The organism is Pseudomonas sp. DSP3-2-3, from assembly GCF_049898225.1.
In the GTDB taxonomy this organism is placed as follows: Bacteria; Pseudomonadota; Gammaproteobacteria; order Pseudomonadales; family Pseudomonadaceae; genus Aquipseudomonas.
Window position 1 is genome coordinate 170,028 of sequence record NZ_JAFCXH010000010.1, and the last position, 44,878, is coordinate 214,905.

The following is a 44,878-nucleotide window of genomic DNA, read 5'->3' on the forward strand; positions in this document are numbered from 1 at the left end:
AGCGCTGATTCCCGGGCCAACGCCGGGGCCTGCAATTGCGCTCCCTGGCTGGCGACGACGTCAATCAGCTCAAGCATGTGGTCGCCGGATTTGAGAAGCACCGCGATGAGTGCTGCATCCACGCTAACGCTGCCTTCACGCAACCGGTCCAGAACGTCTTCGACGATATGGGTGAAGCTGACAATAGCGTCCAGCCCGAACAGTCCGGCAGAACCCTTGATAGTGTGGGCGGCGCGAAATACTGCGCCGATGGCATCATCGTCGTCGGGCTCGTTTTCCAGTTGCAGCAGCGACTCTTCCATCGCCTGCAACAACTCGCGAGCTTCGAGGATGAACGTTTGTTGTGCCTGATCAAGGTTAATGCTCACGCTCATTTCCTTTGACGTGTGTTGCAGGATGCGCACCGACAGGTCGCTAGATAGCTTCGGCCAAATTGCACAGTTCAAGCGTTTCCATGACTGCCTTGCTGCGGCCCGTCAGAGTCAAGTCGGTACCGGCTCGGGTTGCTTCGCGGCTGGCGAGAATCAGTAGCTGCAAGCCTGCACCATCGATTTCGGTAACTTGCGACAGGTCGATTTCCATGCGCGGGGTTCCTCCCAGGCGTGGCAGCAATTGCGCGGCTAGTTCGGCGGTGGTGTAGATCGTCAGTTCACCGTCGATATGCACGCGCGCGGTGTCATTGGATGTCTCGCACTGAAGTGGCATGGCAGCCTCCGTTGTCAGGGCAGGATCAGCTTGGAAACTGCCGCCAGCATCTGCGCGGGCTGGAAAGGCTTGACCACCCAGGCTCTGGCGCCAGCGGCCTGGCCTTCGAGCTTTTTCGATTCCTGGGATTCGGTGGTCAGCATGATGATCGGCGTGAATTTGTAGTTGGCCAGCTTCTTGACCTCCTTGACGAAGGTGATGCCATCCATGTTGGGCATGTTCACATCGCTGATGATCAGGTGTACTTTCTGACCATTGAGCTTGCCCAGCGCATCCTTGCCGTCACTGGCTTCGATCACGTCATAACCGGCACTTTTCAAGGCAATACCGACGACCTGCCGAACACTGCTGGAGTCATCGACAACCAATACACTTTTAGCCATGAGGCTCTCCTTAAAAGAAGGTAATTTCCTGTGAATTCTGCTGTGCGCCAGTGCCGCCACGGTGGGTGTGACGCTGTTCGTCAGTGGCGTAGGTGGCTTCCATTCGTGCCAGCCAATCGCGGGCATTGAGGGGTTCGGTCTGTTCTGGCGACTGGCTGACCTGCTGCAGATGCGCGTGCAGCGAATCAATGTTGTCGCGCACGTGAGTCAGGATCTGGCTGACCCGGTCCTGGAATTGCAGGCTGACCAGAACGTCGGTGAGTTCGTCCCGAATACCAAAGCTTTCCTGTTGCAGCATTTCAGCGGATTCGGAAAGGCGCTGGGTGACGGTCTTGAAACGCTCCAGTACCTGCTGGATGCTGCTTTCCGAGGTCGCAACAGAGTTGCTGTCCTGGTCGGCGCCACTTGAGGCTGCCTGCACCAGTTGGGTGATGGCGTTGTTGATGATGTCGACTTTGGCGGACATCTGTTGTCCGGTTTCGCTGGATTTGCTCGACAGGCTGCGCACTGCGTCAGCGACCACGGCAAAGCCACGTCCGGCTTCTCCGGCACGAGCTGCCTCGATGGCGGCATTGAGCGCGAGCAGGTTGGTTTGCGCGGCGATTGCCGCCACGTCGGCAGCCATTGTCCTGAGCTCACCGGTGTAGGCGGTCAGATTGCGCACTTGCGTCAGGGTTTCATCGCGACTGGTTTGCGTCGCCTTCAGCGAGTCGATGACTTGCACCAATTCGCCGTCACTCTGGGCCAGCGCATGTTGTGCGCCACCGGCGCTGTGTCCGGACAGTTCACCCGCAGCCTGCTGAGAGGCGTGAACGGTATCCTGCAAACGCGAAGAAATACTGGTGAACCGGGTGGCCAGCGAGACGATTGCGGTTTCGGTCTGCTGGCGCGAGCTTTCAACCTGCTTGGCCCAGATGGGCATTGCGCCGAGAAACACTTCATTGAGTTGTGCCGCGGATTTCAGCGTAGGGTTTTCGCTGGCCTGCTGCTCGTGCAACGCAACAGCACTGGCGACAGCTTCATTGATTCGGGCGCGTTGTGAGCGGGTGCTCCACCAGCAGGCAGCGAAACCAATGGCCAGTATTGCAGCACCGAAGGCCAGGCTTTGACGCGTTGGGCCATCAAGCGTTAGCGTGACGATTGCAGCGGCAATGGCGGGAAGTTGTGGAAGCCAGAGGAAGGGCACATGGACTTTTTGGGATGAACGAGCGTTTTGGCCGGGCATCATGGTTCAATCCTTGAACAGTCACACATTCGAAATAATGCGATCAATGAGTTATCTGCTCTGCCGATCCAGACTTTAGGCCCAAGGGGGGACCGGTCGTCTGATCGTTTGCAACAGCGTTCATCATCAGTCACTGGCATGCAGGCTCCTTATGACCTGTCAGGCCGAAGTAGGGACGTTCAAGGCAGGATGATGGCACATAGCCATAAAAAAAGCTGTGCGATCAATCGGCGTGATCAAAGGTCCACATTCGCAAGCAACCGTGACCAGGCATTACTGCTGGGTCGGCGTGCGTCAGTCAGTTGTTGTCTTTCCAATCCGAGGAGAAACACCATGCAATACCGTCAATTCGGCAACACTGGCCTCAGTGTTTCCCGACTGTGTCTGGGTACCATGACGTTTGGGCTGCAAACCGACGCGCAGGTGTCGCACCAGATCATCGACCGGGCGGCCGAGGCCGGGGTCAATTTCATCGATACCGCTGATGTGTATCCCCTGGGCGCAAAACTGGACAGCGTCGGCCGCACCGAGGAAATCGTCGGCAGCTGGCTCAAGGGCAAGCGCGACAATTACATTCTGGCCACCAAAGCGTGCGGGATAATGGGCGAGCAGGCGTGGCAGCGCGGCGCTTCACGCAAGCACTTGCTCAGCGCCATTGAAGCGTCGCTCAAGCGCCTGAACACCGATTACGTCGATCTTTACCAGCTGCATTCGGACGACCCAGGCACGCCGCTCGAAGAAACTCTCGAAGCGCTGGATATCATCGTCCGCCACGGCAAGGCGCGTTACATCGGCGTCTCGAATTTTCTGGCTTATCGGCTGGCACGCATGCTGGGTCGTGCCGATTTCCTCAAGCTGACCCGCTTCGTGTCCGTCCAGCCGCGCTACAACCTGCTGTTCCGCCAGATCGAACGCGAGCTGTTGCCGCTGGCTGGTGAAGAACGTCTGGCAGTGATTCCCTACAACCCCTTGGCTGGCGGATTGCTCACCGGCAAGCACACCCACGACAAGGCGCCTGCCGAGGGTCGATTCACGGCAACGGTAGGCAAGGCTGGCGAGATGTACCAGCAGCGCTACTGGCACGAGCGGGAATTCCAGAGCATCGCCAAACTCAAGGAAGTGATTACCCAGGCCGGTAAACCGATGACCACGACGTCAGTGGCCTGGGTGCTGGCCAATCCGCTGGTGACCTCTGCGATCATTGGCGCCAGCCGTCCTGAGCAACTGGACGATACGCTGGCGGCGGCGGATTTTGTGCTGGAGGCGGAACTCAAGTCCCAGCTCGATGACATCACCCATGAATATCGCTGGGGTGATGCGGCGCGTTAAAGGCCGTGGATCGTGGATCAGGTCGCACTGTTTCGGCAGATGCGGGCCTGCTCCACAGCTCCATGGCGAAATCCACGAAGCAACGCAATTTCGGCGAACGGTAGCGATCTTGCGCATACATCAAATGCATCGGGCGACAGGGGAGCTGGTACTGAGGCAACAGCGCAATCAGGCGGCCGTTCTGCAAATCTTCTTCGATCAGTGCGTCCGGCATCATCGCGATCCCGGCACCGGCGCGCGCGGCCTTGTGCAGACCTGACGACGTATTCATGGTGATCGGTCCGCTCACGGGCACCAGCACTTCACCTTCCGGCCCGGTCAGGCGCCAGTGTTTTTCCACGGAACTCCAGTCGTCGCCTGCCGGATAGGCGAAGGCGAGGCAGTCATGATGCTGCAGATCCATGGGCTCGGTCGGCGTGCCGCGACGTTGCAAGTAGTCCGGCGAAGCACAGATCGTCAACATGTAGTCCTCAAGCGGACGGGCAATCAGGCTCGAATTTTCCGGCGTGCCAAGCCGGATGGCGGCATCGAAGCCATGACCGATCAAGTCCATTCGCTCGTTGCTGAACACCACGTCGAGTCTGATCTGCGGGAAACGTCTGGAGAACTCGGTCAAGGCTGGCGCCAGTCGCTCGTTGCCGAACGTAAACGGCGCGGTGATCCGCAAAGTACCTTTGGGCACTGCCTGGGCCTGTTCGGCCAGCTGTTCGGAGTCGGCGACCAACCCGAGCACTTCCAGACAACGCTGGTAATAGGACTCGCCGAACTCGGTCAGCCGCTGACGTCGTGTGGTGCGGTTGAGCAGGCCGACCCCGAGCCGCTGCTCAAGGGCCCGCAAGTGATTGCCGACCATGGTTGTCGACATCCCGCACTCAAATGCGGCTGCGGTCATGCTGCCGGTTTCGACCACTTTCACGTACACCGACATCGCCTGGAATAAGTCCATTATCAAGCCTGACTTTAAAATGAATGGAGGATTTAGCGGTTTATCCAGCTGAGGTGGCTAACGATACTGGAAATATCAACCGACTGGAGCTTTATGCCATGACCGCCGCCTGCCTGATGACCACTTATAAACCGCTGGCCTTGAGTTTCGTTAAAGGGCTGGGCACGCGTTTGTGGGACGAAGCAGGGCGCGAATACCTGGATGCTGTCGCGGGGGTGGCGGTAACCAACGTTGGCCACTCCCATCCGCGTCTGGTGGCGGCGATCAGCGAACAGGCCGGGCTGTTGTTGCATACGTCCAACCTTTACAGCATTGACTGGCAGGACCGTCTGGCGCTGAAGCTGACCACGCTTGCCGGCATGGAGCGGGCTTTTTTCAATAATTCCGGTGCCGAGGCGAACGAAACCGCATTGAAGCTGGCGCGGCTCTACGCCTGGCACAAAGGCATCGAAAAACCCTTGGTGCTGGTCATGGAGGACGCTTTCCATGGACGCACGTTGGGTACGTTATCCGCCAGTGACGGACCTGCGGTACGCCTGGGTTTCAATTCACTGCCGGGGGATTTTCTCAAGGTGCCGTTTGGTGACCTGGACGCTCTGGACAAGGCTTGCACGACTTACGGGCATCGCATCACGGCGATGCTTGTCGAGCCGATCCAAGGCGAAAGCGGTGTCCAGTTGGCGCCACCGGGATATCTCAAGGCCCTGCGGGATCGCTGCACGCGGCGTGGCTGGTTGCTGATGCTCGACGAAATCCAGACTGGCATGGGCCGTACTGGCCAATGGTTTGCTTTCCAGCACGAAGGCATCGTGCCGGATGTGATGACCCTCGCCAAAGGCCTTGGCAACGGCATTCCCATCGGCGCGTGTCTGGCTCGGGGTAAAGCTGCGCAGTTGTTTACCCCCGGCAGTCACGGCAGCACCTTCGGGGGTAATCCACTGGCGTGCCGCGTTGGCTGTACCGTGGTGGATATTCTTGAGGATCAGGCACTGGTGGACAACGCGCGGGTGCAAGGCGAACGCCTGCTGGCCGGGTTGCGTGCAGCGTTGAGTGACCACCCTGATGTGCTGGCGATTCGTGGCAAAGGCTTGATGGTCGGTATTGAACTGGTGCGGGCGCTGCCCGACCTGGCGCTGATTGCAGCGCGGGATCATGGCTTGCTGCTCAACGTGACGCGCGGCAAGACGATCCGTTTGTTACCGCCTTTGACGGTCAACGCACAGGAGGTGGACGCCATTGTGCAGGGCGTATGCCAGACGCTCGCGCCGAACTGAAGTCCGGCGCGAGCGAATGGGTGCGGTCAGGTCACCACGCGATAGCAGGGCACGTAGGCCGCGCCGCCGGGGAGTTTCATGCGGTGTTGCTCGACGAAGGCATTCAGCAGGCGGTCCAGTGGTTGCATGATCGCTGCATCGCCATGGATTTCGTACGGCCCATGCTGTTCGATCAGACGGATGCCCTTGTCCTTGACGTTACCCGCGACGATCCCGGAGAACGCTCGGCGCAGATTCGCCGCCAGGGTGTGTGGCGCAAGATCGCGGCTCAGTTGCAGGCTGGCCATGTTTTCATGGGTCGGATCGAACGGACGCTGGAAGCCGGCGTCGATTTTCAGCAGCCAGTTGAAGTGGAACGCATCGTTGCGCTCGCGGCGGAACTGCTTGACCGCCCTCAGGCCCAGAGTCATTTCCCGGGCAACTTCGGTCGGGTCGTCGATGATGATCTGGTAGTGGGCTTGTGCCGCTTCGCCCAGGGTCGCGCCGACGAAAGCGTGCAGTTGTTGCAGATAAGGCGCGGCGCTTTTCGGGCCGGTCAGGATGACCGGGAACGGCACATCGACGTTGTCCGGGTGCATGAGGATGCCGAGCAGATACAGGAACTCTTCTGCCGTGCCCGCGCCACCCGGGAAAATGATGATGCCGTGGCCGACGCGCACGAACGCTTCAAGACGCTTCTCGATATCCGGCAGGATCACCAGTTCGTTAACGATCGGATTCGGCGCTTCAGCGGCAATGATTCCCGGTTCGGTCAGGCCCAGGTAACGGCCACCATTGATGCGTTGCTTGGCGTGGGCGATGGTTGCGCCCTTCATCGGACCTTTCATGACGCCGGGACCGCAGCCGGTGCAGATGTCCAGACTGCGCAGGCCCAGTTCGTGACCAACCTTCTTGGTGTATTTGTATTCTTCGGTGTTGATCGAGTGTCCGCCCCAACACACCACCATCTTCGGTTCCAGGCCTGGACGCAGGGTGCGGGCATTACGTAGCAGGTGGAACACGTAATCGGTGATGCCTTGCGAGCTTTCCAGGTCGATGCGTTGGCTGTCCAGTTCGCTTTCGGTGTAGACGATATCGCGCAGGGCACTGAAGAGCATTTCCCGGGTGCTGGCGATCATTTCGCCATCTACGAACGCATCGGCCGGAGCGTTGAGCAGTTCCAGGCGCACGCCTCGATCCTGCTGATGGATGCGAACTTCGAAGCTCTCGTAAGCCTCAAGAATGGTCTTGGCGTTATCGACATGAGCGCCGGTGTTGAGGATAGCCAGGGCGCACTGGCGGAACAGGGTGTAGATGCTGCCGGAGCCGGCGGCGCTGAGTTGCTGGACTTCACGCTGTGAAAGTGTTTCCAGGCTGCCTTTTGGGCTGACCGACGCATTGATGACTGGTCTTGGTAGCATTCTTTATTCCTTGAAGGGATACCGCTTAGGTTGTTCGACCCAGGGGTATCTGATAGTGAGTGCCCGGCGCGGTCGTGTGTTTCGCCGATAGCCGGGCGAGCAACAGGCTTCGTTGTCAGATCATCGGGGGGCCAGGGCCATCACCACGCTGAAGTCTGGCAAACGAGGCCAGGAAAATCGTTCTCCTCGTCCTTTGGAGATGCCGCACATGAAGGGCTTGTATCAGTCAGGGCCAGCCATTGAACTGGCGATTCAAGTGAACGTCAACTCCATGCAAGTGATTGAACACACTCGCATCCTACTCCTGATTCAGGTCTTGCTGGCAGCCCCGGCGACACGCCGTTTCTTAGCCGTCGTCGGTGTCGATGCTTTGCGTTTCCCGGTCTTGCGCTTGTTCTTCCAGGGTGTCGCGCCTGCGGCGGGGCTCGCGGGTCCGCTGATGGTCAGGCGCAGCCCCAGGCAACGTGTCACCTGTTTGCTCATCCAGGCGCTCTGTTTGGCGACGAACTCCTCCAGACTCATCTCGCCGCTTTGCACCATGTCCAGCGCCTGCTCCCAAATGGCCGTGGTGCCGGGGTCGGCAATGGCGCGGGGCACCGCATCAATCAGGCCAAAAGCGGCGGCAGTAGCTGCCAGCGCCTTGCCGTGCTTGTCCAGATAACCACGGTCGAGCAAACCCTGGATGATTCCGGCGCGAGTCGCTTCAGTGCCGATGCCGGTGGTGTCCTTGAGCTTTTGCTTGAGCAGCGGATCTTCAACCAGCCGGGCGACGTTTTTCATCGCCTTGATCAGATCACCTTCGGTGAACGGCTTGGGCGGCTGCGTCCACATATCCTTGAGATTGACGTTGGCGACTGCGCAATCGCAGCCCTGGGTCAATGCTGGCAGTGGCTGTGGAGCGGGGGCTTCGCGGCCCTTGGCAGGGGCAAGCGCCTCGGGCAAGGCGCGTTTCCAGCCGGGTTCGACAATCTGTTTGCCGACTGCCCGCAAAGCTTGCCCGGCGCAATCAAAGTCGGCCTGGGTGCGATCGAATTCGTGGTTGGGCAGAAACTGCGCCAGATAGCGCGCACGAATCAATGTGTAGACGGCCCGTTGCTTGCCCACCAGACGCCCGAGATCCCGGACTGCAGCGGTAGGAATAATGCCGTGGTGAGCGCTGACCTTGGCATCGTTCCACGCCCGTGAGCGTCGACTCGGGTCCAGATGCGGGAGCAAGTCGCTTAACGCCGGATCGGCCCGGCCCAGCGCAGCAAGGATCGCCGGCGCTTCGCTGTGTTGGCTCAGGGGCAGGAAACCGCAATCGCTGCGCGGGTAGGTGATGACTTTGTGGGTTTCATACAGCGCCTGGGCGATGTCGAGGGTTTCCTGCGCGCCAAGGCCGAGTTTTTTCGAGCAGATTTCCTGCAGGGTGCCGAGGTCGAAGGGCAGGGGTGCTGCTTCGCGTACCCGTTCGGTTCGCAGCTTGATCAGGCGCGCGCTGGTCGCCTCGCTTATGCTGGTGGCGGCCTGTTGCGCAACCGACTGGTTCAGGCAGCGGTCCTGATCGTCGCAAACGTCGGGATCCGCGCGCCATTGCGCGGTGAAGGTCTGGCCTTGATGCTCCAGCTGGACATCAATGGCCCAGAAGGCGACCGGGACGAAATCGGCGATGCTGCGGTCGCGATCCACCACCAGCCGCAGGGTTGGCGTTTGCACGCGGCCCACTGGCAATACGCCTTGATACCCTGACTGGCGACCGAGGAGGGTGAACAGCCGGCTCATGTTCATCCCGATCAGCCAGTCAGCCCGCGACCGTCCAAGCGCAGAGTGATACAGGCTGAAGGTTTCGGCGCCGGGCTTGAGTGCGGCCAATGCCTTGTGAATCGATGCGTCGTCCAGGGCCGACAACCACAAGCGTTGGATCGGCCCGCGATAACGGCAGTGGTCGACCAGTTCCCGGGCGATCATCTCGCCTTCCCGGTCGGCGTCAGTGGCGATGACCAGCTCCGAGGCTTCCCCCAGCAAGCGTTTGACTGCCTTGAATTGACTGGCGGTGCGCGGCTTGACGAGCATTTTCCATTTTTCCGGAATGATCGGCAGGTCTTCGAGGACCCAGCGCTTGTAACGAGCGTCGTAGGCATCCGGTGGTGCGGTTTCCAGAAGATGACCGATGCACCAGGTAACCGTCGCGTTCGGCCCCACCCAGCAGCCATCGCCACGTCGGCTCGCACCGAGCACGGCAGCAATGTCTTTGGCTTGGGAAGGTTTTTCACACAGGAACAGCCGCATAAGCACCGTCGTTTTCACGCTTATCGAAGGTGTACAGCATGCGCAGTGATCAGCTTTTGGGCAACCTTTATCTGTATGGATATACAGATAAAGGTTGTGGGACGTTGCCGCATCAATGCGTGTTGATCAGCAGCAGGCTGCCGCACGTTCCGGTCGGTTGCCCATGGCGTTGAGGCGTCCGGAATCCGGCGTCAGCCAGTGTTTGTTGGCGTTGAGCGTCGTGTGCAAGATCTCGCTTACCCAATCCGGAAGGTTCGGATGCAAGCGGTAATACACCCATTGGCCCTGGCGTCGATCCGCCAGCAGCCCGCATTCGCGCAGCACTGCAAGATTACGGGAAACCTTGGGTTGGCTCTGGTTCAGCGCGCAGGTCAGTTCGCACACGCAGAGTTCCTGCTCGCCGGTGATCAGCAGCATCATGCGGACACGGTTTTCATCAGCCAGGCATTTGAAAACAGTGGTGGGGGTCAGGTGATCGGCCATCGCAGCCTCGGTATCAATCAATGGCGGGACTTTAAAGGATGTACTTTGGCAAATATACGATTTTGTCAATGAGTCCATGGAAGTCGATCAGCCATGTTCAGCGGAATCACCATTAAAGTCGCTGATTTTTCTGACTGTAACGACATCTGTAATTCCGTATATATGAATTATCGAATATGATCGTCCGCCATCGACGCGCATTGAGCACACCCATGCTGACGGCATCACTGATTTTTCTGGCAACGATCATCTTCGTCATCTGGCAACCCAGAGGTCTCGGGGTTGGCTGGAGCGCCGCAGCTGGCGCATTGGTGGCCCTGGCCACAGGCGTGGTCGGCCTCGGCGATATTCCCGTGGTGTGGAACATCGTCTGGAATGCCACGGCAACCTTTATCGCCGTGATCATCATCAGTCTGTTGCTCGATGAAGCGGGCTTTTTCGAGTGGGCGGCGTTGCATGTGGCGCGTTGGGGCAAAGGGCGAGGGCGGCGCTTGTTTGCTTTCATCATTGTGCTGGGTGCCGCTGTGTCGGCGTTGTTTGCCAATGACGGGGCCGCATTGATCCTGACGCCCATCGTCATTGCCATGCTTACGGCGCTACGCTTTTCGCCTGCTGCCACCCTGGCGTTTGTGATGGGCGCTGGGTTTATTGCCGATACGGCCAGCCTGCCGTTGGTAGTGTCGAATCTGGTGAATATCGTTTCGGCCGACTATTTCCATCTTGAGTTCGGCGAGTACGCATCGATCATGCTCCCGGTGGATCTGGTCAGTATCGCCACCACTCTGTTGATGCTGCTGTGGTTCTTTCGCAAGGAAATCCCCGCAACCTACGACGTGTCGCAACTCAAGCAGCCCGAAGAGGCCATTGTCGATCGTGCGACGTTCGTGGCTGGCTGGTGGGTTCTGCTCCTGCTGCTTGCAGGCTTTTTCATCGGTGACCCGTTGGGAGTGCCTATCAGTGCGGTAGCGGCGAGCTGCGCGTTGTTGCTCTATGTGATTGCTGCCCGGGGACATGCCATCGCCACCGGCAAAGTGCTCAAAGGGGCGCCATGGCAGGTGGTGATATTTTCCCTGGGCATGTACCTGGTGGTTTACGGCCTCAGCAATGCCGGATTGACTCATTACGTCACGGAGATTCTGAATGTATTTGCCGGACACGGCGTCTGGGCGGCCGCCTTCGGCACTGGTTTCCTGACCGCGATCCTGTCTTCGGTCATGAACAATATGCCGACCGTACTGATCGGCGCGCTGTCGATCCAGGCCAGCGATTCCACGGATGTCATTCGCCAGGTCATGGTTTACGCCAATGTGATCGGCTGCGATCTGGGGCCGAAAATCACCCCCATCGGCAGCCTGGCAACGCTGTTGTGGCTGCACGTGCTGGCCCGCAAGAATATCCGCATTACCTGGGGTTATTACTTTCGGGTTGGCGTGGTGATTACCGTTCCAGTGCTCGCCGCGACACTGGCGGCGCTGGCTATCAGGCTTGGTTTTTAAACAGGAGGACGTATGGACGATTTACTGCCCAATCTCGATTCAGCGTTGATCAGCGATCCATCGCTGTTTGAACAGCGTGATCAAACGCAGTGGACTCACAAACCACGGATTCTGCTGTTGTATGGCTCGAATCGGGAGCGCTCCTTCAGCCGCCTGATGGTCGAGGAGGCTGCGCGTTTGCTGGAGCATTTCGGTGCCGAGACCAGGGTCTTCGATCCGTCGGGGCTGCCCATGCCCGATGACGCGCCGGACAGCCATCCAAAGGTTCAGCAATTACGCGAACTGATGGTCTGGTCCGAGGGCCAAGTCTGGTGTTCGCCCGAGCGGCACGGTGCCATGAGTGCGGTGTTCAAGGCGCAAATCGACTGGGTCCCGCTGGCCATGGGCGCAGTCCGGCCCACGCAAGGCAAGACCCTTGCGGTGATGCAGGTGTGCGGGGGTTCCCAGTCTTTCAATGTGGTCAATCAATTGCGTGTGTTGGGCCGCTGGATGCGCATGTTCACGATTCCCAACCAGTCGTCGGTGCCCAAGGCTTTCCTGGAGTTCGATGAGCAATGTCGAATGAAGCCTTCGTCGTTTTATGATCGACTGGTGGATGTCATGGAGGAGTTGGTGAAGTTCACCTGGATATTGCGCGAGCGTCAGGAGTTCCTGGTGGATCGCTATTCTGAACGCAAGGAATCCGCCGAAGAACTGTCCCGGCGCGTCAATCAACCTTCTATTTAGTCAGCAACGCGCGGCGCGATTCAGCTTGCGCGCGACCGAGACGAGGCATCTCATGAGCGATATCACGATTTATCACAACCCGCAGTGCGCTACATCGCGCAATACGTTGGCGTTGATTCGTAATAGCGGTGTTGAACCGCAAGTCATTGAGTACCTGAATACGCCACCGTCACGGCAAACCCTTCAAGGCTTGATTGCCTCGATGGGAATCGCCGTGCGCGACGTGATTCGTATCAAGGGAACACCTTACGAAGCATTGGGGCTCGGTAATCCGGACCTTGACGATGAACAGCTGCTTGATGCCATGCTGCAGCACCCGATCCTGATCAATCGACCCATTGTGGTCACGCCTCTGGGAGTTCGGCTGTGCCGGCCGTCCGAGGTGGTGCTGGATATTCTGACGCAGGCGCAGCAAGGCGCGTTCAGCAAGGAAGATGGTCAGGTAATTATCAATGAACAGGGCAAAAGGGTCTGACCGAGGCAGGGATTGAGCTATACCGGTTAGAACAAAACATCAGAACATGCGTCAAAACCTCTGCGTTTATTCTCAACGCATGGATTTGAAAGGAGCTGCTTATGTTTATCCGGTCGCTGACCATTGCCACGTTGCTCACCTGTGCGGGGCCTTTGCTCGCCGCCGACAACGACACGCCTTTGACCCAGGAGCGCGGCCGCACCCGGCCATTGATCATCATCGCCCCAAGCACCGTGGACCCGACGCTGGTGAGCCTGAAGAAAGCCCTGGACGAACCGGAGAATCAGAAAGCCTTCGCCGAGCGCAATATGGTTCTGTATACCGTGGTCAATACGATCGGCCAGCGCGACGGCAAGAATCTGGATGCGCAAACCACCATGGCGTTGATTCGCGAACTCAAGCTTGGGGCGAGCACCGGCACCAAGGTGATTCTGGTCGGCAAGGACGGCGAGAAGAAAATCGACAAACTCGGGCCGGTGGGTCCCAAGGAAATATTCAGTACCGTCGATCAGCTTCCCGCTGAGGAAAAAAACTTTGCGGCACCTGCGGTTTCAGCCCCGGCACCCGAAGCCAAACCGGCCAAGGCCGAGAAAGCAGGCAAGGCGGCGAAGGGCGCTCCGGCCAAGGCGCTCGAAGACTGATTTCACATGCACCATGGCAAGATTGATCGGGCAAGAATGTGCCGTCTGTAGCTAAAACGTCGTTCCGGGCTTGGGTGATGGGAATAAATCCATCATCCTGAGCGGGGGTCGGATTACCGATCCCGCTCCGGTCCCGTTTCAAGCGAAATCAAGCACTTATGAAAACCGTTGCAATCATTCTGTTTCCCGACTTCCTGCTCCTTGATATGGCTGGGCCAATCGAGGTGTTCTCCATTGCCAACCGTTATCTGCACGTTGATAACCATTACCAGCTCAGTACGATTGGTACCCAGTCGTCGGCCATTCGTGCTTCCAGCGGCGTTTCGGTGCAGCCCGATATATCCATCGATACGGCTCCGAAAAGCTACGATCTGCTGCTCGTGCCCGGTGGTCCCGGCGCCTACAACGGTAGAAATCCAGACCTGTTCGCCTGGCTGGGCGAAGCCGCGCAGCAGTCCGGTTTATATGGCTCGATCTGCACCGGCGCGTTCATATTGGGCCATGCCGGTTTGCTGGACGGCCATCGCGTGACCACGCACTGGCATTACACGGAAAGACTGGTCAGTGGGTTTCCTGCGGCACAGGTGACCACCGACGAGATCTACATCAGGGATCGCCGGTTGATCACTTCAGGTGGCGTTACCGCCGGAATCGACCTGGCGCTGGCGATAGTCGCCCAGGACCATGGCAGAAAAGTCGCGTTGGACGTAGCCAAAGTGCTGCTGGTAGTGATGACTCGCCAGGGCGGCCAGGCGCAGTTCAGCCCGCTGGTAGCCGCAGTGGCTAGCCAGGTTTCGCCGATTACCCAAGTGCAGAATTACCTGCTCGAACACCTGGAAGAAGAATTCTCCATCGAGCGCATGGCGGCAATGGCCGCGATGAGCGCGCGTCACTTTTCCCGGGTGTTTGTCCGGGAGGTGAAAATGACGCCCATGGAGTTCATTCAGAACGCCCGGATCGACAAGGCCCGCAGCTTGCTGGAAACCACGACGCTGCCGTTGAAGACCATCGCCCACCGCAGCGGTTTTGGCAGCGTGCGGCATATGAGCCACCTGTTCAGCGAACGGCTGGGACTGACGCCCACTCAGTATCGTCAGCAATTTGGGTAGTGCGCCACCGCTGTTGTTGGAGATTCTATGTCCGGGGGCAACCGCCAGGCGCCAGACGTATTGTCTGAACCGACGCCTTCCCGGCTAAAGCCGGTCCCACTGTGGGACCGGCTTTAGCCGGGAAGACGGCATTCCAGTAGACGCAAATGCATCGGCTGTACGTGCAGATCCGTAAGCGACGCTCCAACAGTCGATATTTGATTCCGGTGGCTCTATTGCGCATCGCATTGGCCGTTACGCTCCTTTCAGGCGTCTTGTTTGGCCGGTGGCGGCTGCGAAGATATCCAGGGATATCTTCGCAGGGGTAACACTCATGGAAAACGAACACCTGGACGCAGCACAACCCGGCGCTTCGGCAGTCACCGGCGGCCTGGCTCCGTGGCGCCTGGATCTGGTCAAACAGCAGATTCAGGCTGACCTGAGCAAGAAAATTTCCGTGCCGCAGTTGGCGCAGTCATGCTCCCTGTCGCGCAGTCACTTTTCCCGGGCCTTCAAGCGCAGTACCGGCATGTCTCCCCAGGACTGGATTCGCCATCAAAGAATTGCTCAGGCGCAGAAACTGATCAGGGATTCCAGCCTGACCCTGACGCAGATCGGTGCCGAATGCGGCTTTTTTGATCAGGCGCATTTTTCCCACATGTTTGCCAAGACTGCAGGCACCAACCCGGCGAGCTGGCGATTTCAGGCGTTGGCCGCAGCGGTTGTCTGATTAAACCGCCGCAATCAGGTCGAGTTCCACCGTGGCATTTTTCGGCAATTGGTAAACGCCAATCGAGCTGCGCGTGTGCGCGCCGACATCACCCAGAACGAAAAACAGAATCTCGGAAGCGCCGTCTGCCACTTCGCTTTGCTGAGTGAAATCCTCGGCACATTGCACGTACAGATTCATGCGCAGCAGACGTTTGACTTCATCCAGCGAGCCCAGGCTGCGCTGCAGAAGGGCCAAGGCACGCATCGCGCAGATTTTCGCCGCCAGTTGCGCTTGAGCGAGGCTGGTATCGGCACCAGCACGACCGGTCACCACAACCGTGTCGCCGACTCTGGGGATCTGGCCGCTGATATACAGCTCGTTCTGGTGGCGAACGATCGGCACGTAATTGCCGCCAATCTTGATTTCTCCGTCGAAGCTGTAACCCAATTCTTCGGCTGTTTGTCTGAAACGGGCGTCTGCTGACATCGGGCATCCTGCGCTGCGGGTGAGGAAACGAATGGGCTCGACTATATCGTGATCGAGCAGTAGCGGCCATTTGCCTAAGCGCGCAAGGCACCGAAACATTCGGCGCCTTGCGTACCCCCTGATAGCTACTTGCGGGCTTCGATGATCAGGTTGAACGGGGTTTCAGCCGCGCGGCGAAAGCGACTGAATCCCGCCCGGGTCAGCACATCGCGCAATCGCCCTTCGCCGGCCTGGGCGCCGAGACCCAGCCCCACTTCCTGTGAAAGCGAGTTCGGCGTGCAGATAAAGGTCGACGCGGCGTAATACAGCCGGCCTACCGGCGTCAGATTGTCATCCAGATGATCCTGGGCAAACGGCTCAACCAGCAACACTGTGCCATCGTCACGCAGCGTCTCGAAAGCATGCCGGGCAGCGCCGACCGGGTCGCCCATGTCGTGCAGGCAGTCGAAGTAGCAGATCAGATCGTAATCCTTACCGGGAAAGTCCTTGGCAGAGCCTTGCTCAAAGCGGGCTCGGTCGCCGACGCCAGCCTGCTCGGCACGTTGCGTTGCGATATCGATGGAGGGCGCGTGGTAGTCGAAACCGATGAACGTCGAGGCCGGAAACGCCTGAGCCATGATCACCGTCGAAGCGCCATGGCCACAGCCGATGTCGGCGACCTTGCCGCCAGCTTCGAGTTTCGCGACAACACCCTCCAGCGCCGGCAGCCAGTCAGCCACCAGATGCGCTCGGTAGCCGGGTCTGAAAAAACGCTCCGTGCCGCTGAACATGCAGGGATGGTGGTCGCCCCAAGGCAGTGCGCCATCGCCGCGCATGGCGGTGACCAGTTTGTCCTTGTCATGAAACAACGCCGCGACGACCGCTGCGCCACCGGTCATGTAGACCGGCGAGTCTTCGGTTCCCAGCACCAGCGCTTGCTCCTCCGGCAGACGAAACTGGCCGTCGCGATGCTCCATGTACCCGGAGGCCGCCTGGGCACTGAGCCATTCGCGAACCAGGCGCGCATTGCAGCCGGTCTTGCCGGCCAGCGCTTCAGGGGTTACGAATGCACTATCGGCCATGGCCTGATACAGCCCGAGTTCTTCACCAAGAATCATGTTGGCAACAATTGCAGCCGCGCCCATGTCGTAGACCAGCTTGCCCATGAATTCACCGAGTTTTGCCTCGTCCATGGTCTGTTCTCCTCTGTAATCGCCGCCGCCTGGGCATGCCCGATGAGGCAACCCGCGCGTGGCAGCGGCGTTCTGGATGGTTATTCTTTGAGCGCAGCTGCCAGCAGTGGCGCCGCTTGCTCGTCGGTCAGCGCCGGATGTACTTCCATGGTCAGCAGATCACTCCATTGCAGGACCCATTTCTGGATCAGCGTGATGTCGTCGGTTTCTGCAATACCAAAACCGGTCATGCCGCCCACGGCATGCCAACGCCCGAGCATGGTCACACCTGCGGGTGCGACGGCACCGGTCTTGAGGAAGCGCTCGATAGCGCGGTTACGGTTTTGCGACTGGATGGACCAATTAACGATAAACAACATAAGGCACCTCCTGAGAAGGTCGGCACCTGGGTGGTGAACGCATCCGGCTGGCGCCGTGATGACCGACGCGCGTCTGCCCCAGCCACGGAGTCGTGCGCTGAAACGACTGCTTCTAGTAAGGAATAGCAGCGTTTTGGCGTCTGTAGCTGACCGGTGATCTTTTTTCCGGGTAGCCAAGTAGAATCACACCCTGAATGGCGTTTGAGGTTTACGGTGGTGGATGTTCAACAGGGTTTTATCCTGAGCCGGCATTGGCGTGACACGCTAGCCGGTACCGAAGTCGAGTTCTGGCTGGCGACTGATGACGGTCCTCGGCATATCCGCCTGCCTTATCAACCTTCAGTGGCCTTCATTCCCGCCGAACATCGCGAGCGCGCCGAAGCGGTGCTGCGCAGCGAACGCGACGTTGAACTGCGCCCGTTGAGCCTTTGCGACTTCCGCCATCGCCCCGTGCTTGGCCTGTATTGCCAGCAGCATCGCCAACTCATGAACCTCGAAAAATCCCTGCGCAAGGGTGGCGTGGATGTCTACGAAGCGGACATCCGGCCGCCGGAACGCTACATGATGGAGCGATTCATCACCGCCGGCGTGCAATTCAGCGGCGTGGCGGATGCCAGCGGCACTTTGTGCGATGCGCAGATCAAGCCCGCGCCGGATTACCGCCCCAACTTGCGCCTGGCCTCCCTGGATATCGAGACCACGGAAAAGGGCGAACTGTATTCCATTGCGCTTGAGGGCTGCGGCGAGCGGCAGGTGTACATGCTCGGGCCGCCAAACGGTGACGACAGTATTGTCGATTTCCAGCTTGAATATTGCGACACCCGCAAGCTGCTGCTGGAACGGCTCAACCAGTGGCTGGAACGCCATGATCCCGATGCCATCATCGGCTGGAATGTGGTGCAGTTCGATCTGCGCGTGCTGCATGAGCACGCCCAGCGTCTTCAGGTGCCATTGCGGCTCGGGCGCGGCGGTGAAGCCATGGGCTGGCGCGAACATGGCTCGCGCAACAATCATTTTTTCGCCGATGCCAGCGGGCGCTTGATCATCGACGGCATCGAGGCGCTGCGCTCGGCGACCTGGAGCTTTCCGTCGTTCAGCCTGGAAAACGTGGCCCAGACGTTGCTCGGCGAAGGCAAGGCGATCAGCACGCCTTATCAGCGCATGGACGAAATCAACCGCATGTTCGCCGAGGACAAGCTTGCGCTGGCGCGCTACAACCTCAAGGACTGCGAACTGGTTACGCGCATCTTTGCCAAGACTCAGTTGCTGACCTTTTTGCTGGAGCGGGCGTCGGTGACGGGTTTGCCTGCGGACCGCAGCGGCGGTTCGGTCGCTGCATTCTGCCATCTGTACATTCCGCTGATGCACCGCCAGGGCTTCGTCGCGCCGAATCTGGGCGAGCGCATGCCCGAGGCCAGTCCCGGCGGGTTTGTCATGGATTCCCAGCCGGGCTTGTACGAGTCGGTGCTGGTTCTGGATTACAAAAGCCTTTATCCATCGATCATCCGCACCTTCCTGATTGATCCGGTCGGATTGGTCGAGGGCATGCGCCATCCCGATGATGAGCACTCGGTGCCGGGTTTTCGCGGGGCAAGGTTTTCGCGTACGCGGCATTGTTTGCCCGCCATCGTCGAGCGGGTCTGGCAAGGTCGGGAAACCGCCAAGCGTGAGCACAACCTGCCGTTGTCCCAGGCACTGAAAATCATCATGAATGCGTTCTATGGCGTGCTCGGCTCAAGCGGCTGCCGTTTCTTCGATACCCGGCTGGCGTCGTCGATTACCTTGCGGGGGCACGAGATCATGCGCAGAACCCGCGAGCTGATCGAAGCGCAGGGTTACACCGTGATCTACGGCGACACGGATTCCACCTTCGTCTGGCTCAAAAGCCCCCACAGCGAAGCGGATGCGGCGCAGATTGGCCAGGCTCTGGTGCGCCAGGTCAATCAATGGTGGCGTGAGCATCTGGAAGACACGCTGGGTCTGGAAAGCGCTCTGGAACTGCAGTTCGAAACCCATTTCAAGCGTTTCCTGATGCCGACCATTCGTGGTGCGGAAGAGGGCAGCAAAAAGCGCTACGCCGGGCTGGTCAGGCGTGCCGACGGTTCCGACGAGATGGTCTACAAGGGGCTGGAAACGGTACGCACTGACTGGTCGCCGCTGGCGCGGCAGTTCCAGCAAGCGTTGTATCTGCGCATCTTCAACCGCCAGCCCTATCAGGATTACGTGCGCGAATACGTGCGGCGCACGGTGGCGGGGGACTTCGACGACCTGCTGGTCTATCGCAAGCGCTTGCGTCGGCGACTGGACGATTATGAGCGCAACGTTCCGCCCCATGTGCGGGCGGCACGTCTGGCCGACGAGTTCAACGATCTGCACCACCGCCCGCGTCAGTACCAGAACGGCGGCTGGATCAGTTACGTCATCACCGTGGCCGGTCCGGAACCGCTGGAAACCCAGCATTCGCCCATCGACTACGACCATTACGTCTCCCGACAGCTGCAACCGATTGCCGATGCCATCCTGCCTTTCGTGGACGATGAATTCAGTACGTTAATTGGCGGGCAACTTGGCTTGTTTTGATGACTGTAATAAGTGATCGGGCGAGCGTGAAGTCAGCGGCTTGCCCGAAGTAACTCAAGCAAAACAGTCAGCCGTTGGAACAGCCGTTACCTATAATCAGATAACGCATGATATGCCGTTGTCCGGTTGAATCTTCATAGGCCATTTCCACCGAGACCGGGCCGCATACATTGGGAACTTCCGAAGTCTCGAGAACTTTGGCGACATCCGGGTGATCGCCGTAGGCATAGTCTTCGACTGGCGTGCTCTGCGGGTTGGCCACAGTGCTGCCTTCCATGGCCAACGCATGAGCGCTCGCACCCGTGAATGCGATCGCGATAAGCGCGACTCTGATATTCATTTGATTTTCCTGGTAGGTAATTCACAAGCAGAGAAAGTTATAAGTTGCGCGCCTGCATTTATTAACTAGCCGCTGTAAATAGCCGGTTAATTTTGCAAGTCAATTTGTCATGCCGCGCATGGTAGAAGTAAAAGTCGCGAGGAGGTAGCCATCATTCTGAAAACTGCTATTACCGATTGCGTAATAATAGGAGGGCGATCAATCTGTTGATTTGTTCAGCGCACTTTAAGTAATCGGTGTCCAGTGGACTTAGGTCGAAAGCAGACTTGCTGCCAGTTCGGGCAGCAATACATCACAAGACATCTCGATTTTCATGTCCAGCAGCTCATCAGCCCGGGTTTTGCCGAAATTGATCGCCACCAGCGGTTTGCCCTGAGCAGTGATTGCCTTGCATAGACGAAATGCGGAATACGCCATCAATGACGAGCCAATCACCAAAAGGCCATCCGCTTCTTCGACACTGGCCAGCGCCTTGGCCGCAGTTGGCACTGCGACGTTCTCGCCAAAGAACACCACATCCGGCTTGAGCCGTTCGCCAGCGCAGTGGGGACAATCAGGTACCTGAAAATTCGCCTCGAAAGCCGGGTCCAACAAGGTATCGCCGTCAGGCGCCTGGACTGCGTGGACTCCAGCCAGATAAGGATTGTCGTTCTCCATGAGCAGTTGAATCGCCGCACGATCAAAGCGCTCACCGCAGTCCAGGCATAGCACTCGATGCAGGCTGCCATGCAACTCGATAACGTCGCGGCTACCAGCTTGATCATGCAGCGTATCGACATTCTGGGTGATCAACCCGGCGATGCGTCCGTCGCGCTGCAAGGCTGCCAGTGAGAAATGCGCAGGATTGGGCAACGCTTTACGGATTCGTGGCCAACCGAGCATGGCCCGAGCCCAGTAGCGACGACGGGAATCGGGCAGAGTAAGGAATTCGCTAAACATCATCGGTGCCTTGCCCCGGCGTACGCCGTCGCTGTCCCGGTAGTCGGGAATGCCCGAAGGCGTGCTGATTCCGGCGCCGGTCAAGACCATGAAGCGCTTTTCAGCCAGCAGCGTGCGTAGCGCTTCAACGGCAGAGAGGGACGGGTTGTCGAGCATTTGCGGCCTCCGATGACCTGGTCGATACAAGGCCCCGTTGGGCGGGCAGGGAGCACAGGTTGAGGGGAATACTAGTCGAGGGTTACCGCCGATAGCGAACTAAACCCTGCATTCACGGCAACCGATTCGCCGCTGAAGGGTTGGCCTTTGCCCGGTCCGCATGCCAATCTTGGCTTCTTTCGTTTGCACAAGGTGCGTCTGCATGAGCCGTTTCCGTTTCAAACAAGTTGATGTGTTCAGCAAGCACACTTTGCTCGGCAACCCGTTGGCTGTTGTGCTGGACGCTGATGAGTTGAGTGACGCACGGATGGCTGCGTTCGCCCGCTGGACCAACTTGAGCGAGACCACCTTTGTGCTTGAGCCTGTCGATCCGCGTGCGGACTATGGGGTGCGGATTTTCACCACAACGCAGGAACTGCCCTTCGCCGGGCATCCAACATTGGGCAGTTGTCATGCCTGGCTGGAAAGCGGCGGGCAGCCCAAGGGTGAGGAGATCATTCAGGAATGCGGCATCGGTCTGGTTCGTATTCGCCGACAAGGCACCCAACTGGGCTTCACGGCTCCGCCACTGTTGCGTTCAGGCCTGGTAGAAGCTCCGTTGCTTGAGCGCATACGTGCAGGCATGGGGCTGAGAGAAGGGGCGATACTTGAGGCACGCTGGGTCGACAACGGTGCCGGTTGGCTGGCGCTACGCCTGGCGGATCGTGCCAGCGTGCTGGCTCTGCAGCCTGATTACGCCCAACTTGCGGGCTTGGCGATCGGCGTATTTGCACCTTGGGAACCGCTGCGCGATGGTGACGAAGCGCAGTTCGAGGTCCGCGCATTCATCGCCGGGGACGGCATGCCGGAAGATCCGGTGACCGGCAGTCTCAATGCTGGAATCGCCCAATGGCTGCTGGGAGCCGGACTGGCACCGGACACTTATGTCGTCAGCCAGGGAACTGCCATGGGACGACAGGGCAGGGTGCATGTGGAACGGGTTGGCGACGACATCTGGATCGGTGGCGAGGCAGTGACTTGCATCGACGGAACTCTGGAACTGTAAGCAATGGCTGATGCCTGGCGCCATCAATCACGCCTGGGCATCGGCCATGAACAGTGTGCTGATCAATCGCTTGATATCCTCTTGCACTTCTTCGGGCAAACCGTCGAGCTCCCTGAGCAGCTTGGTGTCCCCGGCGGTGATGGCGTCCAGGGCCAGGACTTTACGTGTGCCGGTAATCACGAACAGTACATCGACCCCCGCCTGGGCAACCGCGCCCAGGTAACTCGCGTTCGGGAACCGTTTACCTCGTTCGTAGAGTCCCTGGGCGTTGGCTTCAATACCGCCGATGGCTCCTAGCTCCTGCTGGGAAAGATCCAGTCTCTTTCTTTCCGATTTTAGCCGGATGCCAATGCCTTCCATTTGGGGTTCTCTTGGTGCTGAAGCCTTCAGACTGAAGGGCTCTAAGGCGTGCTTTATCCTTGGCAGCTTAGCAGATGGACCGGGTCTTTAGTTTTCTGCTTAGTCAGTTATTGCGAGTAAGCTTCTGAAAAATTGAGTATTTCTGGATTATCGAGATTGCCTGGCTTGCTAGAGCGTATCCACTCCGCCAATGGATGGTCCGACGAAGGTCGCGCGTGCGAGCGGATAAAGTAGTCGATTGTGCTGCACTACGGCTTGAAAGATATACATGTCAGTTATGAACACATACCTATGGATAATTGAATTGCCTCCCTGTGCGTTGCATAGTCTTGTTATCACATGCCTGCGCTGGAAACCGAATGTGTTGCCTGTTTAGTGTGCAGTTTCCAGGCGCGCTGACAGGATCAGGCAATCGCTGGCCGCTATGGTCGGACTGACTCAGCGGGTATCTGGATAGTGTTTGTATGAAAAGGCACTGTGCAGTAAATAAAATTTATCAATGTATGAGTGGGTGCTTGAATGGTAAAGAAAACAATTCGAGCCGGCCAATACAAATCGGCGACTGAACTATAATTTTCAGTTACCCGCAGTATGAACGGTTGTGTCGAGTTGGCAGCGCTCCGGTTTGATGCGCTGCGCGAAATGCCTAAAGAGAGAAACAGTAAGCCGAACTCCGGTCGCGTGTTTGACCGACAGAGTTCAATGCCCTTTTCATAACAGGTGGTGGAGAAGAATCATGAAGCGTAAGTTTTTTTCAGGCGTTGTTTTTGCGGCGATGGCATCGGTCGTGGTGCCGTTCGCTGTGTCCAATGTAATGGCTGAGGAAGCGCAGGCAGTCGCGGCAGATGGTGCTGATCAAGTCGGTGCTGCCCGCGTAGCAGAAGGCGGTTCCGAGCACGTGGGTGCCGCCCGCGTTGCAGCGGATGGTTCGGATCATGTTGGTGCTGCCCGCGTCGCTGCGGATGGTTCGGATCAGGTTGGCGCAGCCCGCGTCGCTGCGGATGGTTCGGATCAGGTTGGCGCAGCCCGCGTCGCTGCGGATGGTTCGGATCATGTTGGTGCTGCCCGCGTCGCTGCGGATGGTTCGGATCAGGTTGGCGCAGCCCGCGTTGCAGCGGATGGTTCGGATCATGTTGGCGCTGCTCGTGTTGCAGCGGACGGCGCGGATCACGTGGGTGCAGCACGTCTGGCCTATTCACCTCGTGGTGGCATTGGTTCTGATCGGGTTGCTTCCAGCTTTGTGAGTGGCAGCTATTCTGACCAGTTCAATATCAACCAGTAATTTTTGAAGCCTCGTTGGCTTCAGCGGCTCTGGCAGTGTCAGGGCCGCGGGTTATGCGTTTACCAGGCTTGGCGGCAATCTGGCTGGCCTGACCGTCGCGCTGTTTACCGGTCCTGGCCTCGCTGATCAAGGCGGGTATCAAAGGTCCTTCCGGCAGGTTTTTCCAGAAACGGGCGGGAAGGTGTCCTTGCATGACCTTGGGATTGAGTCGCGCTGGATTGAAGATGTTGCGGTAGTAGGTCAGCCAGAGTTCGCCCTGAGGATCTTCGGGATTGCGCGCCAGTTCCTGCCATGCGGGCGGGCAGATACGCTCGTGAGTCAGTTGTTTGCCGTCGAAATAAACCCCGTCCGCCGGTGTGGCAATCATCCAGCGATGCAGGCCCATGCGGCCAATGAAGTGCTGGCTGGCGCTGTGCAGAATGTCGTGGGCGGGCTCATGCCAGGCGACGTATTGTGGGCGAAGCGATTCCAGGCGTGATCGCTCCTGCGGCGCCAATTCCAGCGCCAGCTCCAACGGCGGCAGCTCTACGAAACGCAGAAATGCATGCAGATGATGAGCTTCGCGGCTGACCTGTTTGATCCGTCGATGCAGTTCACTGCCCAGCTTGTCGCCTGCCAGCATGGCCGTGCGATCGCCATGACTGACCCGCCATAGAACCTCATACAACAGGCTCCAGCGTTGTTCGCCCCGATAACACGCGGCGTTGGCCAGCAGTTCGATCAGCGCCAAGGGTATGCGTGCCTGAAACGGGCCGGCTTGCTGCGGGTAATGCTCGTCCGTGGCAAACAGGTCTTTCGCCACGTCCGACGACCAGCTCACCTGGCTGGGGTCGATCTCGTGACTGAGCAGCCAGCGCGCTTGCTGACGCCAGGTGTCGAAAAGGTTGTCACAGTCCAGGCTGATCATCCCCACAACCCCAGCTGCTGCGGCTGCGGTTTATCGCGCAATTGCAGGTGCAGCAATTCGCTGGTGGTCTCGGCCTGAGGCGGGTGGTAATCACTGGTGATGATGAACGGCTTGGCCTTGGCCAGCACGCAACGCAGGCGAGTCAGGTCTTCGTAGCGAATCCGCCTCTGCATACGCAACTCCACCAGTCGCTCGGTGGTGCGAATGCCGATCCCCGGAATGCGGGCAATCAGCGAGGCTTCGGCGCGATTCAGGTCCAGCGGGAAAACCTCGCGATTAGCCAGGGCCCAGGCCAGTTTCGGGTCGATATCCAGCGCCAGATGTCCCGGCCCTTTGAACAGTTCGTTGACTTTGAAACCGTAGCCGCGCAGCAGGAAATCCGCCTGATACAAACGATGCTCGCGCATCAGCGGCGGGGCGGCCAAGGGTACGCTTTTCGGGCTGTTGGGGATGGGGCTGAACGCCGAGTAATAGACTCGCCGCAAACCAAAGTCGCCGTAAAGTGATTCGGCGCTGTGCAAGATGGTGCTGTCGTCGGTGTCATCGGCGCCCACGATCATTTGCGTGCTTTGCCCGGCCGGCACGAAACGCGGCGCGCGCGGTTCGTTGAGGACGGTTTGCTGGCCGGTGTAAATGGTTTTCATCGCTTGCTTGATGGACGCCACGTCTTTTTCCGGCGCGAGGGTCTTCAGGCCCAGATCCGTCGGCAACTCGATATTGACGCTGAGGCGATCGGCATAATGTCCGGCCTGTTCAATCAGCAGCGGATCCGCATCCGGAATGGTCTTGAGATGAATGTAGCCGCGGAAATTGTGTTCTTCGCGCAGCAGGCGAGCGACTTCGATCAGCTGTTCCATGGTGTAGTCCGCTGAACGAATGATGCCCGAACTCAGAAACAGGCCGCTGACGCAGTTGCGCCGGTAGAAATCCAGCGTCAGGGTGACCACTTCCGCAGGGCTGAAACGTGCGCGCGGCACATCGCTGGAGCGGCGGTTGACGCAGTATTGGCAGTCATACAGGCAGAAATTGGTCAGCAGGATTTTCAGCAACGAAACGCAGCGGCCGTCCGGCGTATAGCTGTGACAAATGCCCATGCCATTACTGGAGCCCAAGCCAGCCTTGCCCTCGGAGCTGCGCTTGGGCGCGCCGCTGCTGGCGCAGGACGCATCGTATTTGGCGGCGTCAGCGAGGATGCTGAGCTTGTCGATCAGCTGCATGGAAAACTCCGTTACTGTTCGGATATACAGTAATCGCTCAATGCATCCTGTTCAAGGAATGGATCGCCTGCAGCGTGACGTTGGTCGGAAAGGCAACACACGCCATCGTGCTTCGCTGCGCCGCCATTCACAGGTAATGTGCGCGGACTGATGCCCGATTCAGAGTCCGGCCGCGCACCTTCAACAGGAATCACCCATGCAACTGGAATGGCTGGAAGACTTCATCGAGCTGGCGCGCACCCGAAGCCTGTCCCGGGCAGCGGAAATTCGTTGTGTGACGCATCCGGCGTTCGGGCGACGGATCAAGGCCCTGGAGGATTGGTTCGGTGTGCCCCTGATCGAACGTAAACAACCGCTGTCGCTGACGCCCGCCGGGTTGCTGTTTCTTGAGGCGGCCAGCCAGTCGCTGGGCCTGCTAACGGCCGCCCGGGCGCAATTCCAGAGCGTCGGGCTCAATCGGGATGAGCCGCTGCGTATTGCCACCGGGCGAACCCTGGCGAGCAATTTTTTCCCGGACTGGTACGAGACGCTCAATCAGCGTTTCGGCTCGTTTCCGGTTTCCCTGGTTACCAGCGGTTCCCAGGAAGCAATCGGTCGAGTGTCGGCGGGGGACGTGGATTTGCTGCTGATTTTTTCCAGCCCGTTGACCCAGATTCTGATCGATCCCGAACGGTTTGATTCGCTGGTGCTGGCCCGTGAAGAGATGATCCCGGTCAGCGCGCCCGATGCCAATGGCCAGCCGCGTTTTCAGATTACGCCGGGCGGCGGTGCTTCAAGTGTTCCATGGCTGGCTTTTTCGCCGACCCTGGCGTTGCGCGGGGTGCTTGCCCAACACCTGGCCAGCTTGCCCCAGCGCCTGGTGTTGCGCATGACCTATCAGGCCGATTCCTATGAGTCGATCCTGCAGATGGCCAAGCGCGGCAACGGCTTGGCCTGGCTGCCGCGCATGGTGGTCAGGGCCGCGTTGCAGGCCGGGGAGTTGGTGGTCGCCGGTGGGCCGGAGTTGACCATCGGATTTGATATCTCCCTGCATCGGCGCCGATCAAACCAGGCGGAACAGGTAATGAGGATCTGGCGCGGTCTGGCAGAAGACGCACCGATAGAGGGCAAATGAAAAAAACCTGGCGACGTCACGGCGGCTGAAAGCCAGCAGCGGTGCCCGGCGTGCCCATTGGGCTCAAGGATGTGCCCAAACAGCAATTGTTCTGGCCCAGGTGTTAATTCAAGTTAGTCCCAGGGTGAACGGATCAGCCATCTTCAGCTGTTCGAGCACCCCCGCTGATAAAAATATCGCAAGTGCATTGTCGCCCTGACCATTCGACAAGAGCGCTTGCCTCTGAGAAGCCGGGGCTCATTCATGACACTTCAAACCACTGCAACGCATGCTTCAATTGCCAGGCCAAAGCGAGGTCCGTGGAAGGAAATTGTCGCGGCCAGTATTGGTAATGCACTCGAATTCTATGACCTGCTGATCTACGGCTACTTCGCGGTGGTCATCGGCAAGCTGTTCTTCCCCTCGGATAACGAAACTACGTCGCTGCTGCTCAGCGTCGGTTCATTCGGCATCTCGTTCCTGATGCGGCCGCTGGGCGCGATGGTGCTGGGTTCCTATGCGGACCGGGCAGGGCGCAAGGCTTCGCTGACGATGTCGATCCTGATCATGATGATCGGTACGGCAATGATCACCTTTACGCCGTCGTATCAGCAGATTGGTGTCGCCGCGCCGTTGATCATAATTGTTGCGCGGATGCTGCAAGGTTTCTCCACCGGTGGCGAGTTCGGCGCTGCGACGGCCTTTATGGTCGAACACGCCGATGCCAAACGCCGGGGTTTCTTCGCCAGCTGGCAGTTGTCGACGCAAGGATTGGCAACGGTTCTGGCCGCTGGCGTCAGCGCGTTGCTGAGTTATGTCTTGACCGACGTGCAGCTTAACGATTGGGGCTGGAGAGTTGCTTTCGGCATCGGCCTGTTGATTGGCCCGGTGGGTTTCTACATCCGCAGCCAGATCGACGAAACACCTGATTTCCAGAAAGTCGCCGCAGCCGTCGATTCGCCAAAAAGAACCCCGCTGCGCGATGTGTTGATCAAAGGCCATGTCAGCCTGTTGCTGGCCATCGGTGTCGTTGCCGGCGCCACGGCGTTCAACTACGTGCACAAGCTGTACATGCCGACCTACGCCCTGAAACAGCTGCACATCGCCGCGACCTCTTCGTACATGGGCGCATTGGTGACCGGCGTGACCTTGATGTTCATGGCGCCCGTGTTCGGCACGCTGTCCGATACCCATGGCCGATTCCGCGTGCTGAGTATTGCGCTATTGATCACTGGCCTGTCGTCGTACCCGATGTTCGTCCTGCTCAATACCTATCCAACCGTGACCACGTTGTTGCTGGTGCAGGCCATCGTCGGGGTCTTGATTGCGGCGTGTCTGGGACCGATTCCGGCCATGCTTGCGGATATTTTCCCGACCAGCATTCGCGGCACGGGCCTGGCCCTGAGTTACAACTTTTCCGTCACCTTGTTCGGCGGTTTCGCGCCGCTGATCGTGACCTGGATGATCGAGGCCACCGGCAGCAAGCTGGCGCCGAGTTTCTATGTCATGGGCACTGCGCTGATCAGCGTGATCGCCGTCGTCGCCCTGGGCCGCCGTATGCGCGGCACCGTCCAGCACTGATATTCAACACCCTCATAACAAGATCATTCCATGCCAGCTCAACGGGGCTGGCGGATACACGCTTTTGACTGTCGGAGATTGCAATGAAGACCCTTGAACAAGTTCGCGCCACGCTGCAACCGTACCCCATGGAGGTTGAGTTCCCGGACATCAGCCAATGGAAGAACGGCACTGACGGCGTCGATTATGTACACAGTTTCGCCAGCAACGAGCCCGGCCCCCACGTGATGATCATGGCCCTGACTCACGGCAACGAGGTCAGCGGCGCGATCACCGTCGATGCGCTGCTGCGCGCTGGCATACGTCCACGCCAAGGCCGTTTGACCCTGGCGTTCGGCAACGTCGAGGCCTACAACCGCTTCGATCCGCAGGACATCGACGCGACCCGTTATATCGACGAGGACATGAATCGGGTCTGGCTGCCGGTCCGGCTCGATGGTGGCGAGAACTCCGTCGAGCTGAACCGGGCTCGGGCATTGCGGCCGATTATCGACAGTGTTGATTTGTTGCTCGACATCCACTCAATGCACGAGGAAGCCGCGCCGGTGATGATGAGTGGCGCGCGCAGCAAAGGGCTGGAATTTGCCGCAGCGCTGGGCGTGCCGGAAACGGTGATCGTTGACGCTGGGCACCCCAATGGCAAGCGTATGCGCGACTACCAGAGCTTCGATGATGCCGCGAGCAACAAAAACGCCTTGTTGATCGAAACCGGCCAGCACTTCTCCAAGCGCAGCGAGCGCGTTGCCCTGGATATCGCTGCACGCTTCCTGATGACTACCAAGGTTGTCGAAGAAAGCGATGTCGCGGCATTTCTGTCGGCAGACAAACCGGTTGCGCAGCGCTTCTTGCAGGTGACTGAACCGGTGGTCGCCAGCAGCATGGATTTTGCGTTCAGCGAGGATTTTCGCGGCCTGGAGCTGATCGAGCGCGCTGGGACGGTGATTGCCCGAGACGGCGAACGCGAGATCGTCACGCCGTACGACAATTGCGTGCTGGTTCAGCCTTCGTTGCGCCACCTTGGTCCTGGAGTCACCGTGGTTCGGCTGGCCAAAGTGATCGATCCGGCAACGCTGCATCTGCCGCGCTGATCAGTGTCGAATCCGGCGCTACAATCCCTGGCTCGCGCGAATCAGATCGTAGGCTTTGCGGGCCAGAGGGTTGACGGTGTTGGGCCTGATCCACAAGTGGTAGGTCACATCGGGCAGACGCGGCAGGCCGTCGTTTTCCCCTAGTACGCGCATGTCCGGACCGAGCATTTCCATGCTCCGTGCGGTTACGCCAAGCCCGGCGCGGGTGGCGGCTTTGATACCGATCAGGTTCGAGGCCAGATACGCCTGGCGCCAGGCAATATTGGCGCGCTCCAACGCCTCCAGTGCGTAGCGCCGATAGATGCTCGGTTCGTCGACGAGAATCAATGGCAGTGGCTCGTCCGGCACATGAATGTACTGCGCTGAACAGATCCACCATACCGGTGAGGTGCGCAGCGCAAAGCCCTCAAGTGTCGGGTCTTCTCGCGTGGAGATCACCATGTCGACTTTGCCCCGATGCAGATCATCCATCAGGAACGGGCTGCGCCCGACGTCGATTTCCAGACGCAGGCGCGGTGCCGAGCGGGCGATATGGCTGAGGATCGGCGGCAGGATGGTGTCGGCGATATCGTGAGGCGACCCGATACGCAGCACGCCGCTCAAGCTGCTTTCGCGCAGCGAATTGAGCGCTTCATCGTTCAGCGACAGCATCAGCCGCGCATGGCGCAGCAGTTGGCGGCCCGGTTCGGTCAGCTGCTTTTGTCGACCCTGTTTTTGAAAAAGACCAACGCCCACTTGCTGCTCAAGCCGCTGCATGTGCTGGGTGACTGATGATTGGGTCCGCGCCAGCTGCGCGCCAGCCTCGGCGAAACTGTGATGATCGACCACGGCAATGAACGTGCGCAGCAAATCCAGATCGAGGGTCGTGGTGGTGTCGGTGTCGGACATGGTTTTTGGGTGGATTCATATCAGCGTCGAGGCTTAATACATTACGTATTTTTATATGAATGTGAAAAGCGTTTATCAAGTATTTACGATTGAGCCAATGAATACTGAGTATTCGTCGTGTGTGCCGAATTATGAATACTGAAAGTTATAACCATATTTGATATTTGAATTTCCGTTCGTCGCTGGCTGTACCTAGGATGCCTACACATCAGGTCGGGGTACGCCGATCATCAGCCAGGGGAATTCCATGCCGAACACTCGTTTGCCAGCTTCAAAATCAATGCCCGCCGTGCTGGGTATTCTGTTCTCGCTGGCATTCAGCGGTTTGGTACAGGCCGATGCGACCCTGGACAAAATCCAGGAGCGTCATCGTCTGGTGGTCGGCGTGTTGTTGTCCGGTGGGCCGTTTGGCTCCATTGATCCTGCCAATCAAAAGCCCAAGGGCTTGAACGTCGATCTGGCCGAAGACCTGGGCCGCAGGCTGAATGCCGAAGTCGAACTGGTGCCGGTGCTGCCCGCCAACCGCGTGCAGTTCTTGCAGCAAGGCAAGGTTGATCTGTTGATCGCCAACATGGAGTGGAACCCGGAGCGCGGCCAGATTCTCGGCTCGGTGCCAACGCCTTTCTACCGTGTTGGCGGTACGGCCGCAGTGCTCAAGGACAGCAAGATCACCACCTGGCAGGATCTCAAGGGTCAGCCGGTCTGCACTTCCCAAGGCAGCAGCTACGTCAAGCCGCTGACCGAATTCGGTGCTGAACTCAAGGCCTTCAAAAGTTCGTCGGAATCTTTGCTGGCGCTGCGCGGCAACAACTGTGTTGCCGCTGTCCACGACGCCACGCTGATCAATCCGCTGTTGGCTGACAACGCCGAATGGAAGGATTACCGCGCCATTTCTCCGGAACTCAATCCCGCGCCGTCGGTGATCTGGACCCGTCTGGGCGAAACCGATACCCAGGCTAAACTCGATGCCATCGTCAAGGACTGGCATCGCAGCGGCTTCCTGATCGAAGCGGAAAAACGCCATCACATCGCACCTGCGTCGCCAGCACTGGTGGAGTTTCACGACAAATTCAAAGGCTGAGGTCCGCATTAAACAAGCCGTTGGAGCGAGGCTTGCCCGCGAAGGGGCCGCTAAGTCCTCTATATTTTCAGAGCCCAAACCACGCCTTCGCGGGCAAGCCACGCTCCTACAGGTCTCTCCAGTCAAGGAATCTCCATGAACACAGTTTTCACCCGCAAAACCCTGACTGCGCTCGGCCTCGTGCTGTGCGCGGGCCTGGCCCACGCAGATGCAACCCTGGACAAGATCCAGCAGCGGCATAAGGTCAGCATCGGCGTGATCCTCAGTGGTCCGCCGTTCGGCACTATTGATCCGAAAACCGGCGAGCATCTGGGCTACAACGTTGAGTTGGCCAAAGGCATCGCCAAACAGCTGGGCGTCGAGCTGGAAAGCGTATCGGTCCTGGCGCCCAATCGCGTGCAGTTTCTGCAGCAAGGCAAAGTCGACCTGCTGATCGCCAACATGCAGTACACCGACGAACGTGCGCAGATTCTTGACTACGCGCCGACACCTTATGAAGAAGTCGGCGGCGCGGCGTTGATCCGTAAAGGCGCAGGCATCAGCAAGTGGGAAGACCTCAAGGGCAAGCCGGTGTGCGTGTCCCAGGGCAGCAACTTCATCAAGCCTTTGCAGGAAACCTACGGCGCCGAGATCAAGGCGTTCCGCAGCCAGTCCGAATCGCTGCTGTCGTTGCGCGGCAATGGCTGCGTAGCGGCGGTGCACGTCAGCCCGACCATGCACGCATTGCTCGACGATGCCGATTGGTCTGGCTACGAAACGCCGCTGCCGAGCGATCTGATCCCGTCCAGTTCGGTGATCTGGGTACGCAAAGGTGAACACGACGTGCAGGCCAGACTCGACGCAATCATTCGCGACTGGCATCGCAGCGGCTGGTTGATCGACGTTGGTCAGCGCACCGGCATGGCACCGTCCCAAGCCTTGCGTGAGCTGCACGAGAAATACAAAGGCGCCGCACCTCTGGCCGTAACGCCATGAGTACAGCCTTGTTCGAAGCCTTGCAGCAGCTGTTGGGCGCCAACCACGTGCAGAGCGGCGAGCAGGCCAGCCCGTTTCTGATCGATAAGCAAGGCACCTATGTCGGGCAGGTCATCGCGGCAGTCCATCCGGCCAACACCGAAGAAGTCGCCGCCGTGGTGCGCCTGTGCGTGGCTCATTCTGCGCCGATTGTGGTGCAGGGCGGCAATACTGGCCTGATGGGCGCGGCGACACCTGACGGCAGCGGCACTGCGGTGCTGTTGCTGCTGGATCGCTTGAATCGCGTGCGTGCGATTGATACCGACAACGACACGCTAACTGTCGAAGCGGGCTGCATTTTGCAGAACGTGCAGGATGTGGCGCGCAGTGCCGGGCGCTTGTTCCCGCTGAGCCTGGGCGCGGAGGGCAGTTGCACCATCGGCGGCAACCTGGGCACCAACGCCGGCGGCACCGCCGTGCTGCGCTATGGCAACACAAGGGAATTGACTCTTGGCCTGGAAGTCGTCACCGCCGAAGGCGAAATCTGGGATGGGCTGCGCGGGTTGCGCAAGGACAACACCGGCTACGACCTGCGCGATCTGTATATCGGCAGCGAAGGCACGTTGGGCATTATCACGGGGGCGACCCTCAAACTGTTTCCGCTGCCCAAGGCGCACGCCACGGCGTTGCTGGCCTTTGATTCCCTGGCGCAGGCGATTGATCTGCTGTCCCACGCGCGGGCCGGATTTGGCGCGAGCCTCACGGCTTTCGAGCTGTTGACCGCTGACTGCCTGGCGTTGTTGCGCGAACAGTTTCCGGACGGGCCGCAGCCGTTCGTGGATGCGCCGCAGCCCTGGTTTGCCTTGCTGGAACTCTCGGACAACCACAGCGAAACCCATGCGCGCCAAACCTTCGAAGAGGTGCTTGGCGAAGCATTCGAATCCGGTTTACTCGCCGACGCCTTGATTGCCGAAAGCCTGGCCCAAAGCGAAGCGCTCTGGGTGCTACGCGAGAACATGAGCGACGCGCAGCAACGTGCCGGTCGCAACATGAAGCACGATATTTCGGTGCCGATTTCGCGGATCGTCGAATTCGTCGCCCACACCGATGCGCTGCTGCAAGAACACTTCCCCGGCGTGCGCAATTTCACCTTCGGCCATCTGGGTGACGGCAATCTGCACTACAACGTGGCGCATCCGCTGGATTCCAGCGTCGAAGCGCACATGAAAAACTACGTGGCGTTGAGCGAACTGGTCCACGACAGCGCCCACGCCCACGGCGGCTCCATCAGTGCCGAACACGGTATCGGCCAACGCAAACTGGCGATGTTGCCGCGTTACAAAAGCCCGGTGGAGCTGGACCTGATGCGGCGCGTCAAGCGCGCCCTCGATCCGCAGAATCTGCTCAATCCAGGCAAGGTATTTACCTTGGATGACGACGGAGAATCCCAATGAACGTGCGTCTGTCCAAGCGCGTGCAGCGCGTCACGCTGTCGGCCAATGCCGCCGCCAAATCCAGGGTGACGGCACTGCGTGAGGCGGGCGTTGATATTCTCGATCTGACCACCGGCGAGCCGGATTTCGATACTCCGCAACACATCAAGCAAGCCGCTTACGCTGCCATTGCCGCAGGCGACACCAAATACACGCCGACCCCCGGTGTGGGTGCCTTGCGCCAGGCTGTGCAGCGCAAGCTCAAGCGTGAGAACCGTCTCGATTACCCGTTGCCATCCATCGTGATTGCCAACGGTGCGAAACAGATTATTTACAACGCTTTCGCCGCTACGCTGGACGATGGCGATGAAGTGCTGGTGCCGGTTCCCTATTGGCCGTCGTTCCCGGACAGCGTGCGGTTCAGCGGTGGCGAGCCGGTGTTCATCGAGTGCGGTCTGGAACAGGGCTGCAAACTGACCCCGATCCAGCTGGAACAACACATTACCGAGCGTACCCGCTGGCTGATCCTCAACGGTCCCGGCAATCCCAGCGGCGCGGTGTTCAGCGAAGCAGAACTGCTGGCGCTGGCCGAGGTGCTGCGCCGTCATCCGCAGGTGCTGGTTTTACTCGACGAGCTCTACGAGCACATCCGCTTTGATGATCATTCGGCGTTGAATCTGCTCAACGTGGCGCCGGATCTGCAATCGCGCTGCCTGCTGGTGGGCGGCGTGTCGAAGACCTACGCCATGACCGGCTGGCGCATCGGTTTCGGTGCCGGGCCAGAAGAACTGACCACTGCGATGACCGTGGTGCAATCGCAATCCACGTCCGGCGCGTCTTCGGTGGGACAGGCGGCGGCATTGGCGGCTTTTGAGGGCGGGTTGGGGTTTCTTCCCGAGCAGGTCGCGGCGTATCACCAACGCCGGGATCTGCTGGTCTCGGCATTGAGCGTCGTGGACGGCTTGCAAGTGCTGGAGCCACAAGGCGGATTCTTCGTCTTTGTGCGTTGCGCCGGTTTGCTCGGTCGCTATCGCCCGGACGGCGTGCGCCTCGATACTGATGCTGACGTGGTGGACTGGCTGCTGGAATCCGGCGTCGCCGGTGTTGCGGGCAGCGCTTACGGCTTATCGCCGTGGTTTCGTCTGTCGATCGCTACCGCCACCAGCAGCGTTGCCGAAGCGGGCCGCCGCGTTGCCGTTGCCTGTGAGCGTCTGTTGATCGAGGCGCCGCAATGAGTCATTGGCTGGAACTGTTCGTTCACTGGACCGCAGGCTTTGGCCTCAACTACAGCTTTCTGCTGGATGCCTATCAACGCGGCTCGATGGTCGACGGTGCGCTGACCAGCATTCTGCTGTGTGCTTTCACCATCTTTGGCAGCTTGTTGGTTGGCGTTGCGCTGGCCGCCATGTTGACCTCGGGCAAGGGTTATCTGGCGACTCCGGCGCGGGTATTCATCGAAGTCACTCGCAACACGCCGACGCTGGTGCAGCTGTACTGCGCGTTTCTGGTGCTGAACATGCTGTTGACCCAGGCGGTAGGCGCGGCCAATCCGCTGACGCCGTTTGCCTGGGTGGTGATTGTGATTTCCCTGCACAAAGGCGCGTTTCACGCTGAAGCCTTGCGCGCCGGTATCGAAGCGGTGCCGACCGTGACCCTGGAAGCCGCCAGTTCGCTGGCGTTCAGCAGTCGCCAGTTGTTGTGGAATGTGCAGTTGCCGCTGGCCCTGCGCTTTGCGCTGCCGTCGCTGATCAACAATCTGATCGACCTGGTGAAAATGACCGCTGTCGCTTCGGCCATTGCCGTCGGCGACATCACTTACGCGGCGATCATGATCTGGACCCAGAGCGATAACGTGCTGGAACTGATGATGCTGATCCTGTCGTTCTTCGGCTTGCTGAGCTTTGTCGTCAATTGTGTAGGTCGCGCCCTCGAAGCGCGTCTGAGGATGCCCGGTTATGGCCATTGATTCATCTGCCATTGCGCCGCTGGCCTGGCCGCGTCGCCATATGGGCAAGCTGGCCGTGCTGTTGGCGGCAGTGGCCTGGCTGATATTCGCCGCACCGCACAGCCCGGTGTTTCTGGCGTTGGTGCAGTGGTCTCCGGCGCTGGCAAAAGGTTTTGGGCAAAACATTCTGATCAGCCTGGTAGCCATCGGCTTGGGTTCGCTGATGGGGCTGTTGATCGGTGCCCTGGCACTTTCACCGACCTGGCTGCTGCGTTTGCCGGCACGCATCTGGGTGCAGGTTTTCCGCAATGCGCCGTGGCTGGTGCTGATCTACTTCACGACTTATGTGTTCCCGTTCGAGATTCACATCGGCAGCTCGTACGTGTCGTTCCCGGATTGGGTGAAAGTGACCATCGGCCTGGCGCTGCCCGCCAGTGCCAACGTCGCAGAGATCTTCCGTGGCGCTATCGCCTCGATCCCCAGCACGCAATGGGAAGCGGCGCGCTCGCTGGCCTTTACCCGCTGGCAGATCTTTACTTCGATCATCCTGCCGCAGTGCTTCAAACGCATGTTGCCGCCGTGGATGAACCTGTACGCGGTGATCACCATGGGCACCGCGCTGGCTTCGCTGGTGGGCGTGCATGACGTGATCGACACCGCGCAGATCGCCAGCAACACGGTCAACCAGACCGGTTTTACTGTGCTGATCTACTTCAGTTTGCTGGCGTTGTTCTTCGCTTATTGCTACCCGATTTCCCGACTGACCCAACGCCTGGAGCGCCGTTATGCCTTCTATTGAAACCGCTTCGCAGCCCTTGGTCAGCCTGCGTAACCTGCATTTGTCGTTCGGCACCAATCACGTGCTCAAAGGCATCGACCTTGACGTACAGCGCGGCCAGGCGGTGTCGATCATTGGCCCGTCCGGTTCGGGAAAATCGACGATTCTGCGCTGCATCACCGGCTTGCTACCGACCCAGCGCGGCACGATTCGCGTCGGCGACACCGAAGTGGACAAGCTGGCCAGCGAGGCCCAGCGCATCGAACTGCGCAAACGTGTGGGGTTCGTGTTTCAGCAATACAACCTGTTCCCGCATCTGTCGGTGCTGGAAAACCTGGTGATCGCGCCGCGCAAGGTGCTGGGGCGCAATCGTGCCGACGCCGAGCAGGAAGCTCGTGCCTTGCTGGCCAAGGTTCGCATGGAACACAAGGCCGATGCGTATCCGGGGCAACTGTCTGGTGGTCAGCAACAGCGAGTGGCGATTGCCCGCGCCTTGGCGATGCGTCCGCAACTGATTCTGTTCGACGAAGTAACTTCAGCCCTGGACCCGGAAACCGTCGGGGAAGTGCTCACGGTGATTCGTGAGCTGACCGAAGAGGGCATGACCTGCGTGCTGGTCACCCACGAAATGCGTTTCGCCGAGGAAATCAGCGACGTGGTGTATTTCACCGAGAACGGCCTGATCGTCGAACATGGCAGCGCCGAACAGATTTTCCAGCACCCGACCAGTGAACGTACTCACGAATTCCTGCGCCATGCCCTGGGTGATTCCGGGCGACGTCCGGTGCCCAAGGGCGATCCGTTTTTGTTGAGCAATATCAGCCGTTACAGCTTGTCCGTTTGAATGACCAGAAGACCTGCGAAGCAGGCGTTACCTGCGTGCAGTTTCATAAAAAACTGACTGCAATGACCTCCCAGGAGTAATTTTTCATGACTACCGAAAACCGTGCCCAAGCTATCGAGACGCTTCTCGAACAGGTTCGCATCATCAACAAGCGCGGCGTAGACCGAGCCGCACTGCAAGAAATCATCGGGCTGCTCGAAGGGCTGGCCGTGCGTCGCGATCTGTTCAATTTCGATGCGTTCCCGTCGCCGGTTCCAGGCGAGGGCGACACAGCTTTTCGCTACCGCCTGAACGATGACGGCGAGACGCCGACGCTGTACATGAACTCGCTGCTGCCGGGCAAGAAGACCCTGCCGCACAACCACGAAACCTGGGCGGTGATCGTTGCCGTGCAGGGCCAGGAAATCAATTACGTGTGGGCGCGCAGCGACGACGGCAGCGATCCGCAATACGCCAAACTGGTCCTGGACAAGGAAGTGGTGGTGCAGCCGGGTACGCCAATCGGCTTCCTCGGCGAAGACCTGCACGGCATCCTCGTTGAGGGCGAAACACCCACGCTGCACTTCCACTTGTACGGTCGCCCGCTGGAATCCCTCAACGGCCGGTACGGCGTCAATGAAGAAGGTCGCGTGCTCAACTACAACGCCTCGCAAATGGCTCCGTCGATCAAGGCCTATGCATGATCGACTTGTACTGATGGCCCACTGTGCAGACTGTGTGAAAACGGGCTTGCTCGCGAAAGCCTTGTGTCAGTTTTGACATAGGTCGGTTGGATCCGCCTCTTCGCGAGCAAGCTCGCTCCCACGGTTTTTTGTGTCTGCGGCGCGCTGGCGCAGCAGCATCGATATAAAATCAGAGAATCTCATGAGCGAAATCATCACCCCGGCGCAGCTTCAGCAATGGCTGTTCGACGGACAGGAAATCGCCCTGTTCGACGTGCGCGAGCATGGTCAGTACGGCGAGGCGCACCTGTTTCACGGGCAGAACCTGCCGTACAGCCGACTGGAACTGGAAGTGCCGCGTCTGGCGCCCAATCCGGTCGTGCGTCTGGTGATCTATGATCAGGACGGCACTGAGTTGGCGGCCCGGGCTGCGGCGCGACTTGAAGCGCTGGGCTACACGCAGGTGCACATTCTGCAAGGCGGCGCCGAGGGTTGGCAGGCGGCCGGCTTGCAGCTGTTCGCCGGGGTGCATGTGCCGTCCAAGGCTTTTGGCGAACTGGTGGAAGAGGCCAACCATACGCCGCACATCAGCGCCGTCGAACTCGCCGCGTTGCAGGCACGAGGCGAGCCGCTGCTGTTGCTCGATGGCCGACCATTCGATGAATACCGCAAGATGACCATTCCCGGCTCGATCTGCTGCCCCAACGGTGAACTGGGTTACCGCTTGCCTGAGCTGTTGCAGGACGAAACCACGCCGATCGTCGTCAACTGCGCTGGCCGCACCCGCAGCATCATCGGCGCGCAGACTTTGATCGATCTGGGCGTGAAAAACCCGGTCTATGCCCTGGAAAACGGCACCCAAGGCTGGTTTCTCGCTGACTTGCAACTGGAGCACGGCAGCAGCCGTCGTTATCCGGACGCGATATCGCCGCTGGCGCTGAAGAAACAACGCGACGCGGCGCAGGCTTTGGCCAAGCGCGCGGGGGTCGAAACAGTCAGTGCCAAGGTCGCGGCGGATTGGGCGGCCGATGCGCAGCGCAGTCTGTTTCTGTGTGACGTGCGTACCGCTGAAGAATTCGCCGCTGGCACGCTGCGCGGTGCGCAACATACGCCCGGCGGACAGTTGATCCAGTCCACTGATTTGTATGTCGGCGTGCGTCATGCGCGCCTGGTACTGGTGGACAGCGACGGGATTCGCGCGCCGATTGTCGCCAGCTGGCTGCGGCAGTTGGGCCACGATGCTTATGTGCTGGACGGCGGAGTTGATTCGGGTTTTGTCCTCGATACTGCGCGTCCAGCTGCCGCGCCGTCGTTGCCGATCATCAGCGCACACGAGCTAAGCGATGCCTTGAAAGACTCTGCTGTCGCACTGATCGATCTGCGCCCGAGCATGAGCTTTCGCAAGGGCCATATTCAGGGCTCGCGCTGGTCGATTCGTTCGTTGCTCGCCGCTGCGATTGCTGACGAGCGCAAGCCGCTGGTGTTGGTCGCCGATAGCCCGCAAGTGGCACAGCTGGCCGTGCTGGAATTGCCTGATGCTCAGCGCGCTGATGTGCGCCTGCTGGACGGCGGGTTGCAGGCCTGGCAGAACGCGGGTCTGACCGTGATAGAAGATGCCGCCGCGCTACCTGATGATCAATGCATCGATTTCCTGTTTTTCACCCATGACCGTCACTCCGGCAACAAGGCCGCAGCGCGGCAATATCTGGCTTGGGAAATCGGTCTGCTGGCGCAGATGACCGACGCAGAAATCGCCAGTCTCAAGCCGCTCAATGCAAAAAAGCCTGAGCGCTCGTCGGCAGATCCTTGGGTGCGTACCCGGCTGATTCATGCCGCACGTACTGAAAAAGGCAGCGGCGGGCGCGGGGTGAATGTGCCGGTCACGCGTTTGAGCACGGTGCTGTTCGACAGCCTCGGGCAGATGCGTGACGCACGTAAACGCCGCGATAGCGAGCGCGTGTTGAGCTATGGCGCGCGAGGCAATCCGACTGCGTTCGCCCTGGAAGACCTGGTCACCGAGCTGGAAGGCGGTCATCGCACTAAACTGTTCGCCACCGGATTGGCAGCCGTCGCGCAGACTTTCCTGGCGTACCTGAGGCCCGGCGATCATGTGCTGATTACCGATGCGGTGTACGGCCCGGTTCGGCGTCTGGCCACAGACTTTCTGCAGCCATTCGGCATCGAGGTGGAGTATTTCGCCGCCGATGGGCGTGGCATAGAAGGGCAGCTGCGCAGCAATACCAGAATGGTCTACGCCGAGGTACCGGGTTCGTTGTTGTACGAACTGTGCGATCTGCCGGCGATTGCCGCGTTGTGCAAACCACGCGGCATTTTGCTCGCCGTGGACAACACCTGGGGTTCGGGCTACCTGTACCGGCCGCTGGCCCTTGGTGCAGATATTTCCATCATGGCCCTGACCAAGTACGTCTGCGGTCACAGCGATGTGGTCATGGGCAGCGTCTGCACCACGGCAGAGGTCTGGCCAGCGTTGGCGAGGATGAGTGACAGTTTCGGCAATACCGTCAGCCCGGATGATGCGTATCTGGTGCTGCGCGGCGCCCGGACCTTGGCGGCGCGCATGGAAGTGCATGAGCGTCAGGCGCTGGAAATCACCTATTGGCTGCAAGCTCAGCCGCAGGTCAAGCGCGTGTTCCATCCGGCCTTGGGCGACCACCCGGATCACGTGCTGTTCAGGCGCGACTTCAGCGGCAGCAACGGTTTGTTGTCCTTTGAGCTGGCGGATGCCGACCCCGCGCAACTGGAGCGTTTCATCGGCGCTCTGGAGCTGTTTGGCCTGGGCGCCTCATGGGGCGGTTACGAAAGCCTGATCACCGTGGCGGATGTCAGTGATCGCGACAATGTGGCTGACAAGGCGCTGAATCCACTACTGCGTCTGCACATCGGACTGGAAGATGTGGCCGCGTTGCAAGAGGATTTGCAGCGGGGTTTCGCCGCGATAAAAAGGTGATCACGGCGGTAAATGTTATTTTATAACACTTGGGTTTTGAGCTATGTAATACTGTAACAAATCGTTGCAGGTTACTCGCTCATGAAAGCTCCCCGCGTTCCCTCCATCGCCGGTTCAGTGCTGGCTCAATCCGCGTGGAAGCGGATCGTGCTGGCGCTGGCAATGCTGATGCTGCTTTGGCTGTCCATTGTCTGGGCGGTGGCCATTCCATGAGTGCTGCCATTGCCTTGAACGACTTGACCGTCGCCTACGAACGCCGCCCGGCGGTGCACCACATCAGCGGGCGCTTCGAAGCCGGCAGCCTCACGGCCATTGTCGGCCCCAATGGCGCGGGCAAATCCACCTTGATCAAAGCCATCGCCGGCACCATGAAACCGGCTGCCGGCCATGTGAATCGCGGTCATCTGGCGGCGAAAACCCTGGGCTATCTGCCACAGGCCGCCGAGATAGATCGCAGCTTCCCATTGAGCGTGGCCGACACCGTGGCCATGGGCGCCTGGCACTGCATTGGCCCGTTTCGTGGCTTGAGTCGGGATCTGGCTCGACGCACCCAGGCGTCATTGCAGGCCGTGGGGCTGGACGGTTTCGAAGGGCGCAGCATTGGTTCGCTGTCGGCCGGGCAATTCCAGCGGGTGCTGTTTGCTCGATTGTTGTTGCAGGACGCCTCGGTGATTCTTCTCGACGAACCCTTCAACGCCATCGACGCCCGCACCACGCGGGATTTGCTGGAACTGGTGCGCGTCTGGCATGGCCAGGGCCGTACGGTGATTGCCGTGCTGCACGATATCGATCAGGTTCGTCAGCATTTTCCGCAAACCCTGTTGATGGCCCGGGAAGCCATTGCCTGGGGCGCGACGGCTGACGTGTTGAACGCGGTGAACCTGCGCAAGGCGCGCAACATGGCCGAGTTCTGGAGTGCGGACGCCGAGCTGTGTGCACTTGCCGACGACGAGCAGGAGCGCCGGGCATGATCCTGTATTCGGTTCTGGTCGAGCCCTTTGTCGAATTCGGCTTCATGCGCAGGGCGTTGGTCGCCTGTCTGGCGTTGGGTATCGGTTCCGGCCCGGTGGGCGTGTTGCTGATGCTGCGGCGCATGAGTCTGGTGGGCGATGCCATGAGTCATGCGGTGTTGCCGGGGGCGGCGCTGGGCTTCCTGTTTTTCGGTTTGTCGTTGCCCGCCATGGGCATCGGTGGGTTGATCGCCGGTCTGGCTGTTGCGCTGCTGTCCGGGCTGGTCAGTAGGCTGACCAGCCTGCGTGAAGACGCCAGCTTCGCCAGTTTCTACCTCACGTCACTGGCTGCCGGGGTAATGATCGTCTCGCTGCATGGCTCCAACGTCGACCTGCTGCACGTGCTGTTCGGCACCATCCTCGCCATCGACGCCGACGCGATTTATATGGTTGGCGGCATCGCGTCCTTCACCGTGATCCTGCTGGCGCTGATCTATCGGCCCTTGGTACTGGAATGTTTCGACCCCGGATTCCTGCGCGCGGTGGGCGGGCGCGGCTCGCTGTATCACGTGCTGTTTCTGCTGCTGGTGGTGCTCAATCTGGTGGCGGGCTTTCAGGCGCTGGGCACGCTGATGGCGGTGGGCATGATGATGCTGCCAGCCACGGCCGCGCGTTTCTGGGCCACGTCATTGAGCGCCCTGGTGTTGATTTCGACGCTGGTGGCGACGCTTTCGGGGTTGATCGGCTTGATCATTTCCTACCATTTGGGCGTCGCGTCGGGCCCGGCGATTGTCCTGACCGCCAGCGCTTTCTACGGTTTTTCCCTGTTGTTCGGTCGCACCGGCATCCTGCGGCAACTGTTTCCCAAACCCCATCTCGCTCACTGAAACAAAAGGAAAGCTCATGAAAAACTCCATGCTGTTGAGCTCAATGGCAGCTTTTGCACTGTCTGCGTTTAGTCTGTTGGCCCAGGCCAAACCCGTTGAAGCGGTGGCTTCGTTCACGGTGATTGCCGACATGGTGCATAACGTCGGGGGTGATCGGGTGCATGTCACGTCGTTGATCGGACCGAACGGCGATCCCCATGTCTATGAGCCAACCCCGACCGATGCCCAGGCCCTGAAAAGGGCCGACGTGGCGTTCGTCAGTGGCTTGCATCTGGAAGGCTGGCTGGACCGTTTGATCAAGGCATCGGGCTATAAAGGCCAGCCGGTGGTGCTCTCGGATGGCATCAAGACCCGCAGCATGGAAGAAGACGGCAAGCGCATCACCGATCCTCACGCCTGGAACAGCGCCGCCAATGGCGTGATCTACGTGCGTAATATCGTTGCCGCCTTGAAGAAGGCCGATCCCGAGGGAGCCAGCGTCTACCAGGCTAACGGCGAGCGCTACATGGCCCAGTTGCAGGAGCTCGACAGCTACGCCCGGGCGCAGGTCCAGGCAATTCCGGCGGCCCGGCGCAAGGTGTTGACTTCGCATGACGCCTTTGGTTATTTCGGTGATGCGTATGGCGTGACCTTCCTGTCGCCGCTGGGTTTCTCCACCGAGTCAGAAGCGTCGGCGGCAGACGTTGGCAAGTTGATCCGCCAGATCAAGGCCGAGCATGTCAGTGCATACTTCTTTGAAAGTTCCGGCGACCCGCGTCTGGTTAAACAGATCGCCGACGCCAGCGGTGCCCAGCCGGGCGGCGAACTGTACGTCGAATCCCTGTCGCCCGCCGACGGTCCGGCGGCGAGCTATGCGCAGATGTTTCGCTACAACGTCGACAAGCTGACGGCGGCGATGAAGGGGCAGTAAATCCGATACAGTCCCGTTGGAGGCACTATGTTTGAGGGCAGCCGACCGGCGCCGCAGACGTATTGTCTGAACCGACGCCTTCCCGGCTAAAGCCGGTCCCACTGGATCGCGCTGATTGTGTGGGACCGGATTTATCCGGCAAGACGGCATTCCAGTAGACGCAAATGCATCGGCTGTACGTCCAGATTCGTTGGAGATTCTATGTTCGTGAGCAACCCCCGACATGAAGTTTGGGGTGTACTCCGTTTGGTTTTTCATTAGGGCGAACATGACCCGCGCGAGCTTTCGGGCGAGGACTACCAGCGCTTGAGTGGGTTTGAACCCTCGGGCCAGGTAGCTTTGGTAATAAGGTTTCCAGGTTTCAGACCGACTGGCCGCCATTGAGCTGGTGTGCAACAGACGCCGATACTCCGAGTCGCCCCGTTTGGAAAGACGTCGCTGTTGATCTTTTTGCCCCGAGCTTCTGACACGCAGATCAAGCCCCAAAAAAGCGATAAACGCGTCGCTGTTCGAAAAGTCACCTCGCAGAAAAGCGGTCGCCGTTGCCGTCGCAGTTAGCGCGCCTACGCCCTCTACGGCTTGGCACCGCTTCACGTGCTGTTGTATTCCCGCTTCTTCAACAAGATCTTTCAGCGTCTTCTGGATCGCTTTTTCGAACTGATCAATTGATGCCAAAACCTCGCCGAACTGCTCGCTCAACTGACTTTCATTTGCCCAGCTTTGTTTAATCGCCACACGATGTTGAATCAGTTTAGCGCGGCGGCGCAGCAAGCTTTTGAGCTTGGTATAGGCCTCTGGAGGTGGGCTCCAGACCCTCAAGCT

Annotated in this window: 44 protein-coding genes and 1 pseudogene (1 of these 45 running past the window's edge); 26 read left to right on the plus strand and 19 right to left on the minus strand. The window is 59.3% G+C overall.

Annotated features, from left to right (window positions below; genetic code table 11):
• The 4 genes in view from ACP7E4_RS14085 to ACP7E4_RS14100 are tightly spaced (at most 46 nt apart) and all read right to left on the minus strand, a layout consistent with a single transcriptional unit that may run on beyond the window.
• Positions 1–368 carry the beginning of a chemotaxis protein CheA gene (locus ACP7E4_RS14085; protein WP_426114582.1) on the minus strand. The gene continues 1,765 nt to the left of window position 1, outside the view, so 368 of the gene's 2,133 nt are visible here — the first part of the coding sequence; its start codon is at positions 366–368; its stop codon lies off the left edge, out of view.
• 46 nt (positions 369–414) lie between these two features.
• Positions 415–705, minus strand: a complete 291-nt coding sequence (locus tag ACP7E4_RS14090; RefSeq protein ID WP_426114584.1) for an STAS domain-containing protein — start codon at positions 703–705, stop codon at positions 415–417.
• A 14-nt stretch (positions 706–719) separates the two neighbouring features.
• Complete coding sequence (locus tag ACP7E4_RS14095) at positions 720–1,088, minus strand: response regulator (RefSeq protein ID WP_065836390.1); 369 nt, start codon at positions 1,086–1,088, stop codon at positions 720–722.
• A 10-nt stretch (positions 1,089–1,098) separates the two neighbouring features.
• On the minus strand, positions 1,099–2,316 hold the full coding sequence (locus ACP7E4_RS14100) for a methyl-accepting chemotaxis protein (protein ID WP_426114587.1): 1,218 nt from the start codon (positions 2,314–2,316) through the stop codon (positions 1,099–1,101).
• Positions 2,317–2,646: 330 nt separating this feature from the next.
• Between ACP7E4_RS14100 and ACP7E4_RS14105 the strand changes: the two genes are divergently transcribed.
• Positions 2,647–3,642, plus strand: coding sequence for an aldo/keto reductase (locus ACP7E4_RS14105; protein ID WP_426114589.1), 996 nt, complete (start codon positions 2,647–2,649; stop codon positions 3,640–3,642).
• Here ACP7E4_RS14105 and ACP7E4_RS14110 read toward each other — a convergent pair.
• A complete protein-coding gene (locus ACP7E4_RS14110; protein ID WP_426114591.1) occupies positions 3,605–4,588 on the minus strand; it encodes a LysR family transcriptional regulator in 984 nt (327 codons plus the stop codon). The genes ACP7E4_RS14105 and ACP7E4_RS14110 overlap by 38 nt on opposite strands.
• A 98-nt stretch (positions 4,589–4,686) precedes the next feature.
• Between ACP7E4_RS14110 and ACP7E4_RS14115 the strand changes: the two genes are divergently transcribed.
• Positions 4,687–5,862, plus strand: coding sequence for an aspartate aminotransferase family protein (locus ACP7E4_RS14115; protein WP_426114593.1), 1,176 nt, complete (start codon positions 4,687–4,689; stop codon positions 5,860–5,862).
• Between the two features lie 26 nt (positions 5,863–5,888).
• On the opposite strand, the gene ppnN is transcribed toward ACP7E4_RS14115, so the two are convergent.
• The 3 genes from ppnN to ACP7E4_RS14130 form a co-directional block, all read right to left on the minus strand.
• A complete protein-coding gene (ppnN, locus tag ACP7E4_RS14120) occupies positions 5,889–7,262 on the minus strand; it encodes a nucleotide 5'-monophosphate nucleosidase PpnN (RefSeq protein WP_426114595.1) in 1,374 nt (457 codons plus the stop codon).
• Positions 7,263–7,571: 309 nt separating this feature from the next.
• Positions 7,572–9,530, minus strand: coding sequence for a DNA topoisomerase III (locus tag ACP7E4_RS14125; protein ID WP_426114597.1), 1,959 nt, complete (start codon positions 9,528–9,530; stop codon positions 7,572–7,574).
• 126 nt (positions 9,531–9,656) lie between these two features.
• Positions 9,657–10,013 (minus strand): metalloregulator ArsR/SmtB family transcription factor, encoded by a 357-nt coding sequence (locus ACP7E4_RS14130; RefSeq protein ID WP_426114599.1) that lies wholly within the window; start codon positions 10,011–10,013, stop codon positions 9,657–9,659.
• 212 nt (positions 10,014–10,225) lie between these two features.
• Here ACP7E4_RS14130 and ACP7E4_RS14135 point away from each other — a divergent pair, with 212 nt between their 5' ends.
• From ACP7E4_RS14135 to ACP7E4_RS14160, 6 genes are all read left to right on the plus strand, one after another.
• Positions 10,226–11,509: an arsenic transporter gene (locus tag ACP7E4_RS14135; protein ID WP_426114601.1), complete on the plus strand. Its 1,284-nt coding sequence runs from the start codon at positions 10,226–10,228 to the stop codon at positions 11,507–11,509.
• A gap of 12 nt (positions 11,510–11,521) precedes the next feature.
• Complete coding sequence (gene arsH, locus ACP7E4_RS14140; protein WP_426114603.1) at positions 11,522–12,235, plus strand: arsenical resistance protein ArsH; 714 nt, start codon at positions 11,522–11,524, stop codon at positions 12,233–12,235.
• 52 nt (positions 12,236–12,287) lie between these two features.
• On the plus strand, positions 12,288–12,710 hold the full coding sequence (arsC, locus tag ACP7E4_RS14145) for an arsenate reductase (glutaredoxin) (RefSeq protein WP_426114605.1): 423 nt from the start codon (positions 12,288–12,290) through the stop codon (positions 12,708–12,710).
• 101 nt (positions 12,711–12,811) lie between these two features.
• Positions 12,812–13,351, plus strand: coding sequence for a DUF4174 domain-containing protein (locus ACP7E4_RS14150; protein ID WP_426114607.1), 540 nt, complete (start codon positions 12,812–12,814; stop codon positions 13,349–13,351).
• A 158-nt stretch (positions 13,352–13,509) separates the two neighbouring features.
• Positions 13,510–14,460, plus strand: a complete 951-nt coding sequence (locus ACP7E4_RS14155) for a GlxA family transcriptional regulator (RefSeq protein ID WP_426114609.1) — start codon at positions 13,510–13,512, stop codon at positions 14,458–14,460.
• Positions 14,461–14,773: 313 nt separating this feature from the next.
• Positions 14,774–15,169, plus strand: coding sequence for a helix-turn-helix domain-containing protein (locus ACP7E4_RS14160; protein WP_426114611.1), 396 nt, complete (start codon positions 14,774–14,776; stop codon positions 15,167–15,169).
• Here ACP7E4_RS14160 and ACP7E4_RS14165 read toward each other — a convergent pair whose 3' ends face one another.
• The 3 genes from ACP7E4_RS14165 to ACP7E4_RS14175 all read right to left on the minus strand — a co-directional run bounded on the left by ACP7E4_RS14165 (position 15,170) and on the right by ACP7E4_RS14175 (position 17,168).
• Positions 15,170–15,637 (minus strand): RidA family protein, encoded by a 468-nt coding sequence (locus tag ACP7E4_RS14165; protein WP_426114613.1) that lies wholly within the window; start codon positions 15,635–15,637, stop codon positions 15,170–15,172.
• A gap of 125 nt (positions 15,638–15,762) precedes the next feature.
• Positions 15,763–16,809, minus strand: a complete 1,047-nt coding sequence (locus ACP7E4_RS14170) for a class I SAM-dependent methyltransferase (RefSeq protein ID WP_426114615.1) — start codon at positions 16,807–16,809, stop codon at positions 15,763–15,765.
• A gap of 80 nt (positions 16,810–16,889) precedes the next feature.
• The gene (locus tag ACP7E4_RS14175) at positions 16,890–17,168 is read right to left on the minus strand and encodes a DUF3303 domain-containing protein (RefSeq protein WP_426114617.1); all 279 of its coding nucleotides are present in this window, start codon (positions 17,166–17,168) and stop codon (positions 16,890–16,892) included.
• A 216-nt stretch (positions 17,169–17,384) separates the two neighbouring features.
• On the opposite strand from ACP7E4_RS14175, the gene ACP7E4_RS14180 reads away from it, so the two are divergent.
• Positions 17,385–19,748, plus strand: coding sequence for a DNA polymerase II (locus ACP7E4_RS14180; protein ID WP_426114619.1), 2,364 nt, complete (start codon positions 17,385–17,387; stop codon positions 19,746–19,748).
• Between the two features lie 67 nt (positions 19,749–19,815).
• Here ACP7E4_RS14180 and ACP7E4_RS14185 read toward each other — a convergent pair whose 3' ends face one another.
• Positions 19,816–20,088, minus strand: a complete 273-nt coding sequence (locus ACP7E4_RS14185; RefSeq protein ID WP_426114621.1) for a DUF2790 domain-containing protein — start codon at positions 20,086–20,088, stop codon at positions 19,816–19,818.
• Between the two features lie 249 nt (positions 20,089–20,337).
• Entirely contained in the window at positions 20,338–21,183 is an 846-nt protein-coding gene (locus ACP7E4_RS14190) for an NAD-dependent protein deacetylase (protein WP_426114623.1), read from the minus strand.
• 202 nt (positions 21,184–21,385) lie between these two features.
• Here ACP7E4_RS14190 and ACP7E4_RS14195 point away from each other — a divergent pair, with 202 nt between their 5' ends.
• Entirely contained in the window at positions 21,386–22,228 is an 843-nt protein-coding gene (locus ACP7E4_RS14195) for a PhzF family phenazine biosynthesis protein (RefSeq protein ID WP_426114625.1), read from the plus strand.
• Positions 22,229–22,255: 27 nt separating this feature from the next.
• Here ACP7E4_RS14195 and ACP7E4_RS14200 read toward each other — a convergent pair whose 3' ends face one another.
• The 4 genes from ACP7E4_RS14200 to ACP7E4_RS14215 form a co-directional block, all read right to left on the minus strand.
• Positions 22,256–22,588 carry a helix-turn-helix domain-containing protein gene (locus ACP7E4_RS14200; RefSeq protein WP_426114627.1) on the minus strand — a complete coding sequence of 111 codons (333 nt, stop codon included), beginning with the start codon at positions 22,586–22,588 and terminating at the stop codon, positions 22,256–22,258.
• A 754-nt stretch (positions 22,589–23,342) separates the two neighbouring features.
• Positions 23,343–23,720 (minus strand): hypothetical protein, encoded by a 378-nt coding sequence (locus ACP7E4_RS14205; protein ID WP_426114629.1) that lies wholly within the window; start codon positions 23,718–23,720, stop codon positions 23,343–23,345.
• 139 nt (positions 23,721–23,859) lie between these two features.
• Positions 23,860–24,777, minus strand: a complete 918-nt coding sequence (locus ACP7E4_RS14210) for a TIGR03915 family putative DNA repair protein (RefSeq protein ID WP_426114631.1) — start codon at positions 24,775–24,777, stop codon at positions 23,860–23,862.
• A complete protein-coding gene (locus ACP7E4_RS14215; RefSeq protein ID WP_426114633.1) occupies positions 24,774–25,994 on the minus strand; it encodes a putative DNA modification/repair radical SAM protein in 1,221 nt (406 codons plus the stop codon). Before ACP7E4_RS14215 ends, ACP7E4_RS14210 begins: the two co-directional genes overlap by 4 nt.
• Positions 25,995–26,190: 196 nt before the next feature.
• Between ACP7E4_RS14215 and ACP7E4_RS14220 the strand changes: the two genes are divergently transcribed.
• The 3 genes from ACP7E4_RS14220 to ACP7E4_RS14230 all read left to right on the plus strand — a co-directional run bounded on the left by ACP7E4_RS14220 (position 26,191) and on the right by ACP7E4_RS14230 (position 29,756).
• Complete coding sequence (locus tag ACP7E4_RS14220; RefSeq protein WP_426114635.1) at positions 26,191–27,108, plus strand: LysR family transcriptional regulator; 918 nt, start codon at positions 26,191–26,193, stop codon at positions 27,106–27,108.
• Positions 27,109–27,351: 243 nt separating this feature from the next.
• Complete coding sequence (locus tag ACP7E4_RS14225; protein ID WP_426114637.1) at positions 27,352–28,668, plus strand: MFS transporter; 1,317 nt, start codon at positions 27,352–27,354, stop codon at positions 28,666–28,668.
• 83 nt (positions 28,669–28,751) lie between these two features.
• Positions 28,752–29,756 (plus strand): succinylglutamate desuccinylase, encoded by a 1,005-nt coding sequence (locus ACP7E4_RS14230; protein WP_426114639.1) that lies wholly within the window; start codon positions 28,752–28,754, stop codon positions 29,754–29,756.
• An 18-nt stretch (positions 29,757–29,774) separates the two neighbouring features.
• Here the strand turns inward: ACP7E4_RS14230 and ACP7E4_RS14235 are convergent, their stop codons facing one another.
• On the minus strand, positions 29,775–30,644 hold the full coding sequence (locus tag ACP7E4_RS14235; protein ID WP_426114641.1) for a LysR substrate-binding domain-containing protein: 870 nt from the start codon (positions 30,642–30,644) through the stop codon (positions 29,775–29,777).
• Positions 30,645–30,891: 247 nt separating this feature from the next.
• Here ACP7E4_RS14235 and ACP7E4_RS14240 point away from each other — a divergent pair, with 247 nt between their 5' ends.
• The 13 genes from ACP7E4_RS14240 (at position 30,892) to ACP7E4_RS14300 (ending at position 44,056) form a co-directional block, all read left to right on the plus strand.
• The gene (locus ACP7E4_RS14240; protein ID WP_426114643.1) at positions 30,892–31,725 is read left to right on the plus strand and encodes a transporter substrate-binding domain-containing protein; all 834 of its coding nucleotides are present in this window, start codon (positions 30,892–30,894) and stop codon (positions 31,723–31,725) included.
• Positions 31,726–31,860: 135 nt separating this feature from the next.
• Positions 31,861–32,700 carry a transporter substrate-binding domain-containing protein gene (locus ACP7E4_RS14245; protein ID WP_426114645.1) on the plus strand — a complete coding sequence of 280 codons (840 nt, stop codon included), beginning with the start codon at positions 31,861–31,863 and terminating at the stop codon, positions 32,698–32,700.
• Positions 32,697–34,133 (plus strand): FAD-binding oxidoreductase, encoded by a 1,437-nt coding sequence (locus ACP7E4_RS14250; RefSeq protein ID WP_426114647.1) that lies wholly within the window; start codon positions 32,697–32,699, stop codon positions 34,131–34,133. The genes ACP7E4_RS14245 and ACP7E4_RS14250 overlap by 4 nt, the downstream gene beginning before the upstream one ends.
• Complete coding sequence (locus ACP7E4_RS14255; RefSeq protein ID WP_426114649.1) at positions 34,130–35,347, plus strand: aminotransferase class I/II-fold pyridoxal phosphate-dependent enzyme; 1,218 nt, start codon at positions 34,130–34,132, stop codon at positions 35,345–35,347. Before ACP7E4_RS14250 ends, ACP7E4_RS14255 begins: the two co-directional genes overlap by 4 nt.
• Positions 35,344–36,078 carry an amino acid ABC transporter permease gene (locus ACP7E4_RS14260; RefSeq protein WP_426114651.1) on the plus strand — a complete coding sequence of 245 codons (735 nt, stop codon included), beginning with the start codon at positions 35,344–35,346 and terminating at the stop codon, positions 36,076–36,078. Before ACP7E4_RS14255 ends, ACP7E4_RS14260 begins: the two co-directional genes overlap by 4 nt.
• Entirely contained in the window at positions 36,068–36,856 is a 789-nt protein-coding gene (locus ACP7E4_RS14265) for an amino acid ABC transporter permease (RefSeq protein WP_426114653.1), read from the plus strand. Before ACP7E4_RS14260 ends, ACP7E4_RS14265 begins: the two co-directional genes overlap by 11 nt.
• Positions 36,843–37,679: an amino acid ABC transporter ATP-binding protein gene (locus ACP7E4_RS14270; RefSeq protein ID WP_426114655.1), complete on the plus strand. Its 837-nt coding sequence runs from the start codon at positions 36,843–36,845 to the stop codon at positions 37,677–37,679. The genes ACP7E4_RS14265 and ACP7E4_RS14270 overlap by 14 nt, the downstream gene beginning before the upstream one ends.
• A gap of 86 nt (positions 37,680–37,765) precedes the next feature.
• Positions 37,766–38,362: a cysteine dioxygenase gene (locus ACP7E4_RS14275; protein ID WP_426114657.1), complete on the plus strand. Its 597-nt coding sequence runs from the start codon at positions 37,766–37,768 to the stop codon at positions 38,360–38,362.
• A 181-nt stretch (positions 38,363–38,543) separates the two neighbouring features.
• Positions 38,544–41,309, plus strand: coding sequence for a cystathionine beta-lyase (gene metC, locus ACP7E4_RS14280; protein WP_426114659.1), 2,766 nt, complete (start codon positions 38,544–38,546; stop codon positions 41,307–41,309).
• An 81-nt stretch (positions 41,310–41,390) separates the two neighbouring features.
• Positions 41,391–41,522, plus strand: a complete 132-nt coding sequence (locus ACP7E4_RS14285; protein ID WP_426114661.1) for a hypothetical protein — start codon at positions 41,391–41,393, stop codon at positions 41,520–41,522.
• Complete coding sequence (locus ACP7E4_RS14290) at positions 41,519–42,280, plus strand: metal ABC transporter ATP-binding protein (protein WP_426114663.1); 762 nt, start codon at positions 41,519–41,521, stop codon at positions 42,278–42,280. The genes ACP7E4_RS14285 and ACP7E4_RS14290 overlap by 4 nt, the downstream gene beginning before the upstream one ends.
• Positions 42,277–43,146 carry a metal ABC transporter permease gene (locus ACP7E4_RS14295; protein ID WP_426114665.1) on the plus strand — a complete coding sequence of 290 codons (870 nt, stop codon included), beginning with the start codon at positions 42,277–42,279 and terminating at the stop codon, positions 43,144–43,146. The genes ACP7E4_RS14290 and ACP7E4_RS14295 overlap by 4 nt, the downstream gene beginning before the upstream one ends.
• A 16-nt stretch (positions 43,147–43,162) precedes the next feature.
• Positions 43,163–44,056 (plus strand): metal ABC transporter substrate-binding protein, encoded by an 894-nt coding sequence (locus ACP7E4_RS14300; protein ID WP_426114667.1) that lies wholly within the window; start codon positions 43,163–43,165, stop codon positions 44,054–44,056.
• A gap of 228 nt (positions 44,057–44,284) precedes the next feature.
• On the opposite strand, the pseudogene ACP7E4_RS14305 reads toward ACP7E4_RS14300, so the two are convergent.
• A pseudogene (locus tag ACP7E4_RS14305) lies at positions 44,285–44,878 on the minus strand (transposase); the annotation flags it as partial.

Coding starts and splice junctions, on each gene's coding strand:
- ACP7E4_RS14090 (WP_426114584.1), bottom strand. CDS start 705: ATGCCACTTCAGTGCGAGACATCCAATGACACCGCGCGCGTGCATATC.
- ACP7E4_RS14095 (WP_065836390.1), bottom strand. CDS start 1,088: ATGGCTAAAAGTGTATTGGTTGTCGATGACTCCAGCAGTGTTCGGCAG.
- ACP7E4_RS14100 (WP_426114587.1), bottom strand. CDS start 2,316: ATGATGCCCGGCCAAAACGCTCGTTCATCCCAAAAAGTCCATGTGCCC.
- ACP7E4_RS14105 (WP_426114589.1), top strand. CDS start 2,647: ATGCAATACCGTCAATTCGGCAACACTGGCCTCAGTGTTTCCCGACTG.
- ACP7E4_RS14110 (WP_426114591.1), bottom strand. CDS start 4,588: ATGGACTTATTCCAGGCGATGTCGGTGTACGTGAAAGTGGTCGAAACC.
- ACP7E4_RS14115 (WP_426114593.1), top strand. CDS start 4,687: ATGACCGCCGCCTGCCTGATGACCACTTATAAACCGCTGGCCTTGAGT.
- ppnN (WP_426114595.1), bottom strand. CDS start 7,262: ATGCTACCAAGACCAGTCATCAATGCGTCGGTCAGCCCAAAAGGCAGC.
- ACP7E4_RS14125 (WP_426114597.1), bottom strand. CDS start 9,530: ATGCGGCTGTTCCTGTGTGAAAAACCTTCCCAAGCCAAAGACATTGCT.
- ACP7E4_RS14130 (WP_426114599.1), bottom strand. CDS start 10,013: ATGGCCGATCACCTGACCCCCACCACTGTTTTCAAATGCCTGGCTGAT.
- ACP7E4_RS14135 (WP_426114601.1), top strand. CDS start 10,226: ATGCTGACGGCATCACTGATTTTTCTGGCAACGATCATCTTCGTCATC.
- arsH (WP_426114603.1), top strand. CDS start 11,522: ATGGACGATTTACTGCCCAATCTCGATTCAGCGTTGATCAGCGATCCA.
- arsC (WP_426114605.1), top strand. CDS start 12,288: ATGAGCGATATCACGATTTATCACAACCCGCAGTGCGCTACATCGCGC.
- ACP7E4_RS14150 (WP_426114607.1), top strand. CDS start 12,812: ATGTTTATCCGGTCGCTGACCATTGCCACGTTGCTCACCTGTGCGGGG.
- ACP7E4_RS14155 (WP_426114609.1), top strand. CDS start 13,510: ATGAAAACCGTTGCAATCATTCTGTTTCCCGACTTCCTGCTCCTTGAT.
- ACP7E4_RS14160 (WP_426114611.1), top strand. CDS start 14,774: ATGGAAAACGAACACCTGGACGCAGCACAACCCGGCGCTTCGGCAGTC.
- ACP7E4_RS14165 (WP_426114613.1), bottom strand. CDS start 15,637: ATGTCAGCAGACGCCCGTTTCAGACAAACAGCCGAAGAATTGGGTTAC.
- ACP7E4_RS14170 (WP_426114615.1), bottom strand. CDS start 16,809: ATGGACGAGGCAAAACTCGGTGAATTCATGGGCAAGCTGGTCTACGAC.
- ACP7E4_RS14175 (WP_426114617.1), bottom strand. CDS start 17,168: ATGTTGTTTATCGTTAATTGGTCCATCCAGTCGCAAAACCGTAACCGC.
- ACP7E4_RS14185 (WP_426114621.1), bottom strand. CDS start 20,088: ATGAATATCAGAGTCGCGCTTATCGCGATCGCATTCACGGGTGCGAGC.
- ACP7E4_RS14190 (WP_426114623.1), bottom strand. CDS start 21,183: ATGCTCGACAACCCGTCCCTCTCTGCCGTTGAAGCGCTACGCACGCTG.
- ACP7E4_RS14195 (WP_426114625.1), top strand. CDS start 21,386: ATGAGCCGTTTCCGTTTCAAACAAGTTGATGTGTTCAGCAAGCACACT.
- ACP7E4_RS14200 (WP_426114627.1), bottom strand. CDS start 22,588: ATGGAAGGCATTGGCATCCGGCTAAAATCGGAAAGAAAGAGACTGGAT.
- ACP7E4_RS14205 (WP_426114629.1), bottom strand. CDS start 23,720: ATGATCCGAACCATCCGCTGCAACGCGGGCTGCGCCAACCTGATCCGA.
- ACP7E4_RS14210 (WP_426114631.1), bottom strand. CDS start 24,777: ATGATCAGCCTGGACTGTGACAACCTTTTCGACACCTGGCGTCAGCAA.
- ACP7E4_RS14215 (WP_426114633.1), bottom strand. CDS start 25,994: ATGCAGCTGATCGACAAGCTCAGCATCCTCGCTGACGCCGCCAAATAC.
- ACP7E4_RS14220 (WP_426114635.1), top strand. CDS start 26,191: ATGCAACTGGAATGGCTGGAAGACTTCATCGAGCTGGCGCGCACCCGA.
- ACP7E4_RS14225 (WP_426114637.1), top strand. CDS start 27,352: ATGACACTTCAAACCACTGCAACGCATGCTTCAATTGCCAGGCCAAAG.
- ACP7E4_RS14230 (WP_426114639.1), top strand. CDS start 28,752: ATGAAGACCCTTGAACAAGTTCGCGCCACGCTGCAACCGTACCCCATG.
- ACP7E4_RS14235 (WP_426114641.1), bottom strand. CDS start 30,644: ATGTCCGACACCGACACCACCACGACCCTCGATCTGGATTTGCTGCGC.
- ACP7E4_RS14240 (WP_426114643.1), top strand. CDS start 30,892: ATGCCGAACACTCGTTTGCCAGCTTCAAAATCAATGCCCGCCGTGCTG.
- ACP7E4_RS14245 (WP_426114645.1), top strand. CDS start 31,861: ATGAACACAGTTTTCACCCGCAAAACCCTGACTGCGCTCGGCCTCGTG.
- ACP7E4_RS14250 (WP_426114647.1), top strand. CDS start 32,697: ATGAGTACAGCCTTGTTCGAAGCCTTGCAGCAGCTGTTGGGCGCCAAC.
- ACP7E4_RS14255 (WP_426114649.1), top strand. CDS start 34,130: ATGAACGTGCGTCTGTCCAAGCGCGTGCAGCGCGTCACGCTGTCGGCC.
- ACP7E4_RS14260 (WP_426114651.1), top strand. CDS start 35,344: ATGAGTCATTGGCTGGAACTGTTCGTTCACTGGACCGCAGGCTTTGGC.
- ACP7E4_RS14265 (WP_426114653.1), top strand. CDS start 36,068: ATGGCCATTGATTCATCTGCCATTGCGCCGCTGGCCTGGCCGCGTCGC.
- ACP7E4_RS14270 (WP_426114655.1), top strand. CDS start 36,843: ATGCCTTCTATTGAAACCGCTTCGCAGCCCTTGGTCAGCCTGCGTAAC.
- ACP7E4_RS14275 (WP_426114657.1), top strand. CDS start 37,766: ATGACTACCGAAAACCGTGCCCAAGCTATCGAGACGCTTCTCGAACAG.
- metC (WP_426114659.1), top strand. CDS start 38,544: ATGAGCGAAATCATCACCCCGGCGCAGCTTCAGCAATGGCTGTTCGAC.
- ACP7E4_RS14285 (WP_426114661.1), top strand. CDS start 41,391: ATGAAAGCTCCCCGCGTTCCCTCCATCGCCGGTTCAGTGCTGGCTCAA.
- ACP7E4_RS14290 (WP_426114663.1), top strand. CDS start 41,519: ATGAGTGCTGCCATTGCCTTGAACGACTTGACCGTCGCCTACGAACGC.
- ACP7E4_RS14295 (WP_426114665.1), top strand. CDS start 42,277: ATGATCCTGTATTCGGTTCTGGTCGAGCCCTTTGTCGAATTCGGCTTC.
- ACP7E4_RS14300 (WP_426114667.1), top strand. CDS start 43,163: ATGAAAAACTCCATGCTGTTGAGCTCAATGGCAGCTTTTGCACTGTCT.